This window comes from Methanofastidiosum sp. (genome assembly GCA_013178285.1).
Lineage (GTDB): Archaea > Methanobacteriota_B > Thermococci > Methanofastidiosales > Methanofastidiosaceae > Methanofastidiosum.
The window spans coordinates 1-57436 of sequence record JABLXD010000006.1; the positions used below are offsets into that span (position 1 = coordinate 1).

The 57436-nt window shown below is 35.5% G+C and carries 61 protein-coding genes and 3 tRNA genes (1 of these 64 cut by a window edge); 21 read left to right on the plus strand and 43 right to left on the minus strand.

The window, feature by feature from the left end; all coding sequences use genetic code 11:
* Positions 1–49 precede the first annotated feature (49 nt).
* The 4 genes from HPY60_03385 to HPY60_03400 all read right to left on the minus strand — a co-directional run bounded on the left by HPY60_03385 (position 50) and on the right by HPY60_03400 (position 3482).
* On the minus strand, positions 50–1135 hold the full coding sequence (locus tag HPY60_03385; protein ID NPV50224.1) for a hypothetical protein: 1086 nt from the start codon (positions 1133–1135) through the stop codon (positions 50–52).
* A 161-nt stretch (positions 1136–1296) separates the two neighbouring features.
* Positions 1297–2178, minus strand: a complete 882-nt coding sequence (rnz, locus tag HPY60_03390; GenBank protein NPV50225.1) for a ribonuclease Z — start codon at positions 2176–2178, stop codon at positions 1297–1299.
* A 39-nt stretch (positions 2179–2217) separates the two neighbouring features.
* Entirely contained in the window at positions 2218–2889 is a 672-nt protein-coding gene (locus tag HPY60_03395) for a hypothetical protein (protein NPV50226.1), read from the minus strand.
* 32 nt (positions 2890–2921) lie between these two features.
* On the minus strand, positions 2922–3482 hold the full coding sequence (locus HPY60_03400; GenBank protein NPV50227.1) for a DUF2284 domain-containing protein: 561 nt from the start codon (positions 3480–3482) through the stop codon (positions 2922–2924).
* Between the two features lie 50 nt (positions 3483–3532).
* On the opposite strand from HPY60_03400, the gene HPY60_03405 reads away from it, so the two are divergent.
* Entirely contained in the window at positions 3533–3934 is a 402-nt protein-coding gene (locus tag HPY60_03405) for a DUF371 domain-containing protein (GenBank protein ID NPV50228.1), read from the plus strand.
* Here the strand turns inward: HPY60_03405 and HPY60_03410 are convergent.
* From HPY60_03410 to HPY60_03425, 4 genes are read right to left on the minus strand one after another with little or no spacing between them, the layout of a single operon-like run.
* Positions 3907–4896, minus strand: coding sequence for a class I SAM-dependent methyltransferase family protein (locus HPY60_03410; GenBank protein ID NPV50229.1), 990 nt, complete (start codon positions 4894–4896; stop codon positions 3907–3909). The two genes, HPY60_03405 and HPY60_03410, sit on opposite strands and share 28 nt — an antisense overlap.
* 13 nt (positions 4897–4909) lie before the next feature.
* Complete coding sequence (gene pyrH / locus HPY60_03415; protein ID NPV50230.1) at positions 4910–5584, minus strand: UMP kinase; 675 nt, start codon at positions 5582–5584, stop codon at positions 4910–4912.
* A gap of 3 nt (positions 5585–5587) precedes the next feature.
* Positions 5588–6256 (minus strand): CTP-dependent riboflavin kinase, encoded by a 669-nt coding sequence (locus HPY60_03420; GenBank protein ID NPV50231.1) that lies wholly within the window; start codon positions 6254–6256, stop codon positions 5588–5590.
* 43 nt (positions 6257–6299) lie between these two features.
* Positions 6300–6752 (minus strand): GTP-binding protein, encoded by a 453-nt coding sequence (locus HPY60_03425; protein ID NPV50232.1) that lies wholly within the window; start codon positions 6750–6752, stop codon positions 6300–6302.
* A gap of 137 nt (positions 6753–6889) precedes the next feature.
* On the opposite strand from HPY60_03425, the gene HPY60_03430 reads away from it, so the two are divergent.
* Positions 6890–7651: an SDR family oxidoreductase gene (locus HPY60_03430; protein NPV50233.1), complete on the plus strand. Its 762-nt coding sequence runs from the start codon at positions 6890–6892 to the stop codon at positions 7649–7651.
* Positions 7652–7661: 10 nt separating this feature from the next.
* Here HPY60_03430 and HPY60_03435 read toward each other — a convergent pair whose 3' ends face one another.
* The 4 genes from HPY60_03435 to codA all read right to left on the minus strand — a co-directional run bounded on the left by HPY60_03435 (position 7662) and on the right by codA (position 13253).
* Positions 7662–9842 carry a PAS domain S-box protein gene (locus HPY60_03435; protein ID NPV50234.1) on the minus strand — a complete coding sequence of 727 codons (2181 nt, stop codon included), beginning with the start codon at positions 9840–9842 and terminating at the stop codon, positions 7662–7664.
* A gap of 85 nt (positions 9843–9927) precedes the next feature.
* Positions 9928–10311 (minus strand): YbaN family protein, encoded by a 384-nt coding sequence (locus tag HPY60_03440; GenBank protein NPV50235.1) that lies wholly within the window; start codon positions 10309–10311, stop codon positions 9928–9930.
* Between the two features lie 74 nt (positions 10312–10385).
* Entirely contained in the window at positions 10386–11849 is a 1464-nt protein-coding gene (locus tag HPY60_03445) for a catalase (GenBank protein ID NPV50236.1), read from the minus strand.
* A gap of 135 nt (positions 11850–11984) precedes the next feature.
* Complete coding sequence (codA, locus tag HPY60_03450) at positions 11985–13253, minus strand: cytosine deaminase (GenBank protein ID NPV50237.1); 1269 nt, start codon at positions 13251–13253, stop codon at positions 11985–11987.
* 106 nt (positions 13254–13359) lie between these two features.
* Between codA and HPY60_03455 the strand changes: the two genes are divergently transcribed.
* From HPY60_03455 to HPY60_03470, 4 genes are read left to right on the plus strand one after another with little or no spacing between them, the layout of a single operon-like run.
* A complete protein-coding gene (locus HPY60_03455) occupies positions 13360–14688 on the plus strand; it encodes a Trk family potassium uptake protein (protein NPV50238.1) in 1329 nt (442 codons plus the stop codon).
* Between the two features lie 13 nt (positions 14689–14701).
* Positions 14702–15364, plus strand: coding sequence for a TrkA family potassium uptake protein (locus tag HPY60_03460; protein NPV50239.1), 663 nt, complete (start codon positions 14702–14704; stop codon positions 15362–15364).
* 40 nt (positions 15365–15404) lie between these two features.
* Positions 15405–15635, plus strand: a complete 231-nt coding sequence (locus tag HPY60_03465) for a hypothetical protein (GenBank protein NPV50240.1) — start codon at positions 15405–15407, stop codon at positions 15633–15635.
* A gap of 43 nt (positions 15636–15678) precedes the next feature.
* A complete protein-coding gene (locus HPY60_03470) occupies positions 15679–16542 on the plus strand; it encodes a DMT family transporter (GenBank protein ID NPV50241.1) in 864 nt (287 codons plus the stop codon).
* Between the two features lie 11 nt (positions 16543–16553).
* Here HPY60_03470 and HPY60_03475 read toward each other — a convergent pair whose 3' ends face one another.
* The gene (locus HPY60_03475) at positions 16554–17120 is read right to left on the minus strand and encodes a hypothetical protein (GenBank protein ID NPV50242.1); all 567 of its coding nucleotides are present in this window, start codon (positions 17118–17120) and stop codon (positions 16554–16556) included.
* Between the two features lie 178 nt (positions 17121–17298).
* Here HPY60_03475 and HPY60_03480 point away from each other — a divergent pair, with 178 nt between their 5' ends.
* The 3 genes from HPY60_03480 to HPY60_03490 are packed head-to-tail and all read left to right on the plus strand — an operon-like array spanning position 17299 to position 22870.
* A complete protein-coding gene (locus HPY60_03480; GenBank protein ID NPV50243.1) occupies positions 17299–20049 on the plus strand; it encodes a DEAD/DEAH box helicase family protein in 2751 nt (916 codons plus the stop codon).
* The gene (locus HPY60_03485; protein NPV50244.1) at positions 20046–21422 is read left to right on the plus strand and encodes a hypothetical protein; all 1377 of its coding nucleotides are present in this window, start codon (positions 20046–20048) and stop codon (positions 21420–21422) included. Before HPY60_03480 ends, HPY60_03485 begins: the two co-directional genes overlap by 4 nt.
* Positions 21419–22870 carry an SAM-dependent DNA methyltransferase gene (locus HPY60_03490; GenBank protein NPV50245.1) on the plus strand — a complete coding sequence of 484 codons (1452 nt, stop codon included), beginning with the start codon at positions 21419–21421 and terminating at the stop codon, positions 22868–22870. The genes HPY60_03485 and HPY60_03490 overlap by 4 nt, the downstream gene beginning before the upstream one ends.
* A 4-nt stretch (positions 22871–22874) precedes the next feature.
* On the opposite strand, the gene HPY60_03495 is transcribed toward HPY60_03490, so the two are convergent.
* Positions 22875–23183, minus strand: a complete 309-nt coding sequence (locus HPY60_03495) for a hypothetical protein (GenBank protein ID NPV50246.1) — start codon at positions 23181–23183, stop codon at positions 22875–22877.
* A 184-nt stretch (positions 23184–23367) separates the two neighbouring features.
* Here HPY60_03495 and HPY60_03500 point away from each other — a divergent pair, with 184 nt between their 5' ends.
* Both HPY60_03500 and HPY60_03505 read left to right on the plus strand, forming a co-directional pair.
* Positions 23368–24771 carry a PAS domain-containing sensor histidine kinase gene (locus HPY60_03500; GenBank protein ID NPV50247.1) on the plus strand — a complete coding sequence of 468 codons (1404 nt, stop codon included), beginning with the start codon at positions 23368–23370 and terminating at the stop codon, positions 24769–24771.
* A 141-nt stretch (positions 24772–24912) separates the two neighbouring features.
* Positions 24913–25233 carry a hypothetical protein gene (locus HPY60_03505; protein ID NPV50248.1) on the plus strand — a complete coding sequence of 107 codons (321 nt, stop codon included), beginning with the start codon at positions 24913–24915 and terminating at the stop codon, positions 25231–25233.
* A gap of 2 nt (positions 25234–25235) precedes the next feature.
* Here the strand turns inward: HPY60_03505 and HPY60_03510 are convergent, their stop codons facing one another.
* The gene (locus tag HPY60_03510; protein ID NPV50249.1) at positions 25236–25823 is read right to left on the minus strand and encodes a hypothetical protein; all 588 of its coding nucleotides are present in this window, start codon (positions 25821–25823) and stop codon (positions 25236–25238) included.
* A 102-nt stretch (positions 25824–25925) separates the two neighbouring features.
* Here HPY60_03510 and HPY60_03515 point away from each other — a divergent pair, with 102 nt between their 5' ends.
* Entirely contained in the window at positions 25926–26822 is an 897-nt protein-coding gene (locus HPY60_03515; protein NPV50250.1) for a hypothetical protein, read from the plus strand.
* 33 nt (positions 26823–26855) lie between these two features.
* On the opposite strand, the gene HPY60_03520 is transcribed toward HPY60_03515, so the two are convergent.
* From HPY60_03520 to HPY60_03530, 3 genes are read right to left on the minus strand one after another with little or no spacing between them, the layout of a single operon-like run.
* The gene (locus tag HPY60_03520; protein ID NPV50251.1) at positions 26856–27212 is read right to left on the minus strand and encodes a hypothetical protein; all 357 of its coding nucleotides are present in this window, start codon (positions 27210–27212) and stop codon (positions 26856–26858) included.
* A gap of 55 nt (positions 27213–27267) precedes the next feature.
* Positions 27268–28716, minus strand: a complete 1449-nt coding sequence (locus tag HPY60_03525) for a hypothetical protein (GenBank protein NPV50252.1) — start codon at positions 28714–28716, stop codon at positions 27268–27270.
* Between the two features lie 2 nt (positions 28717–28718).
* Entirely contained in the window at positions 28719–29429 is a 711-nt protein-coding gene (locus tag HPY60_03530) for an ABC transporter ATP-binding protein (GenBank protein ID NPV50253.1), read from the minus strand.
* Between the two features lie 159 nt (positions 29430–29588).
* On the opposite strand from HPY60_03530, the gene HPY60_03535 reads away from it, so the two are divergent.
* Together HPY60_03535 and HPY60_03540 are read left to right on the plus strand one after the other, a co-directional pair.
* On the plus strand, positions 29589–30578 hold the full coding sequence (locus tag HPY60_03535; GenBank protein ID NPV50254.1) for a hypothetical protein: 990 nt from the start codon (positions 29589–29591) through the stop codon (positions 30576–30578).
* A 53-nt stretch (positions 30579–30631) separates the two neighbouring features.
* Positions 30632–31207 carry a hypothetical protein gene (locus HPY60_03540; protein ID NPV50255.1) on the plus strand — a complete coding sequence of 192 codons (576 nt, stop codon included), beginning with the start codon at positions 30632–30634 and terminating at the stop codon, positions 31205–31207.
* A 14-nt stretch (positions 31208–31221) separates the two neighbouring features.
* On the opposite strand, the gene HPY60_03545 is transcribed toward HPY60_03540, so the two are convergent.
* The gene (locus HPY60_03545) at positions 31222–31791 is read right to left on the minus strand and encodes a DJ-1/PfpI family protein (protein ID NPV50256.1); all 570 of its coding nucleotides are present in this window, start codon (positions 31789–31791) and stop codon (positions 31222–31224) included.
* A 166-nt stretch (positions 31792–31957) separates the two neighbouring features.
* On the opposite strand from HPY60_03545, the gene HPY60_03550 reads away from it, so the two are divergent.
* Both HPY60_03550 and HPY60_03555 read left to right on the plus strand, forming a co-directional pair.
* On the plus strand, positions 31958–32647 hold the full coding sequence (locus tag HPY60_03550; GenBank protein ID NPV50257.1) for an AzlC family ABC transporter permease: 690 nt from the start codon (positions 31958–31960) through the stop codon (positions 32645–32647).
* Positions 32640–32945 (plus strand): AzlD domain-containing protein, encoded by a 306-nt coding sequence (locus HPY60_03555; GenBank protein NPV50258.1) that lies wholly within the window; start codon positions 32640–32642, stop codon positions 32943–32945. Before HPY60_03550 ends, HPY60_03555 begins: the two co-directional genes overlap by 8 nt.
* Positions 32946–32954: 9 nt before the next feature.
* Here the strand turns inward: HPY60_03555 and HPY60_03560 are convergent, their stop codons facing one another.
* Positions 32955–33299 carry a hypothetical protein gene (locus HPY60_03560; GenBank protein ID NPV50259.1) on the minus strand — a complete coding sequence of 115 codons (345 nt, stop codon included), beginning with the start codon at positions 33297–33299 and terminating at the stop codon, positions 32955–32957.
* 150 nt (positions 33300–33449) lie between these two features.
* Here HPY60_03560 and HPY60_03565 point away from each other — a divergent pair, with 150 nt between their 5' ends.
* Complete coding sequence (locus HPY60_03565) at positions 33450–33689, plus strand: hypothetical protein (protein NPV50260.1); 240 nt, start codon at positions 33450–33452, stop codon at positions 33687–33689.
* 2 nt (positions 33690–33691) lie between these two features.
* On the opposite strand, the gene HPY60_03570 is transcribed toward HPY60_03565, so the two are convergent.
* Complete coding sequence (locus HPY60_03570; protein ID NPV50261.1) at positions 33692–34183, minus strand: GNAT family N-acetyltransferase; 492 nt, start codon at positions 34181–34183, stop codon at positions 33692–33694.
* Positions 34184–34300: 117 nt separating this feature from the next.
* Here HPY60_03570 and HPY60_03575 point away from each other — a divergent pair, with 117 nt between their 5' ends.
* Entirely contained in the window at positions 34301–34849 is a 549-nt protein-coding gene (locus HPY60_03575) for a hypothetical protein (GenBank protein ID NPV50262.1), read from the plus strand.
* Positions 34850–34854: 5 nt separating this feature from the next.
* Here the strand turns inward: HPY60_03575 and HPY60_03580 are convergent, their stop codons facing one another.
* Positions 34855–35265: a rhodanese-like domain-containing protein gene (locus HPY60_03580; GenBank protein NPV50263.1), complete on the minus strand. Its 411-nt coding sequence runs from the start codon at positions 35263–35265 to the stop codon at positions 34855–34857.
* A 164-nt stretch (positions 35266–35429) separates the two neighbouring features.
* Here HPY60_03580 and HPY60_03585 point away from each other — a divergent pair, with 164 nt between their 5' ends.
* Positions 35430–36770 carry a CBS domain-containing protein gene (locus HPY60_03585; GenBank protein NPV50264.1) on the plus strand — a complete coding sequence of 447 codons (1341 nt, stop codon included), beginning with the start codon at positions 35430–35432 and terminating at the stop codon, positions 36768–36770.
* Positions 36771–36821: 51 nt separating this feature from the next.
* Here HPY60_03585 and HPY60_03590 read toward each other — a convergent pair whose 3' ends face one another.
* The 5 genes from HPY60_03590 to HPY60_03610 form a co-directional block, all read right to left on the minus strand.
* Positions 36822–37604: an ABC transporter permease gene (locus HPY60_03590; GenBank protein ID NPV50265.1), complete on the minus strand. Its 783-nt coding sequence runs from the start codon at positions 37602–37604 to the stop codon at positions 36822–36824.
* Entirely contained in the window at positions 37601–38563 is a 963-nt protein-coding gene (locus HPY60_03595; protein ID NPV50266.1) for an ATP-binding cassette domain-containing protein, read from the minus strand. Before HPY60_03595 ends, HPY60_03590 begins: the two co-directional genes overlap by 4 nt.
* Before the next feature lie 97 nt (positions 38564–38660).
* A tRNA-Ser gene (locus HPY60_03600) sits at positions 38661–38747 on the minus strand.
* Between the two features lie 44 nt (positions 38748–38791).
* The gene (locus tag HPY60_03605) at positions 38792–39262 is read right to left on the minus strand and encodes a GNAT family N-acetyltransferase (protein NPV50267.1); all 471 of its coding nucleotides are present in this window, start codon (positions 39260–39262) and stop codon (positions 38792–38794) included.
* Between the two features lie 23 nt (positions 39263–39285).
* Positions 39286–39666, minus strand: a complete 381-nt coding sequence (locus tag HPY60_03610) for a hypothetical protein (GenBank protein ID NPV50268.1) — start codon at positions 39664–39666, stop codon at positions 39286–39288.
* Between the two features lie 130 nt (positions 39667–39796).
* Here HPY60_03610 and HPY60_03615 point away from each other — a divergent pair, with 130 nt between their 5' ends.
* Positions 39797–40912 carry a PQQ-binding-like beta-propeller repeat protein gene (locus HPY60_03615; GenBank protein NPV50269.1) on the plus strand — a complete coding sequence of 372 codons (1116 nt, stop codon included), beginning with the start codon at positions 39797–39799 and terminating at the stop codon, positions 40910–40912.
* Positions 40913–40985: 73 nt separating this feature from the next.
* Here the strand turns inward: HPY60_03615 and HPY60_03620 are convergent, their stop codons facing one another.
* The 13 genes from HPY60_03620 to HPY60_03680 all read right to left on the minus strand — a co-directional run bounded on the left by HPY60_03620 (position 40986) and on the right by HPY60_03680 (position 54562).
* A complete protein-coding gene (locus HPY60_03620) occupies positions 40986–41294 on the minus strand; it encodes a 30S ribosomal protein S10 (protein ID NPV50270.1) in 309 nt (102 codons plus the stop codon).
* A gap of 40 nt (positions 41295–41334) precedes the next feature.
* Entirely contained in the window at positions 41335–42624 is a 1290-nt protein-coding gene (gene tuf, locus HPY60_03625) for a translation elongation factor EF-1 subunit alpha (protein NPV50271.1), read from the minus strand.
* An 83-nt stretch (positions 42625–42707) separates the two neighbouring features.
* Positions 42708–44906, minus strand: a complete 2199-nt coding sequence (locus HPY60_03630; protein ID NPV50272.1) for an elongation factor EF-2 — start codon at positions 44904–44906, stop codon at positions 42708–42710.
* Positions 44907–44926: 20 nt separating this feature from the next.
* Entirely contained in the window at positions 44927–45562 is a 636-nt protein-coding gene (locus HPY60_03635) for a 30S ribosomal protein S7 (GenBank protein ID NPV50273.1), read from the minus strand.
* Between the two features lie 5 nt (positions 45563–45567).
* Positions 45568–46002 (minus strand): 30S ribosomal protein S12, encoded by a 435-nt coding sequence (locus HPY60_03640; GenBank protein ID NPV50274.1) that lies wholly within the window; start codon positions 46000–46002, stop codon positions 45568–45570.
* Between the two features lie 11 nt (positions 46003–46013).
* On the minus strand, positions 46014–46445 hold the full coding sequence (locus HPY60_03645) for a NusA-like transcription termination signal-binding factor (GenBank protein NPV50275.1): 432 nt from the start codon (positions 46443–46445) through the stop codon (positions 46014–46016).
* Positions 46435–46743, minus strand: a complete 309-nt coding sequence (locus tag HPY60_03650; GenBank protein ID NPV50276.1) for a 50S ribosomal protein L30e — start codon at positions 46741–46743, stop codon at positions 46435–46437. The genes HPY60_03645 and HPY60_03650 overlap by 11 nt, the downstream gene beginning before the upstream one ends.
* 11 nt (positions 46744–46754) lie before the next feature.
* Complete coding sequence (rpoA2, locus tag HPY60_03655; protein NPV50277.1) at positions 46755–47912, minus strand: DNA-directed RNA polymerase subunit A''; 1158 nt, start codon at positions 47910–47912, stop codon at positions 46755–46757.
* Between the two features lie 9 nt (positions 47913–47921).
* Complete coding sequence (locus HPY60_03660; GenBank protein ID NPV50278.1) at positions 47922–50567, minus strand: DNA-directed RNA polymerase subunit A'; 2646 nt, start codon at positions 50565–50567, stop codon at positions 47922–47924.
* Positions 50568–50572: 5 nt separating this feature from the next.
* Positions 50573–53887, minus strand: coding sequence for a DNA-directed RNA polymerase subunit B (locus HPY60_03665; GenBank protein ID NPV50279.1), 3315 nt, complete (start codon positions 53885–53887; stop codon positions 50573–50575).
* Between the two features lie 12 nt (positions 53888–53899).
* A complete protein-coding gene (locus tag HPY60_03670; GenBank protein NPV50280.1) occupies positions 53900–54211 on the minus strand; it encodes a DNA-directed RNA polymerase subunit H in 312 nt (103 codons plus the stop codon).
* Between the two features lie 22 nt (positions 54212–54233).
* A tRNA-Lys gene (locus tag HPY60_03675) sits at positions 54234–54308 on the minus strand.
* A 176-nt stretch (positions 54309–54484) separates the two neighbouring features.
* Positions 54485–54562: transfer RNA gene (locus HPY60_03680), tRNA-Asp, on the minus strand.
* 106 nt (positions 54563–54668) lie between these two features.
* On the opposite strand from HPY60_03680, the gene HPY60_03685 reads away from it, so the two are divergent.
* Positions 54669–55181 carry a hypothetical protein gene (locus tag HPY60_03685; GenBank protein NPV50281.1) on the plus strand — a complete coding sequence of 171 codons (513 nt, stop codon included), beginning with the start codon at positions 54669–54671 and terminating at the stop codon, positions 55179–55181.
* 56 nt (positions 55182–55237) lie between these two features.
* On the opposite strand, the gene HPY60_03690 is transcribed toward HPY60_03685, so the two are convergent.
* The 3 genes from HPY60_03690 to mcrA all read right to left on the minus strand — a co-directional run.
* Positions 55238–55558, minus strand: coding sequence for a transcription factor S (locus tag HPY60_03690; protein ID NPV50282.1), 321 nt, complete (start codon positions 55556–55558; stop codon positions 55238–55240).
* Positions 55559–55608: 50 nt separating this feature from the next.
* Positions 55609–56757, minus strand: a complete 1149-nt coding sequence (locus HPY60_03695) for an MFS transporter (GenBank protein NPV50283.1) — start codon at positions 56755–56757, stop codon at positions 55609–55611.
* A gap of 167 nt (positions 56758–56924) precedes the next feature.
* On the minus strand, positions 56925–57436 hold the end of the coding sequence (gene mcrA / locus HPY60_03700; GenBank protein ID NPV50284.1) for a coenzyme-B sulfoethylthiotransferase subunit alpha. 1150 nt of this gene lie beyond the right edge of the window; the window shows 512 of its 1662 coding nt (coding positions 1151–1662); the start codon falls outside the window, past its right edge — the gene reads right to left on this strand; it ends in the stop codon at positions 56925–56927.

A 57436-nucleotide genomic window follows, 5' to 3' on the forward strand; every position in this document is an offset into this window, starting at 1 on the left:
AGTATATTGAAAATATTAGATATTAAATAAAATTATAAAAAATTTAATATTATATTTTTGTTAATATTTGCTCTAAGAGTTCCTTTGCTTTTTTAAGGTCGTTTACTGCTTTGATCATGTTTCCTGTTTTCTTGGCATTCTCGATATATTGTTCTGATTGAGTCCACATTGTTTTTACATTGTCAGGAACACTGCATCCTGCACTTGAAACTCCGCTCTGCTTGCATCCTGCCGGTAGCTTATTTAATATCTGTGTCTGTAGAGAATTAACTGTTTTTACTCTGTTGTTGTAAGAAGCCTTTAATTCTGCGTGTATCGGTAATGTAGAATTATTTAACACAACTACTTTTACAGTTGCTGTTGGTAGAGTTGATACATCATTTGGCATTCCACCATATTCTACTAGATATCCCTCAGCTTCGCTAGAATCCACAAGAAGATCGTTCCAGAATCCAGAATAATAAAATTCTCCGTAACTCTCTCCTCCATTAGCCCCATTTGGTTCTCCAGAATTCCAATTGCAGTAGACATAACATTCAGGTCCAATATCGGGGTATCTTCCATAGAAAAATTTAGTACCTGCTTCTGGACCTGTGGCCCAATACCAAGTATCTTCTGTATCCCCAGTTAGGTTGGGATCATCAGTAGCGCCCATCCATCCTGAATAATCTTCGGGTACTAAAGAAGTAACAAAAATATTTTCTTTTTCAGAAGTAATTGTTACAAGGTATCCCTTCAATCCATAGAAATTTCTTGTTGATGCGGTCGTGTTTGCATCGCTCCAAGAAAGAGTGCCTGAGACATATTCATAATAATGTCCAGTTTCAGTGCAAAATAATGCTGTGTCTTTAGCTGTTGTGGCAGAGTATGTAAATGTGTCAATTCCATACCAAGTTGGATCAGGAGTGTATCTTATCTTACCATTCTCTAAAACTGCCTTTCCGTGCATTGGTTGACTAATAGGGCCTATTTGTGTCAATCCCGTATCATTGGCTAAGACATCAATTAAAACTGTGCTGCCTTTGTTACATATTGCTGAGTCATCTGCTGCGCCTCCAGAAGCCCATACTGAAGATACCAAAATGATGGGCATAACTAAAGAAAGCGCCATAAGCATTGATATTGTTTTTTTCATTGATAACGTATTATTACCTCCTTGTTATACATTGTATGCCAAGGAATATTACAATACTATATAAACTTTTTGGAAATATTAGTTATCAATAATGGTGACCAATAACTAAAATAAATAATATATTTTAAAAGTGGGCATATGTCAGAGTAGGAACAACTAAATTATAAATTAATTTCTAGAAAATCTTCAGCAACTATTGCGTTTTCACAGTATTTTTTCGATTCTTCAATAACTTCTTTTGTCTCATACCTCTGGCTTATGTGTGTCAAAACAAGTTTTTTCGCAGAAAGGAGTTGAGAAACTTCACATGCTTCTTTAACAGTAGAATGGTATGTCTCTTTTTTATCCTCTTGAGAAATAAAAGTTGACTCATGAATTAAAACATCGCAATGATATGCTTCCTCTGGAAAAACTTCAAGTTTTTCAGTATCTCCCGTATAAACAATCTTTTTTCCTTTCTTTGTTTTCCCCGTAACTTCATCGATTGAGATTTCCCTTCCATTGACTTCTATCTTGCCATTTTTTTCAAGTAGGGCAAACATCTCTCCTTTAATACCAAGTTCATCACAAAGTTTCTTGTTAAATTTCCCTCTTGAATCATTTACTCCAAAAATATACCCAATTGCAGGAACCCCGTGAGATACTGGAAATGGCCGTATCCAGTAACCGTCAAATTCAATCTTTTCATCAAAGACTTCTATGACGTGGATTTCAAAATCTGCAGAAAAATAAGGTATAGAAAATAGTTGCACCATATATTCTATAGTGTCTTTTGGTATAAATATTTCTAGTAGTTGCGTTCTTCCGTTTAGCTTCATAGATTGAATCAATCCAACAAGACCAATTATGTGGTCTGCATGAAGGTGAGTGATAAAGATTTTAGATACCTTCATTGGAGAAACTTTCTTTATCATCTGCCTCTGTGTTCCCTCGCCACAATCAAAAAGCATGAACTCCCCATTATTGTATTGCAGAGCTACAGAAGAGGGATTTCTCTCCGAAGTTGGCTTAGATGCTGATGTTCCAAGAAATATAATCTTCATCGTATTGAAGAAATTAAAAGAAGTTTAAATTATTTATTATTATAAGATATCAATCTGTAGTTCTCCAGCTTCGGAAGAATTTGTTACTAAAAGAAGATACCATTCGCCACTTTCAGGAACTGTGTAAGTTTGGCTGTAGTCCACACCAACGTTAGATGGGAGTTCAATTCCACCAATGCTAAGATCATATGTGAAGTAACTGGCATTTTTAAATCTGTTAAAACTGTTCTTATCCATAAAATATATCGACACATCCCCTTTTGTTACCTTATAACTGAATTGTATAGTCTGACCCTGTGAAACATAAAAAGAAATGAAATCATGTTTTTTGTAAGAGTATACATTCAAAGTAACATTTCTTTTATAGTCAGAAGCTCCAGAGGTAGAAGGTAAAATTAATTCCTTTGACATAAGAGTTTTATTTAATGTATGATCATTGGAATCTAAACCTAAAATATTATTACAATCCTTAATCCGCTCATTTGCAGTGTAGGCCAGGTAATTGTTACCTGCGTTTAAAGCTTCATTTTGAGAATATATAAAAAAATCTTTGGCCTTTAGAAAATCTTCTGCCCTCATTAAACTTGCACCCGTACTGAAAAAATCTTGTGCCACTTGATTCTTCTGTTGATTTGTAAGAGAGGATACGGCAAGAAAATTAGAGAAAATTAAAATAAGAGTCACAAAAAGTACCAAATACATTTTTTTCATGGAAATAATTTAATATATACCAATATTTAAGCTTATCTTGTTGTGTTTTCTTTTAGTAGTATACAGCCAGTCCAAACTATCTTATCAGGATAAAATTTATTGTCAAGGCCAAAATTATCAAGAAGTTTTTGTACATCTATCCCAAGTGATTCTAGAGAGGGTCTTGCCTTATGAGGATGTTTGCAAGGCCTATTAGTTATGGCTTTGCACTCAATGCAAAAAGAACAACTACCACCTACCAATCCCCATGACTCAATTCCTCCTTGAGATAGGAAATTTTCTATCTCCAGTATTATCTTGTGGAAGTCAATTTTAGATCTTTTAACTTTCTTTCTATCATTTTTTACATCTACTTCTTCTGAATACCTCACAAGAATAGCTTTGTTGTAGAGATTTAGTTTAGATTTGATTTCTTCAACTGTTCCTATAAGCGGGGGGCACATGTAATGTTTTCCATAGTTCCCACATATATTCTCGTAACAATACTTCCTAATCCTTTCTTCAGGGATCAATAAAGATGGGTCAAATTCAATAAACTCATCAATTCCTAATTTAGTTGACAGTTTCTTTAATCCAATAATATAATCTTCCACGATAAAAATTTTAAAGCAACGCTTTTAAGATTAAAGGTTTTTTTTCGAATATGATTTCCTTTACAGCTAAGGGCCATCCAAAAATAACTGCTGAGCACAGAAGCACTTTAGAGTTCACAAAAGAGGATCATATCTCAGGCAATGGCGACTGTATATTAGGCGTATCTTCAAATCACAATATCAGAGAACTCAATAAATTAAGCGGAAGATTAATTTTTGTAATAAATGTAGAGGGAATAGAAGATACATTCGAAGCTACAATCCCAAAAAATCATGAGATAAGTGATGAAAAAGAACTAGTCATAAGAACTTCTTCATTTGTATCTAGTAGAACTTATGCAATAGGATCAAGCAAAGCTTCAATCGACATTGATAGAAATTTAATCGAGTCTCTTATAAAAGGAAAAGAAATGAAAGTAACAATCTATGAAAAGGTAAAATCTATGCAGTAAATGTCTGTATTAGGGGAATAACTTTTTACAGTTCTTTCAAAAAGAAACTCTACACTTTTATTGTGTTTTTTCGACTCTTCAAGTATCTTCTTCTTTACAAGATTGATATTCTCTGACACTGAATAGAAGTGCACTATTGAACTTTTGTAGGTTGAGAATACATCTGGAAGAAACTCAAATGATGAGTGGGGAAGATTCATAATTACCCTGTCTGGACGTTCAATATTCTTAATTTCCATTCTTGAATCCCCATGAATCGGAATTATATTGTAAGTTTTATTTAGTGCAATGTTCTTTTTTAGGTAGTATATGGCCGTTTCATTTATATCAATAGCATATATCTTCTTGGGCTCTGATTTTTTCGCTATCATTAGCGAGAATGGGCCCACCCCACAGAACATATCTAAGACTATTTCATCTTTTTTGACAAGTGATGCTATTCTTTTTCTTTCTTCAGATAGTCTTGGGGAGAAATATACCTTAGAAACATCAAGTAAAATCCTTACCCCAAACTCTAGATATACCGATTCAGTGATGTTTTCTCCAGCAATTAACTCTAATTTGGGAACCCTGTACTCGCCCTCAATGCTATCCTTCCTAAAAACTGCTTTGATGAAAGGATTTAATTCTAAAAGAGCATCCCCTATTATTTTTTGGTAAGGGATTAGTTCATCACTTAGCTGAATCAAAGCTATATTACCTATAGCATCAAATGCTCTTAGTTTGAAAAGATAAGATTCAGGGACTTTATTGGAGAGTATTTCTCTCAGTGAACTCTTTCTTTTTTCACGGGGTAAAAAATTGTATTCGACAATAGTATAGCCACTTATTTCTTCCTTTAAGGGAAATATTATATAGTCTCCATCGTAAGCAATTTTATAATTAATATCAAGAACTCCCATATCTAAAAGAGTTTTTCTATGCTTTTCCCCTTCTGACCTAGAGACTCTAGCACCTATCATGGCGATCTAACAATTAGGATATCTCTGTCCCTTTATGTTTTCCCTCTATAACTGCCTTAATATCCTTAAGTTCTTCCTTTCCACAAACAATTGTTTTTATTTTTGATCTTTTCAATATTTTTGCTGCTAAGGGGTCAATTACGGTATTTACACCGGCCTCTGCTTTTGTTCCTTCAACTATTTCAAGTAACGTTTCATGTGAGATTTTTCCAAGCTTCTTTGCATCTTTATACTTTCTTGGATCCTTATCATATACTCCGTCCACGTTTGTAAATCTTAGGAATAAGTCTGCACCTGCAAACTCAGCAAGCATTGACGAAACAGCATCTGTGGTGTGGCCTGGATGTGTTCCACCAAGCAGCGGGATCTTTCCCAAATACAATGTGGAAAGTGCATCTTTAAAATCATTTGAGATTTCAACTGGTGCTTTTTCGCCTAATGAGCCCATGAAGAGAGAGGCATTCAATTTAGCAACTTCCATGCCTATAAAGTCAAGGAACGTGTCATCCTTTCCTATGGATTTTAAAGCACCAATATATTCCCTGGCTATTGTTCCCCCGCCAACTACAATCAAAAATTCATGATTCTTTGATAATGAAATTATTTGTTTAGAAACACTCTTTACAAGTTCAACGTCAATTTTATCAGAAAAAACAATAGATCCACCAATCTTTAAAACAATCCTCATAAATTATACCTCAATTGTAATCCTAACTAGTTCTCCATCTTTTTTCTTTAAAGTTTCTTTAAGATTTTTAGGAGATATTATTTCAACGACATTATGCGGGTGATGAGTTCTCAAAGGTATTATGACTGCTCCTTCTACCTTACCGTCAATCAATGCTTTGTAACACCTAACGTGGCCAAAAGACCTTCCTTCATCAGTACCTGATTTTAGAATAACAGAAGGATATCTGTCAAGGAATTTTCTAAGTAATATGTCAGTTTCATCTGTAAGCTTGATATTTAGGGTTCCTGGATAGGGACTAAAACCAAGGCCTACCTCAAACTGCTTTTTATAGAAAGGTCTAGAAACATAATACTTTCCCTCTCCAATTCCAGAAATAATTGTTCCCTCAATATTAAGTTCATCATTCTTTTTGTTGAATAATCCACATAGGTCCACATAGAAAGTCTTAAGATAATTTCGCCCTTGTTCTGTAATCGTAATTGTCTGGCCTCCTTTTACAAGTTCTCTCTCTATTGCACCCAAAGATTCAAGTTCTTTTAACCATCTTGAAGCAGTCTGCTGAGAGACTCCAAGCTCTTTTCCAAGATCCTTTGAAGAGATATAAACAGACCCTTTGATCTTACCTTTTTTAGCTAATGTTAAAAGAGGCAAGAGATGGCTGTCTTTCATATATTAGAGATTGTTTTAATAAATTTAAAAGGTTATTGGGATTTTAAGCAAGAGTTACTAGAGAATGTATAAGCTCGTTTACTCCATTTCCCATCTTTGCAGATCCTGATATGACTGGGAATCCATTAAACTTCTTTCTTATTGCTTCTGTATCGGCAATATCGCTCTTATTCAAAAATATAAGACAAGGTATGCCTTTATGTTTTAATTCCTGCAAAAGATTAATGTCCATCTCTGAGATATTCATTGTCGAATCCAAAACCATTATTCCTATATTAGCACCCTTTGACAGTATGTCCCTCATAAAGTCAAATCTTTCCTGTCCTGGCGTTCCATAAAAATGGATTTTTTTCCCGCCAACAACAGCCCTTCCATAATCCATAGAAACTGTAGTGTCTTTTTTATCAATGTTTATTGCATCGTGTTCTATGGCTTTAATTAAGGTACTCTTACCGGCATTTTCCTTCCCAAAGACTACAACCTTAACATCTTCCATAATAATCCTCTCAAAGTACTAATTATTATTGCTAATCAATATAGTTAACTAATACTATATAAATCTATTGGTATTATTGGATATAAATACAAATTAATCAGATAATTATTTAATTCAAAAAAGCAATAATCACGATTATGGAACTCTCAGAAAAGATAGTTTTGTTAACGGGGGCTAGTGGGGGCATTGGTAAACCTCTTCTCGAACATTTGAATAGAAATGTTAAAATTCTAATAGGAAGCGGAAGAAAAAATCTTCAGGATTTTACAAGGATAAAAGAAGATGATAAATTCAATTACATGCCTATGGACCTAAACTCGGAAGACAACATAAAATTCCTTTTTAGTTACATCAATGATGAATATGGTCGGATAGATGTAATTATCAATGCTATAGGGGGAAGTCTATATTCTCATCCAATTGAAGAGTTCCCCATGGAAGAGTACGCAAAAGTCATAGATACAAATCTAAAAACTGCTTTTATGCTGACAAAAGAATCAATCAAATACATGAAAAGAAATAAAGAATCTGGAGGAAATATTCTGCATTTTGTTTCTTCTTCTTCAAAAGATATATCACATAACAAAGCTCCATACGGTATAGCGAAGGCAGGACTTGAAGCTCTAATAAGGTACTCCGCATATGAAGCTGCAAAATACAACATAAAGGTCAACGGATTATCCCCCACTTATGTTTTCACAGAAAGACATGAAAAAGAGATAGAGATACAATCAAGAAGAACTGACACTCCTATAGAAAAAATAGAAGAAAAGATGATGGAAGGCCAACTACTAAAAAGAAAATTATATCCGAAAGATCTATTCCCGCTAGTTGATCTATTAGTTAACACAGAAGTCATAACTGGAAAGATATACGAATGCACTCTTGGGAAAACATAATAGGAAATAATCATCCATATTTTTTCAAAAACTTTTTTGTATCCTCTGTATCCATCCAGCCTTTATCCAACATCTTTATGATTTCTTCTATCCTATCAACTTGTCTTAGTAATCTTTCCTTTGTTTCTCCTTCTTCAACTTTTACCTGAATAAATCCGCTTAAGATGGCCAAAGGATTTCTTATGTGATCAATTAAGTGTGCAAAATATTCTATATTCTCATCAATTTGCTTCTTGACCTTCTTCTTCATGGTAATATCTTCAGAGACTTTTATGTAATTTGTAATTTCACCTTTCTCATTTCTTACCGGAGATATTGTTGCATATTCCCAGTAATATTCGCCATCCTTCTTTCTATTATGGAATTCCCCTTTCCATGTTGAGCCCGATGAGATTGTGTCCCAAAGACTTGAATAAAATTCAGGAGGTAAGAAATTTGACTTTAGCACCCTAAGGTTTTCACCGATTATCTCTTGATTTGTGTATCCAGTAACTTCACTAAACTTAGGATTCACATATTCTATTTTTCCCTCTATATCTGTTATTACAACTATGCCAGGGCCTTGATCTATCGCCATGTAAACTTTCTTTAGTTCGTCTTGGGCTAATTTTGCTTCAGTTATATCCCTAATAGTTTCAATTGCTCCAATAATATTGCCACTGGAATCGTGGAGTACAGTCGCCTTGGCCCACACATAAAACTTTTCTCCTTTTGTATTGAAAACTTTAGTTTCACCTTCAATTGTATCTCCATCCTTAGTCAAAAAATCATAATTTCCTTCGAACTCTATTTGAGGATCCAATACCAAATCGACTAATGCTGGGCGGCGCTCTCCATAGAAAGGCATTGCATATTCATAATTATTTTTTCCTAAAATATCTTGAGATTTTATGCCCGTCATCTCTTCTATCTTTTTATTCCAAGATAGTACTTTTCTATCGATATCTATAGAAAAAGTTGGATCTGGTAAGGAATCAACTATATTTTGTAATAGATGTTTTGAGTCTATAATCTCCTTATTAGCCCTTTTTCTATTAGTAATGTCATGAACAATTCCGATGTAGCCAAGGACTTCATTTTTTGAATTTGACCAAAGTGAGGAAGAGAATAAACAATCTATTTCTTTTCCATCTTTTCTTTTCAGTTTTACTTCATAATCTCTTACCGATTTTTTTTGTTCAACTTCCTTTCTAAATTCATCTCTTTCTTTTGGATTTACATAAAACTCAGTTATTTTGGATCCAATAAGTTCATCAAGTGCACACCCTAAAAGATCTGATGCAGCTTTGTTTGCTTCAATTATGGTTCCATCTATTTTTGAAGCCCAAATTGCATCCATTGAACCTTCAAATAGGCATCTTATCCTCTGCTGACTTTCTTTAAGTTGTTCTTCTGACTTTCTTTTATCGGTTATATCTAACCCGATGCATACAACATACTCGACATCACCATGGGAATTTAAAAGAGGGGTTTTAGTAATCTTAAGTAATCTTTTGTTTCCTCTAGCATCAGGTGCCCATTCCTCTGCGTGAATTGTCTTTCTTTGAGAAAAGACTTCGTTGTTACCTTTTATGCAGATTTCAGCGACATCATTAGGTAAAAAATCATTAAGATTTCTATTTTCTAAGTATTCTTTACTATGCCCTAAAAAATCAGCATGTGATTTATTTACTATCCCATATGTTTCTTTATCCTTTAGATACCAAATATGGGCCCCTATATTATCTAAAAGCAAAGACATTTCTAGATTTTTTAATTCTAGATTTCTTTCATACGCTCTTCGATAAGAGATATCTTCTATTATACAAAAAATATCGGGAGTCTCCTCGCCATACTTATTACCAATCCTTGCAGAAAAACAAACGTCAATTTTTGATTTGCTTTTTTTGAGTATTTGAAATTCTATACCAAAAATACTATCAAAAGTTTCTAGTTTTTTTACTGAATTTAAGAAGAGACTCTTATTTTCTAGGCATATAAACTCTAAAAAACTCTTTCCGATTACTTCATTCCTTTCGTAATCAAAGGTATCCAAAAATTGTTGGCTTACTTCATGAATAATATATTCTTGATTAATAATAACTGAAGGTATAGGAATGCTATCGTATAGTTCGTACAAATAGTCCAAAACTTCAATTGAACTTCCATTATCTGCAATGGTAGAATACTTAGATTTTAAATCAGGAGACATCCAAAATTTTTTTTAGAAGTGGTTTATTAAACTTTTTGATTGTCTTTGAAAATATCGCAAATAGTCAATTGTTAATCAATTTTATCTAGTTAAGATTTTTCAAAGTCTTTAGAGTTAAAATATGTATACTAACCCCAAAACCTATACTTAAAAGAAGAATTCCCAAATGAAAATTTTGTAACAAATATATTGAACTGCCAATCATAGCCCATAAAAATATCAAACTCCCAATCTTTGTTCCCCTTTTAACTGCCCCATAATTGATATAATTATAGATAAATGAGCCAAATAATTTATGATTAATTAACCAATCGTGCAGGCGCTTTGAACTGCGAATATAGCAAAATGAACTAAGTAACAAGAAAGGTGTTGTAGGTAAAACCGGAACAAAAATCCCCACAATCCCTAAAGCTAAGGAGGTAGATCCTGTAAAAATTAATGCGTATTTTTTGACTGAGTTTGTTATCATGATTTCTATTTTCCTTTTTTAATAAATGAAGGGTTGAGATAACCCATCCCTTCAAAACATACTTCCTAAATTATTTATTTAACTTCGTCTAGTGAAATCCCTAAAGCATCGGCCACTCCCTTTCCATAAGCAGGGTCAGCTTTAAGACAGTTTCCAATGTGCCTGATTTTGACAAATTTTGGAGCGTCTCCCATAGCACGTGCAGTATTTTCAAATAATGCTTTTTGCTGTTCTGGAGTCATTAATCTAAACAAGAGCCGAGGCTGAGTGTAGTAATCATCGTCGTCTTCTCTAAAATTCCAATTGTCTGCTGGACCAGTTATTGGAAGAGGCGGGTCTCTAAACTCTGGCTGCTCCTGCCATTCCCCATAGCTATTGGGTTCATAGCCAATTGTGCTTCCTGCGTTATTGTTTACCCTCATTTGCCCATCTCTATGGTAACTGTTTACGGGGCATCTAGGTGCATTTACCGGTATCTGGTGGTGATTAACTCCGAGCCTGTAACGTTGTGCATCTCCATAAGAGAACAACCTACCTTGAAGCATTCTATCTGGAGAAAATCCTATCCCTGGAACAACATTTGCTGGATTAAATGCTGCTTGTTCAACTTCTGCAAAGTAGTTGTCAGGGTTTTTGTTTAATTCAAAATACCCAACTTCGATCAGTGGAAAGTCTTTCTTATACCATATCTTTGTTAAATCGAAAGGATTATATGGCATATTATTTGCCTGTTCTTCAGTCATTACTTGGATATACATCTTCCATTTAGGGAAATCCCCTCGCTCAATGCTCTCATAAAGGTCACGCTGATGACTTTCACGATCCTTACCAATTATAGCTTCGGCTTCTGCATCTGTCAAGTTTTTAATTCCTTGTTGAGTGGTAAAATGGAATTTGACCCATACCCGCTCATTCTTAGCATTAATCATGCTGAAAGTATGGCTGCCAAAACCGTGCATGTGTCTATAAGATACAGGAATCCCCCTATCGCTCATAGTGATTGTGACTTGATGTAATGCTTCAGGGAGAGATGTCCAAAAGTCCCAGTTGTTCTTTGCACTTCTCATATTAGTACGAGGGTCACGCTTTACTACGTGATTTAAATCTGGGAATTTTAGTGGATCTCTAAGGAAAAATACGGGAGTGTTGTTCCCAACAAGGTCCCAGTTACCTTCTTCTGTATAGAACTTCAAGGCAAATCCACGTATATCACGTTCTGCATCTGCAGCGCCTCTTTCACCTGCAACTGTTGAAAAACGGGCAAACAGGTCAGTCTTCTTCCCAATCTCTGAGAAAATTTTTGCTTTTGTGTATCTTGTTATGTCATGAGTTACAGTAAAAGTGCCATACGCACCAGAACCTTTTGCATGCATCCTTCTCTCAGGTATTACTTCCCGGTCAAAGTGGGCAAGCTTTTCAAGATACCAGACGTCTTGGAGTAAGATGGGACCTCTCTGGCCGGCAGTCATAGAGTTTTGATTATCAGGCACAGGTGCACCTGCAACTGTAGTCAGTTTTTTCTTATTTTTTTCTTCTATTTTAAAACCTCCACTCTATTCTTATTTTTGAAATACTATTATTTTACTGACATTCAGTTAAAATAGGTTATGGTAATACTTTAAAGAAAAAATAATAAAAAGTCAATAATTTTTAATTCTAATTAATAATCAATATTATTTAATAAAGTTTATTTTCTCTTCCTTACCTTTTAAGAGAATATTTGTCTCATATGGCTTTGTTCGTACGATTACTTTTCCGTTCTTAATGACAAGATATCTTCTGGCAACTAGCCTTATTGTATCAATTGCTGTTGGTGCATCAAAAACTACTAGATCAGCAGGATTTCCAATTTTAATCCCGTAATCTGTTGCTCCAAATGCTTTAGCGGGATTTGTTGTAATCATCTCAATTAATCTCATCATTTCATTGTATCCGGACATCTGCCCATAATGGACAAAGACAAATGCTGCCTGGAGTGGATCTCCAAGACCCAGAGGGTACCAAGGGTCCATTATAGAGTCATCAGCGACGCAAACGTTAATTCCCATTGAATCCATTTCTTTTACTCGGGTATGGCCTCTTCTTTTTGGATATGTGTCAAATCTAGCCTGCAGAACAGAATTATCGAGAGGATTTGTCACCATATTTAACTCTGCCCTCTTAATCCATCCAAGAAGTTTGAAGGCATAAGCATTGTTATAAGAATGCATTGCTGTTGTGTGGCTAGCCGTAACTTTTCCTTGATAATTGTTCTTTATTGTTTCTGCAGCTAAAACTTCTACAAATCTTGAGTGATCATCATCAGTTTCATCTATGTGAAGGTCAACCATTTTCCCAACTTCTTTTCCTAGAGAAACAGCAAATGTAGCATCCTTTACACCATCTTCTCTTGTCCACTCATAGTGGGGTATTCCGCCAACTACATCTGCTCCTTTTTCCATGGCTTTCCTCATAAGCTCCTCCCCATCTGGGTAGGAAAAGATTCCTTCTTGTGGGAAGGCTACTATCTGTAAATCAATATAATCTTTGAACTCTTCTTTTAAATCTAAAATTGCTTTGAATGCATTTAAAGAAGGATCACATACATCTACATGAGTCCTCACTCTTGTTACGCCATTTGCAAGCTCCCATTTCAGTGCTTTTCTCACTCTACTCTTTACATCTTCTTTAGTTAGGCTCTTTTTTCTTTCTGCCCATATTTCAATTCCCTCTAAAAGGGAGCCCCCAAGATTAAATCTTGGTTCGCCTACAGTAAGAGCTGCATCCATGTGGACATGAATTTCAACTAAAGGTGGAGAAACAAATCGCCCTTGTAGGTCAATTTCTTCATCGCCTTTTGCACTTATACTCTTCTTTATCTCTGAAAATTTCCCACCGTTAATCCCAATATCAACTAGGTAATTGTTATCACTTAATCTAGCGTTTCTCAAAATTAGATCCATACACCCACCACCTAAAATTTATTTTCAGTTAATATAAATCTAATCTTAATCAGGTCAAATAAGATAAAGAAATATATATAAAAGAAAATAAATCATTAAAAATTAGATGAATAAATTCAATTTAGGGAAAATATGGGATTATCTTACTCCAATTCAATTGCTTGTAATAGGTTATCTTTCTATATCCATTATTGGTTCACTTTTGCTTTCTCTTCCTATATCATCTTCATCAGGTATGTCTCAAAGATACATTGATGCTCTCTTCACGTCTACTTCCGCATCTACAACAACTGGCCTTATAGTTGAAGACACAGGCAGTTACTACTCAATTTTTGGTCAAACAGTGATTATGTTACTTTTCCAGATTGGTGCACTTGGGTATATGATTGGAGTTACACTGATGGTCTTGGGGCTTGGGGGTAAAATTTCCATCACAGATAGAATGTTATTAAGAGAATCTGTTAAGAGACCCACGACATTAGATATGGTTTGGTTTGTCAAAGTAATAACAATAATTACATTCACCATTGAGGCTTTGGGCGCCTTAGTTCTTTCAGTTTATTGGTCAAGGGATTTTGGATTTATTAAAGGATTATATCTGGGGATTTTTCACTCTGTTTCAGCATTCTGCACTGCAGGATTTTCTTTATTTAAAGATGGATTTATCGGATATCAAAACAGTATCTTACTTAATGTAACAATCAGTATTCTATGTATACTTGGTGCAATAGGATTTTTTGTTATCTATGACGTCCTAAGATTTGGGAAAGCTTCATATAATAAAGAACAGGAGAAACTCTCTGTCTATACCAAATTTAGCTTTTTACTTACTGCAGTCTTAATATTGATTGGATTTGCCATTATATTTTTATCAGAAGGCGGATCTTTAATGGCTTCTATGTTTCAGTCAATATCCTCTTCAACTACAACTGGATTCAATAGCGTTGATATTTCCATTATGGGATTACCAAGTCTTTTTATTATGATGATCTTGATGTTCATAGGGGCCTCTTCTGGAGGAACTGGAGGGGGTATCAAGACAAGCACTTTTGGAGTATTGATTTTATTCACTTATTACCTTTTGAAAGGTAAAAAGGATGTAAATATCTTCAAGCGAGTAATAGCTTCTGAAAAAATGGAAAAGTCATTTGGGATCTTTATAACATCCTTGATCTTTATTGTCGTTGCTCTTCTCATATTACTTTTCAGCGAAAAATTTACTTTCATTGAGCTTCTTTTTGAAGTAGTTTCAGCTCTTGGTACTGTTGGGCTTTCTCTTGGGATAACACCGTACCTTAGTTCAGTTGGGAAAATAGTTATCATATCCCTCATGCTCATAGGCAGGATAGGGCCACTGGCCATAGGATTTTCACTATTGGGCAAACAGAAGGAAATATCTTTTAAATATCCAAAGGCAGATATCTTTGTTGGATAAGAGAAGTGATTTAATGAAACAGTTTGTAGTTATTGGTCTTGGAAATTTTGGGGTAAATGTTGCAACTGCCCTCCACAAACTAGGAAATCAAGTGCTAGTTCTAGATGAATCGGAAAGAAAAGTTGAGCAGATTAAAGATCTAGTTACACAAGCAATTGTAGCAGATGCAACAGATAAGAAGGTGCTAACAGAATTTGTGGATAAATCTATCGATGCTGCCATAGTATGTATGAGAGACAACATTGAAGCTAGTGTAATGATTACTTTATACCTAAAGGATCTGGGTGTTGAAAAGATAGTCGCAAAGGCGATAAATGAGGACCATGGCCGTATTTTGGAGCTAGTTGGAGCTACAAAGATCATATACCCTGAAAAAGATGTTGCAATTGAACTTGCTGAAACCTTAACAACTCCAAACCTTATAAATTGGCTTCCTGTCGAACCTGACTATAAAATCTTTGAATTAAAAGCCCCAAAAGAGTATGTGGGGAAGACCCTTGGCGAGCTAAAATTGGATGATAATTATGGAGTCCAGGTCATAGCGGTAAAGGAAGGGCCAAAGGGGCCATTTCATTTGATCCCTGGAGGAAGCTTTACCATAACTGAAAATAGCTCTCTTGCTATCATAGGCAAAAATGAGGATATCGCTAAACTAAAATCAAATAATAAAGTATAACAAATAACTTTTTATTCTTTGATATCCAGTTATTGATTGTATGGACGATGAAGATAAAATACTCCTGGCAGGCATTGGAACTTTTGGAGCTTTGACTTATCTTGCTTTAAAAAAACTTAAGGAAAGTGAGGAATTAGAAGAAAGAGAAGAGGCTAAGAAAAAGACTGAAGACAACGAAATCTATGAAGAAACATATTCTCTTTCAAATGAAGAGGAAGAAGAGGTTCCAATCTACAAAGACATCCTAGAACTTCTTTTTGGTAGAAAGTAAGTAAATAGGAACTCTTTTAAAACATTTACTTTATACCACTCCAATGGACAAAAAGCAAATAGGAGTTCTGGCAATAGTTGGTGCAAGCGTCATGTGGGCAATAGAGCCCATATTTGCAAAACTTGCTTATGCTAATTCTAGTGTTGTCCAGACATCAACATTCAGAGCTATATTTGTTACGATTGTTGCTTTGATTTACGCCCTTACTACAAATGGGAGAAATATCAAGATTTCAAAGAAAGAGTTTTCTGTAATATTTTATATCGCTGTTGTTGGAACGCTTGTTGCGGATCTATTATTCTATATTGCACTCACAAGAATTCCTGTACTAAACGCAGTTTTGATAGGGCATCTCCAGCCGATTTTTATTATATTGATCGGGTATTTTATTTTGAAAGATGAAAAACATTCAAAGTATGACTATGCAGGGATATTCATAATGATAATTGGGGCGCTGCTTGTAACTACCCAAACTTTGCAGAATCTTCTTGTCTTAAGGATAGGAACTGTTGGGGACCTTTTGGTAGTTGGCGCAACTTTATCCTGGGCCACAACTGGAATAGTAGCAAGAAAATACCTAAAGACTATGAATTGCGGAATAATCACGTTTTACAGATTTTTAATTGCTGCGATATTCTTTTCAGTATATTTACTATTCATATCAGAGTTTCAATTTGGAAGTGTAAATCAGATAATAATTGGGATTATAGTTGGAGTCGGTTACATATTATACTATGAAGGACTCAAAAGAGTAAAAGCTGCCCAAGCTGGCGCTTTGGAGTTATCAACACCTTTCTTTGCTGCACTTCTAGGATTTCTAGTTCTTGGAGAACTTGTGACGCCAATGCAAATAGCAGGTATACTTATCCTGTGTATAGGGGTTTATCTTCTTTCTAAAAAAGAATAGATAAAAATAAATTATCTTCTTTGTGTATATTCCCAGCATATCTCCCAGACTGGAATTGTAGCACATGTCGGATCATTTATCTTGTAATAAACAGGAGTTCGCGGGTGGTCAATTCCAATGTCGAATCTCTTATCTTTTTCTACCTTTGTATCAATAAAGGCGATTCTTGCAATGTTTGTTGGAGTGTAGCCGTAAAGTGGAATATTCCTAGAGTATGCCCTCTGTAATTTGACTTTAGTCTTTTGTGAAATTACTCCATTGTCTGGCCTTCCTTCGACAACAGTGATGTATCCAAATCCAGGATCCTTCTTACGATTAATGATTATGTTTGGCTCCTTCAACTCACTAAAGATTTTTTCACTTATGTAAACGGCCTCGAAGTTATTGAAGTAATTATTTTCTTCTAATTTTATCTGGCCTGATTCTGGAATTTGAACTACTTCATATTCTTGATTAGAAAGGTACTTCTTTAGATAGTCTGTTGGCTCATCCAAAACTAAAACCTTAGCAGATACTGCTGAAATACTACATAATATAATTATAATGCAAAATAGGGAAAATTCAATCTTTGTTTTCATCTTGATCCCCCCGATTAATTATATTGTTTCAAATATTTAAACATATTTGATTTCTCGCCAATAAATAAGTTTTTATAGGGAAATTCCTTAATTATATCGAATAAATATGGATTTCATATCTATAACTTTGTAAAAGAATGCATTATATTGAATTTATTGGTATATGGGGCTGTTTTTAATGGATAACGAAGCTAGAGCCAGGGAAGACATTGACAAGATGCTTTTTGATTGTGGTTGGGTTGTTCAGGATTATAAAATGATGGATCTCAGTGCTTCAAGAAGTGTTGCTGTAAGAGAGTTCCCTCTTCTAACAGGATTTGCAGACTACCTTCTATTTATTGATAGAAAAGCATGTGGTGTCATTGAGGCAAAAAGAGTTGGAATTCCACTTGGTGGCGTTGCAGACCAATCGATGAGGTATGTTGGAGGTTTGCCAGATGATATCCCTTCTTACGGAACTCCACTGCCTTTTGTATATAATAGCACTGGAAAAGAAACTTCGTTTGTTGACCTCAGAGACCCAAGACCACGCTCAAGGAGAGTTTTCTCTTTCCATAGGGCTGAAACATTGAGGGAATATCTATCCGATGAAAGGACATTAAGAAATAAATTACAAGAGATGCCCATATTACTAACTGATGGATTAAGAGACTGCCAGATTGAAGCTGTGACAAATCTTGAAAGATCATTTAAAGATGCAAGACCTCGTGCATTAATCCAGATGGCAACAGGTTCTGGGAAAACTTTCACAGCAATTAGCTTCGTTTATCGTTTGATAAAGCACTCAAATGCAAAGAGAGTCCTTTTTTTGGTAGATAGAAACAATCTAGGCAAACAAGCCATGATTGAGTTTAGCCAGTATAAAACACCCGATGATGGGAGAAAGTTTACTGAACTTTATAACGTCCAGCATCTCTCTTCAAATGTAATTGACCCAGCAAGCAGAGTTTGCATTTCAACTATCCAAAGGGTCTATTCAATGCTTAGAGGGGAAATTGAGATGCAAGAAGAAGCAGAAGAGCAGTCACTTTTTGACCAGGATATTGATGGCGCTCCAGTTGATGTTTCTTATAATCCTTTTATTCCTATTGAAACATTTGATTTCATTATAACTGATGAGTGTCACAGGTCTATTTACAATCTTTGGAGGCAGGTTTTGGAGTATTTTGATTCATTTATTATTGGCCTTACGGCTACCCCTTCAAAACAGACCCTTGGATTTTTCAATCAGAATCTTGTGATGGAGTACAATCACGAGCGAGCAGTTGCAGATGGAGTTAATGTCGGATACGATGTTTATAGAATTAATACTGCGATAACTGAGAAAGGTAGCACTGTTGAGGCAGGATTTTACATTGATAAAAGAGACAGACTTACAAGACAAGTTAGGTGGGAGTCTCTTGATGAAGATTTCAAGTATGAAGGGCGAGACCTGGATAGGTCAGTTGTTGCACCAGACCAGATAAGGGCTGTGGTAAAAACATTCAAAGAAAGAGTATTTACTGAGATATTCCCTGGAAGAAAAACTGTACCAAAGACACTAATATTTGCCAAAGACGATTCGCATGCGGAAGATATAGTAAACATAGTAAGGGAAGAGTTTGGGCAGGGGGACGAATTCTGTAAAAAAATTACTTATAGGACTATGGGAGAAAAACCAGAAGATCTGATAAGTAGTTTCAGGAACTCTTACAATCCAAGGATTGCTGTAACTGTAGATATGATATCAACTGGTACAGATATCAAACCACTAGAGTGTCTAGTGTTCATGAGGGATGTTAAATCCAGAGTTTATTTTGAGCAGATGAAAGGAAGAGGTACAAGAACTATCTCCCCAACTGATTTGAGGGGTGTCACGCCTGACGCATATACTAAAACTCATTTTGTTATTATAGATGCAGTTGGCGTTTGTGAAACAGACAAAACTGATTCAATGCCTCTTGAAAGGGCAAAGAACGTACCATTGGAAAAACTACTTATGGGAATGGCCCTAAGGAAAAAGAACAGAGACATGATTACATCTCTTGCCGGCAGACTATCAAAAATTGACTTACAGATGAATGAAAAGGAGAAACAAGAAATTCAGAACATAGCTGGAAAGAATATTAATCAAATAGTAAACGAACTACTTGATGCAGTTGATCCAGACAAAACTATTGAAAAGGCAAAAGAGATGTTCAATACTAGTGAGCCCACTAAAGAAGAGCTAAACAAGGCTACCGAAGAGCTTCTAAATAGAGCAAGTAAGCCTTTTGATAATCCAAAGTTTAGATCTAGAATTATTGAGATAAAAAAGAAAAATGAGCAGATAATTGATAACATTAGTAAGGATGAAATTATATTTGCTGGCTTTGATGATTTGGCAGCTGAGAAGGCAAGAATTATTGTAAATAACTTCAAGAATTTCATTCAGGAAAATAAGGATGAGCTAACTGCACTTCAAATTATCTATAGCAATCCCTACCCAACAAGATTTTTGACATATGATGCAATTAAGGAACTTGCTGAAGCTATAGAAAGGCCACCTTACTACCTTACACCTGATAATTTGTGGGCAGCTTATGAAAAGCTAGAGAAATCTAAGGTAAAGGGTGCAGGACCACACAAACTACTTACAGATATTGTATCTCTCTTAAGATTTGAGCTTGGAGAGAGTAAGATCCTTGAGCCTTTTTCTTATACTGTTGACAAGAGATTTGAAGAGTGGATTTCGAACAAGAAAAAGCAAGGTGTTACTTTTACTGAGGAGCAGATAGAATGGCTTAGAATGATAAAAGACCACATTTCTACTTCAATGAGTATTACTAAAGAGGATCTTGAGCAGACCCCATTCCATAATAAGGGAGGACTTTTTAGAGCTAACAAAATCTTTGATGGAAAAATTGATAATGTAATGAAAGATTTACAAGAATCACTGGTGAGCAAGTGAACGGAGAATTGCCCAAAGGTTGGGTTTGGACGAGTCTAGAAAATTGCATTGATATCTTAGATAGTCAAAGAAAACCAATTAATGCAGAAGAACGTGAAGAAAGAATTCAAAATAAAAACGAATCTGATCTTTATCCTTATTATGGTGCAACTGGACAAGTTGGTTGGATTGAGGGATATATTTTTGACGAAGAATTAATTTTACTTGGAGAAGACGGTGCACCATTTCTTGATTTTTCTAAAGATAAATCCTATCTGATAAAAGGCAAAACATGGGTAAACAATCATGCACATGTTTTACGTGCTGTTGGGAATGTTGCGAATAATCGTTATATTTGCCATTATCTAAATATTTGTGATTATAGAAACTATATTACAGGTACAACAAGGTACAAACTTAACCAATCGCAAATGCGAAAAATACATATTCCGCTCTCTCCACTAGCCGAACAGCAGAGAATAGTAAACAAAATAGAAGAGCTTTTCACAAATCTTGATAAAGGTGTTGAATCTCTGAAAGAAGTTAAATCAAAACTTAAAGTGTATCGCCAAGCTATTTTGAAATATGCGATGGAAGGAAAACTCACTGAGAAATGGAGAGAAGAAAATAAAGATAAAACTGAGCCCGTAATTACTTTAATTAATAAAATCAACATAGACGCAGAAGTTTCAAAAGTGCTGCCTGAAAGTTGGTCAGAACTAAGAGTTAAAGATATTGGTGAAATTGTAACCGGTACAACACCAAGTAAATCTATTAATGAATATTATGGCCATGATTGTTCATTCTTTAAGCCAAAAGATCTAAATAAAGGTTATTATGTAAAAACTTCAGAAGATGGTTTATCATTTAAAGGTATGGAAAAATCTAGGGTTTTACCAATCAAAAGTATTCTAGTAACTTGCATTGGTGCCACAATTGGGAAAACAGGATTTACTAGGGTAGAAGGTGCTTCTAATCAACAAATAAATGCCATTATACCCTTTAAGAATGTGATTCCAGAATTTGTATACTTCTATTCAATTTCACCACAATTTCAAAAGAATATTATAGTTAATTCTTCTTCAACTACTTTGCCAATTCTTAATAAATCTAAATTTGAAATTTTGGAATTATTCGTACCCCCTCTTGAAGAACAGAAAGTAATAGTAGAAAGAATAGAAAAACTATTCTCCCTTGCAGACTATATAGAAGAAACAGTCGACTCTAAGCTAGAAGAATCCAAAATTCTCCGGCAAAGTATCCTAAAAAAAGCCTTTGAAGGAAAACTTGTGCCACAAGATCCAAATGACGAGCCTGCAGAAATCTTATTACAAAAAATAAAAATGGAAAAGTCAAATAAAGGAAAACTTGTTCAGGAGAAACTGGTAGAATGAGTAACGAAGCACTTGCCGTACAAAAGCTATGGAACTACTGCAATGTCCTAAGGGACGATGGGGTTAGTTATGGCGATTATGTAGAGCAACTCACCTACTTATTATTTTTAAAAATGGATGATGAGCAGACTAAATCCCCTTTCAACAGGGAGTCAAAGATACCAAAAGATCTCAACTGGGAGAGTCTTCTAAAAAAGGATGGCGATGAGCTTGAAGTACATTATCGGCACATTCTAGAATCTCTGGGAAAGGAAAAAGGAATGATCGGAGTCATCTTCAGAAAAGCCCAGAACAAGATTCAAGACCCGGCAAAACTAAAGAGGCTTGTCATGCTTATCGAAGGGGAAGAGACCTGGATGGGCATGGGTATCGATGTAAAGGGGGCAATCTATGAAGGCTTGCTACAGAAAAATGCAGAGGATATCAAAAGTGGAGCTGGCCAGTATTTCACGCCTAGAGCACTAATAAAAGCGATGGTTGATGTAATAAGACCAAAACCTGGTGAAACTATCTGCGACCCAGCATGCGGAACTGGAGGATTCCTTTTAGCATCATATGACTTGATCTCTAAATATCCACTGAATGTTGAAGAAAAGAAGTTCCTAAGAGAAGGCACCTTCCACGGCTGGGACATTGTGGACAGCGTTGTAAGGCTCTGCACAATGAACCTCTACCTCCACGGCATCGGTGGAGAAGATAGTCCAATAGTAACTGACGATGCCTTAACATCCGACCCAGGAGACAGATTTGACATAGTCCTCACTAATCCTCCTTTTGGGAAGAAGAGCAGCATCACAATAGTAAACGGCGAAGGTAAGATTGAGAAAGAATCTCTAACCTACCAAAGAAACGACTTCTGGGCAACTACTTCTAACAAGCAGCTTAATTTCCTGCAGCATGTTAAAACTTTATTAGAGATAAACGGTAGGGCAGCAATAGTCGTCCCTGATAATGTGCTTTTCGAAGGCGGAGCTGGAGAAACAGTAAGAAAAAGATTGCTCCAGCAGTGCGATGTCCACACACTTCTTAGACTTCCAACGGGTATCTTCTACGCCCAAGGCGTCAAAGCAAATGTATTGTTCTTTGATAAAAGAGCTGCCAGCGAAAAGCCCTGGACAGAAAAGCTCTGGATATACGACCTAAGGACTAACATCCACTTCACACTAAAAACTAACACCCTAAAATATGAAGACCTAGAGGATTTCATAAACTGCTACAATCCAGAAAATAGACACGAGAGAAGAGAAACTGAAAGATTCAAAGCCTTTACCTATGAAGAGATCATGAAAAGAGACAAGACAAATCTAGACATCTTCTGGCTAAAAGACGAGAGTCTAGGCGACTCAGAAAATCTTCCAGACCCAAAGCTCCTAGCATTAGAAATTGCAGAAGATTTGGAGTCAGCACTTGACGAGTTTAAAAGAATATATGAAGAATTAGAAGAATAGTAAATTAAAGGAGCTTGTTCTCCTTCAATATCCTGATAACTTCATCATAAACGTCGTTTAGTTCTTTCTCACTCTTTGCACCTGTAATGATATACTTACCGTTTTTGTATATCGTGACGTGTTTTCTCTCTCCATCAACCATTACCTTCACAAGAAGTGCTGGGTAGGTCTCTGGGTTGTATTCGGCATGAACGAAGTCAATAATTCCGTAAGCCTTTACTATATCCACATCATTTGGAAATCTTCCAGTTGCAACAATATTCGTTATTATAGGTCTTGTCCCAAAAGGTACATCTTTCTTCATCAAAATCATCCTTTATCAGTTATATTATTAGTATTGTTGGGACTAGTATATAAGCTTTTATTTTTAACTTATTTAGAATATAGCTTCTTATCAAGATTACTGATAAAACTAAGGGAAAAAGGTAATAAATATATATTAAGAAACATATTTACTAACGATCTAAAAAAATTATTAAATCAATTGGGTGCAACTCTTGAAAAAAGAAATAAAAAATGACATTAACAACTCAGAATACCCCTTAACTACAAAAGAGATTGTTGAGGGCATATCAAGGGCCTCCCCAATAGGTATCGGTATTGTTAAGGATAGGAAGTTTATTTTTGTCAATGATTTCCTTTGTGATATGCTAGAATATTCTAAAGAAGAGCTTATAGGGAATAATTCTCGCATGGTTTATCCAACTGATGAAGACTATGAATATGTTGGGAGGATAAAATATCAACAAATGAAAAAAACTAATGTTGGCACAGTCGAAACACGATTTAGAACAAAATCTGGAAAAATACTTAATGTGATTCTCTCTTCTTCTTATACAGAGAAGGATAAGCCTGAGAAGGGGGCAATATTCACAGCACTTGATATTACTGAAAGAAAAAAAATAGAAGATCAATTAGTGAATACTCAGAAAAACCTTAAAACTTTTATAAATGGTATCCCGGAATCTGCTTTTTTAATTGATACTCAAGGGATTGTAGTTGAAGCCAACGATACCCTATCAAGGAGGTTAGGAGTCTCGAAAGATAAAATGATTGGGGCATCTGCATATAATCTGCTTGACATGGAAACATCTGCTAGAAGAAAAGAATATGTTACGAGAGTTATTTCCTCCAAATTGCCATTAAAAATTGAGGATGTCCGTTCTGGCAGAATTATTGAAAATAATCTATATCCAATTCTTGATGGCAATAACGAAGTTACTTATGTAGCTGTTATTGGATTGGATGTTACTGAAAGAAAAAAAAGCGAAGAAATAATCAAGCAGTTGAATGATAATCTAAAATTGCTAAACAAAATACTAAGGCATGACATTTCAAATGATTTAACTGTTGTTAGCCTATCACTAGAGATGATTGAAACAAAGGATGAGGAACTAAAAAATAAGGCTTTCAATGCTATTAAAAGAAGTGTAGATTTAATTGAAAAAATAAGGTCTCTTGAATCTACGATGGTTACACGATACAATCTGAAACCCGTTGTCATTGGGCAAATTACTGAATTAATCAAGAAAAGTTATAGCAATATCAATATTAATCTAATTAATGATTGCACTGTAATGGCCGATGAAGCGTTGGTATCTGTTATTGAAAATATCATTAATAATTCTATTACCCATGGAAAAACGAATAAAATTGATATAGAAGTAGCTTCAGATGAAGGCATTTGCCAGATAAAGATTATTGACTATGGTATAGGAATTCCAGAACATATAAAGGAAAGAGTATTCGATGAAGAGTTCAGTTATGGTGAAAATAAGGGGACAGGATTAGGATTATACATCTCTAAGAAAACGATTGAAAGATATGGTGGCGAAATAGAAGTCAAAGATACTAAACCTAATGGGGCCACATTTGTAATAAAATTGGGAATGACCAAATAATACCAATAAAATTAACTTTCTTGAAAATAAGGCCAATTAACAAACTAAATTAAGTTTAAGGGAACTTAAAATTTTTCTAGGAAATGGAATAATTATTTTCCTAGGAAGTATATATTATACCCGGATTAATCTTTGGATTTCGTGAAGAAATATTACCAATCAAGACTTGACCCATATCTTAAAAACAATATCCAAGAAATCGTCCCTTCTGAAAAGAAAGAAAATCCTTATACAAATTTAAAGTGCTCTCTTCTCTCAGAACTAAATATTTCTGATTCATACTCTTATTTCAAGTGTAATTATAGAAACGGAATAGAATTTCCAAAAACTGGTTTATGCTTTTCCTGCCCTTTGAAAAATTTTGAAGGGATATGGATTGGTGCGGAAATTGACATAAAAGAGAGAGAAAAATACTTAAAAAGCCAGATCAATCCCCAGTGGCTTTGCTTTGGAATAAAATAAAGTTATTTTTTATTTTGTCTAATTGACTCTCTAGCCGAGTGAAATGCATCGTACAACATTTCCTTGAACTCATTTCCAACGTCATCCCAACTTATCTCTTCTTTTGATTTGCTCTTGGTAGATGGTTTCTTCTTTGGATGGTCCCAAGAAGCGCCAGAGAGTATCGAAATGTACCCCCCTAAAAGGACAAGTAAGAATATTATCGGGTATAGGAATGGGAATGCCTTTGACATAAAATCAAACGTATCGATTTCTGAAAGATTCCCGACTAGCCTGAATATTTTAAACAGGAAATTAAGAAGGAAAATGCTCCCTACTGCATTAAATATCGGTGCAGGTAAGTTTCCAGGAAACTTAAAGCTTCCAAAGACTTCACCGATTGTGAAGATTATTGAGAAAACAAAGATTAGCCAAATATTGTTATTGAGTAATCTAACTACTTCAGAGAGAATATTGCTATCGAATACATCAAGAGAGATATTGAGGAATCCTAGAATTATAAGAAATACTATAAAAGATACTAGATTGTATATCACAATCCTTGCCGGAGATTGCCTTTTTTCTTTTCTATCTGAGTTGTCTTCTGCCATGATGTGGTATGCCATAATAATGTTATAAATTTTACTCTAATTCGAAATTGCGAAAGGCGCAAGTTTTATATAATACTTATTCATTAAGTATGGTGGGTTAAAATGAAAAAATATATGGTTAGTCTCATTTTGACAATCCTTTTACTATGTAGTGCAATTTCTATCTCGGCAGACGTAGATGGAATATTTGAAATGTGGAAAAATCAAGACGGTAAAATAACTCTGATTTCTATATACAACGAAGATTGCACTGAATGTCGTGGGCCAGAATACCAAGAGAAAGTTTGCCAAATGGCTGAAGGTGGCTGCACTTGTTGCGGTATATGTTATTCAGATAGTTGTGGTGGAGGCGGTGCGCCAGTTTTAAGCTCATATGAAGAAAACTACTTCTTAAAGACAGTATTGAAGATGCAGGAATACCCTGACGAAGAAACATGGTTATGGAATAGCACTGGAATAAGAAGCACACCAGATGGAATACAATACTACGACGATGAAACAGGTAATTGGGTGGATGTTCCACCTGAGATGGAGTTGCCAATTCAAGTTGAGGACTTACAATTGCAGGGTCTATTTGACCACGATGTCAAAGCATTTTGGATATGGTTCAATTTTGGTGGAGCAGAAATAACAACGATACCAACAATAAATCCAGACGGCACAGAAGCACAATGGGTGTTTGACGACTACTGGGTTGACCGTATACATATAATTCACTCACAGATAACAGTCGATGGAAAGGAAGTCTGGGACAAAAAGACAATCTTTTTTGAAGTTCCAAATGCAGGAGGTCTTCCAACTCTAGAGCCAAAAAATTATGGAGTACAAATTCTAGGAACTAAATACGGACCTCAATCAATTGACGAAATACCGCCTGAACTCCTTAATTATGCAAAAGAAATAAATGGCCAGCTTTACACATATAGTGATTCCAAATTAGATATATGGCTATACGAAAATATCTACAAATCAAATCATGACAAAAGTTTTATTGAATAATTTAATTTTTTTATTTTATTTTTAATTAATAAATTATATATTGGATCTAGAGAAAGGGTCTTTTTTAGTAAACCAGTATCCAATAAAGAACAATATCATGAAACTAATCCAAGCGATACGGGACAGAATATTGTAAAATGGATCTTCAAATAGATTTGGAAAAAAGAATAGAACTGTAAAAAGGGTGAATCCTATCCCACCCATTATATTGTATAATGCATAAGGCGAATATTCATTTGGAGAAAGTGGCCTTATTCCAGCAACTATCAATTTCTTGTACTTAAAATATCTAAGGCCGTTGAGAATAAAAAAGAACGGTGCAATAAAGAAAACTATTACATACATTATAATACTTAAGGAAGATCCTAAAAGATCCGCATTTTGGATCATTTATTCACCCGTAACGAATACCTAGGTTTTGAAGTATATAAATTATTTGTAGAATCTAAAAACCAAACCTTTCATCCTTCCATTTTTTAGGTATTGTAGAGAAGATTAACTTAGAAAGAATCAACAAAAGTACCAAGGTAGCAACTAGAGTAACTAAAGAATGGAAATAATTAAATCTTATAGAAAAAGAAACTATCACTATGACTATTAATGGTGGAGTTACAAGAGCAAAGAACTTACTAAGTACCTTTGCATCAAAAAGCATTGTATTAGTTTTCAAACCAGTGAGCCTCGCAGTTACACCAACAACATAAATATTAGTGACAAGAGCCACAATTAAAGCCAACGGCAGGAGGTCAATCTCATTTCTTATAATAGATATCCCAATAACATAGACTAAAGAAAGCCCAACGGTCAATAAGAAATAAAGGGTCATTTTTGCTTTTATAATCATATCAACTGAAACTGGCTGATAATTCAAAAATTCATTTGTTTCAAAATTATTGAGCCAAGAATATGTCATGACACCAAAGAATCCCACCATGCTTCCATAAAATATCGCATTGTAATCAATATCTACACCTAGACTTATCTCAAATAGGGAAACTATGAAATAAATACCCAGCAAGGGCCCAATAAATCCCATTATAACTGGCCCAAACCCCCCACTTCTCTTAAGTTCCAATAGTTCTTTAGCCATCAATGTTTTCATGCTTCCGGTAAAGGCAAATCTATTTTCAGCCGATAGTATTTCCTCATGATATTTGTTTGTTTTTTCTTCAAATCTCTCTTTCATTGAAAGGATAGCAAGAATAGAAAATAAGAAAGTAAGAATCACTGGAATAAAAAAAGAAGAAACTTGGCCATTATTTAAGTATTCAATTGGAAATATTATCTCCTCAATTTGAAAATCAGCAAAGATAAATCTAAGTGAAAAAATCGCAAGTATACCCAGAATAAAAACAATAAGTAGCTTATGGGATATTATAGAAATCGCAGAGGAGAGAAAGCTCAAAGACATGCCTAACATGAAAGAAATAGTAAGCATGATAAAAATTAAGGCCACAAATGAAAAGGTGAATCCAGATACTGGCTTAGAAACTAAAGCGCCTAATGTAAAAGGGATAATTGAATAGAATAAGTAAAATACAGAATCTTTTACGAAAAAATGCGACATGACTCTCCTGAAAGAGACTGGAAAAAGTTTTGGAAACTGAAGTATAAGATTGATCTCTCCAAAACGTCGTGTCATCACCTCTTCCCCAATCTTTCCTAGAAATCCGACAAAGATTCCATAAAAAAATGTGCCAATGTTTAGAAACAAAATAGCTTTGTATAATCCCATTGCGTTTATTATAACTGGAGAGGAAAGAGAGAGGATAAAAGAAAGTACAAATATTATTGCTGGGAAGAAGATTGATCCAACTGCCCCAACAAAGGACTTGTGGAGTCGAAGCTCTTCCTTTATCATCAAGCTGAATAGGTCTAAATCTAGAAAGGACATTTTTACTCCTCTATGAGCCTCATGAATATATCTTCTAGATGCTCCCCTTCCTTTAGCCTAATATTTTCTAGACTTCCTTGGGCTATAATTTTGCCCTTATTGATAACTGCAACTTCTGTGCAGAGTTTTTCTGCAATCTCAAGTATATGGGTACACATGAATATTGTGCAGCCCTCTCTGGCTATAGTAAAAAGATACTCCCTAACTTTTCTCTGGAATATTGGGTCAAGATTTATGAAAGGCTCATCAAGAAACAAAATATCAGGCTTATGGATAAATGCAGCGGAAAGCATTAACTTCTGCCTCTGACCTTTTGAAAGATCCTTACACAAAATTTCCTTCTTTTCCTCTATTTCAAAGAAACTAAGCCATCTAGAAACATTTTCTTCAATGTTATCAACGTTTCTCAATCTACATACAAACTTTAAGAACTCTACAGCAGTAAGAAAAGAAGGTGGACTTTCAGCTTCTGGAACAATTCCTGAAATTCTTTTTATTCCAATTGAATCCGATATTGAAAGGCCCATTACTTCTGCTTCGCCGGAATCTTGATCAATCTGCCCCGTTAGGATTCTAAGAAGCGTAGTCTTACCTGCGCCGTTGGGACCCAAAAGACCAAAGAACTCCCCTTCTTTGACTTTTAGATCTATCCCATCAAGTGCTTTGTAATCCCCAAAGTTTTTTGAAATATTATGAGAAATGATTGCAGACATGATGATTTATGAATGTATTGAATATTTAAGATTTCCCAACTAGTTTGTGAAAAATACAAGCATTGAGCTAAATATTTATTATAAAAAATAGAATGTACTTCTATATTTCTTTTTAATGAGTTCAGATATTTATTTATAAAATGAGTTGGAATAATGGTCATGAAAAAAATATTAATTATATTCTCAATAATATTTTTACTTTCTTTTTCTTTAGTTTTTGCTCATGTTCCATTTGAAACTGGTGAAGGGAAAAATCTAGAAACTGCTACTGTTATAACAGAGCCTACAAAATCATGGGTCGTTTATGAAGAACTACATGAGGAAATTCAAGTAAAATACTATCGTCTTGAAATGAATCAAGGAGAGCGAATAAAATTAGATCTGTTTGCTCCAGTTAGAAGTGAATTCGAACCAAATATAATAGTTACTGGGCCAGGCATTAAATCAGAAGAAGATCTCCCAGAAGGTATCGAAGTACCAGAGGGCGCCGGATTTATTATTCTAAAAAGCAGCTTAGGTGAAGCTGAATATGAACCTTTCACACCTGCAAGCTATTATTACCTTTCTGAAGCAAACATTCCTGTAACAGAAACTGGAACATATTACGTTGGAGTATTTGATTTTGAAAATGAAGGTAAATATGGGCTAGCTATTGGATATGTTGAAAAGTTTTCTTTATCGGAGTGGATCGGAATACCTATATCAGTTACAAGGATCAGATTATGGGAAGGTCAAAGTTTAGTAGAGGTATTGGCCCCCATAATTCTCACCGTTATATTTGGATTAATCACCTTCTTATTAAATAAGAAAACTAAAAATAATTTAAAATCATTTTCTCAAATTTTAATAGCCTTAGCTGGACTACTTTATATTGGAAGTGGATTCTCTGTTATATTCCAAATGGCCATTGCCTTTACAAAGGCAAGCTCAAGCTCTGCATCTGTAACGTTAATATTTGCGGCCATACCAATAATATTGGGATTAATAGTATTAAGCTATCTTAATAAAAATGGCCAAATAAAAAATACCGATAGGCTTTTTCTTTTGATACTTTCTCTATTGGGGCTTGTCTTTTGGGCCGGATTTATAGCGGGTCCAATGATACTAGCGATTTCAGCTCTAGTGCCCTCTAAAAAATCAAAAACATAGAAAAATCAGAAAGTATTTTATAGAAAAAAATATATTAGTCCTTCAGTGATTAGATGGCAAAAAACATTTTGATTGTGTACGGTAGTAGATACGGATGTACTGAAGAAGTGTCTAAAGAAATTGGAAATGTATTGGAAAAAGAAGGGGTGAGTGTAAGTTTAATTAATCTTGAAATAGATAAGAATCCTCCCGATATAGAAAAATATGATGCTGTCTTAGTTGGCTCGGGAATAAAGATCGGTAAATGGACAAAAGAAACGGATAATTTTCTCAAGAAAAATAAAGGATCGTTAAAAAGCAAAACATTAGGCCTTTATACATGTTCTGGACTTGCTCTTGAAGATGCAGATAAAGCAAAGAAAACATATATAGAAGAAAAAATGGAAAAACTAGGTATTGATGCGCAATTATTCGATGTTTTCCCGGGAAGATCTATACTCACAGACTTTGACCTTTCCAATCCGAAGATTGGATTTATAGAAAGGAAAATTATAGAACAGGCAGCTAAGGCTCAAGCGAAGGACAATAAACCAATAAAAATTGATGAAAAGTGGAAAAATGACCCACGGGGTTGGGAGCAAATTAGATCTTTTGCTTCAAATTTTGCAGAACTTGTAAAAGCTAAATAGTTATTAATTTGATATTAGCACACTGTGTAGTTTAGATAATCCATCTGTACTTGTATCTTTTCTCTAATTTCTTTTCCTACAATCTTTTCGCACAGATAAAGTCCTAAGTCAATTGCAGAAGATACTCCTCGGGCCGTTATAATATTCCCGTCCTGAACTATCCTACAATCTGAAACTTTATCTGTATATTTTTTTAATTCTTCCATAACGACTCTATGGGTTGTTGCTTTCTTACCTTTTAATTTGCCAATAGCCCCCAATAATAGCGAGGCATAGCATACAGTAGATATCACAGTAGTATCTGGTATTTTTCTTAACCAATCTAAAAATTCTTTATTCTTCATCAACTCAAAGATCCCTTTACCGCCAGGAATTATAACATAATCATAATTAGACAAATCATTTTTGACTTTTGTGGGAACTATCTCTAGCCCCTCTACAGAGATTACCCTATCAGTGAATGAACACACATCACATTCAATCTGATTTGAAAATCCCATAGTTTTGATTCTAGTCAAGGGATCGTATGCCCCAATAAAATCGAGAGTTGTTAAATCATTGTAAATTATAAAAGCTATTCTCATAGAGTTCCTCAATTTTATATCTTTATTAACTACCACCTAGGTACAATTTCTAAGTTTATATATGAGAGTAATACTATTAACAAAAATTAGTAATACTTATAAAAAGATTATCATTTGAAAAACTAAATAAATTCTCAAATATTGGAAATTATTGAAGGCGAACGGGATGAAATCGAATTTTATAAAAGGATTTACGGCCACCATACCTGTTGGGCTATCTGTCTGTGCCTATGGTCTTGTTTTAGGCGTTCTTGCATATTCAAAGGGAGTCACATTCTTTGAATTGTTATTTATGGATATCGTCACATTTGCAGGTTCGGCCCAATTACTAATGGTAGAACTTTGGAAGGACCCTTTGCCATTTACAGAGATACTCTTTGCCGTGTTTGCTATTAATTTGAGATATCTCCTAATTGGGGCTTCACTTACTCCACTTTTCAAGGGAAGTTCATTATTCGAAAAGGCAGCTTTGATGCACCTTGTCGCCGATGAAAACTGGGCAGTTACAATGTCAAGATTAAAGAAGGAAAAGATCACTCCATACTTCCTTTTTGGTGGGGGGGTATGTCTTGTTATCTTCTGGGTGGTAAGTACACTTGCAGGCCATACTTTTGGATTTATAATATCAGATCCATATTCTGTAGGGCTTGATTTTGTCATAATAATTATTTTTACTGCTTTGGTAGCAAGTTTTTACGATGGAAAAGACAGCATCTTTCCATGGGTAATCGCCGCATTGTTTGCTTATCTATCTTTTTTGTTTATTCCTGGAAAATGGTATATCGTTATTGGAGGGATAGCTGGTGCTTTTAGTTATTCACTTCTAAAGCATTTTAGAGGTGATGAAAGTGAATGAATTTGACATGCTAGCAATATTCATAATAATAATCTCAGGCATTATCACATACTCTTTAAGATTTGGAGGATTATTAATAGGAAATATGCTATCAAAACATAAATTCATTGAAAATTTGATAAAGGCCCTGCCAGGAACGCTACTTCTTTCGTTTATTATCCCGAGTATAATATCAGAAGGATTTTTCGGCGCCATAAGTGCTCTTTCAGCAGGTATTATAGCAAAGAAGACAAACAACGTACTCATTGCTTTGATAGTTGGAATGGCCATAATAATTTTGTTCAGAAATATAATGTAATTGAATAAATTAATTTTTCCCAAGGCCAATCATATTCATCAGCGCATCAAATGGTGTTTCTTTTGGGAATATCCTTACAGTAGTTTTAGTATCACAGTTCTCAAAAACAATTGTTCCGGAATTCTTTGCCCGGTATATGCAGTAATTGCCGTTAATTGCAACTAGCTCAACAGATCCAGTAGAAATATTTTGATTAATTTTTGCATGGACGGGGCAAACAAAAAAATTATCTCCAACTTTTAAAGTATCCTTCTCAAGAATAATAGAAACACAATCATCACATATGGCTGACGTCGTCCCTAAGAAGGAGATGAATAACAATAAGCCGATACTTACAGAAATTTTTTTCTTCATAAGCAAGCGCCTTTGGATAGAATAAATGATATATTCACTCAATATAAATCTTTCTGATGGGGTGAACCTTAGTATTTATATCAATTGAAGATACTATCCTTTAGAATAAAATAGAAAAAGTAAAATAGTTGGAAAGTGTATTATAAATATATGTCAAAAGAAGAGAAATTAAAGAGTCTTGTAGACCAGGGTAGGCAGATATTGGAACTTAAAGAAGGCGAATATATTAACAAGGGAGCTTTTGCGGCATGGAGAACAAATGTCTATACCTTCTTAAATGATGAATTTTCAATTGAAGAAGCCCTTGCTTTTACCAACATCTGTGAAAACAATCACCATAAAAATGTTCAAAATGGTATCTATTTCTTAGAACACCTGAATTTTGATTAGAATCAATAATTATTAAGATTTAGCTCTATTTCAGGATCAATAGGGTCTTTAAATCCAAACTTGCGATACATATTAATTCCATCTTTTGTTGCATGTAGATTCAAAATATCTATATTCATTTTTTTTGCTTCTTCAATTAGTTTTTTTAGTAACTCCGTACTTATCCCATTTTTTCTGAATTCAGGGATTGTATACATATTAAGGATGTACCCGTATCTTCCATGCAAACAATCGTATCTAGGCGCAATTCTCCATAGAACAAGGCCACTTGTGGATACTATCCTCCCCTGATACTCGGCAAGCCATGCAATAAACTCATTTCTTTTGAGGTATTCAGAGAAAAAAAGTTCCAACTCATTTTTTAGAATATCAAGATTACCTGTATCTTCATTAGGGTTTAGTTCATCTAGAAGTAGCAATTTGAATTTGATAAGTTCAGGTATATCAGTAAGGGTTGCTTTTCTGTAAACTAAATTCTCCTTGTCTATGGCCATGTACTACAATATATTTTTACTTATTTATCAATTTCTATGAAATTAGTTTTTATATTTGTTTTAAGAAAATATGGGCGAAATAGTTATCTATTTATAATTATTACGATATACTTTGTTGTGATTACATTTACGCCCTCAAGATCATTTGTCGAGGATCCAGATTATACAAAGAAAAAAGAGAGATCGTTGGTTGATTTAGAGGATCTATTGAAGAAAGATATATTGGATGCCCCCATTAAGGATATAATGGTAGATTTAAACAGACCTTATTACTGTTATACTTTGCAAAGTTGTTACGGCCATTTTGTTCATCTCTACCAAAAAGATGAACATAACTTTGAATCGCTAAAAAAATATTCATCTGAAAAAATAGAGGTAACTTATCGGATAGCATACGTTGCACTTTGCATACAGAACAATGGGTCTGGCAGATTGTTGCTAGACAATCTAAATACATTAGTTAAAATTGATCCAAGATACATTCAATTTGGAAGCTCCGATTGGTTTTGGGATCACTGTGTGAACAGTTATGTACTCCAAGTATCGCCAGAAAGAAGGAGATATGAAGATAAATTCAATATTGATATGGAAGAGGCCTTACATATTGAAAATGTTAGAAATAAATTCTACCAACAGTTAAGGGGAATGATAAAAAGGGTAAATTAAAGAAATTACTTATTGTACTCCATCATTCCGCCTTTTAGGACATATATGTTATCAAAGCCTTCTCTTTTCAAAAGGTCTCCCGCTACGACGCTTATCTTTCCTGCAAAGCATGTCAATACGATTTTTTTATTGCCTTCTACTTTTGCTTTATCATAGATTTCTAATCCATATGGCACATTAATACTATTCTTAATTGAACCTTCACTGAAACTTTTTTTATCCCTTAGGTCAAAAACTGTTAATTTTTCACCCTTTTCAAGAAGTTTTTTGAATTCATTTGCAGTGATCATCTGTGGACTAAACTGAGAAAGAAAATCATCAGCAGTTTTCATTATCTTCTTAACAGTTTCTACATCATCTTTTTCTATTGCTTCCCTTACGCCTTCAGGCCATTTAACATCTTTCAACATATCCATAAACTCACCGAATATTTTTTAAAATAATACTGCATTAACAGCATTATTAATCTCAGAATTTCTTAAATTATATTTTATTGTTATCCTTTTTAAATTATTGGTGTGAAATTTAAACCACACATAATCTTTTAAAGAATACTTATTCAACAGCACTAGTGAGTTTTATGTGGAAAAAACTAGCATATATCCAGAAGAATTTAGTATGGGCAATACCAATCTCAATGATTTTAGGCATTTTGTTTGGGTATATAACAGACCCTTCATCATTAAAAATTACAATAATGCCGTTGACCTTTCTAATGGTATACCCTATGATGATAAATCTAAATATTAAAAAAATATTTTCTAAAGGGGATCTAAAAGCTCAAGTAGTCACACAAATAGTAAATTTTGGATTAATACCTTTCATAGCATTTGGAATAGGGATGTTATTCTTTAAAGAGCTCCCATACTACGCCCTTGGCCTTCTTTTGATGGGGCTTATCCCAACTAGCGGGATGACAATATCCTGGACTGGTTTCGCTAAAGGAAATATATCTGCTGCCATCAAGATGACAGTTATAGGTTTAATTTTAGGGGCTGTCCTTACACCTCTGTATGCTAAACTCCTTTTTGGTAGAGTCATAGATATACCAATCTGGAGCATATTCCAACAGATATTCATAGTAGTATTTCTAACAATGGCCCTAGGTTATGCAACTCAAAGGGTCTTAGTTAGAATTTACGGGGAAGCCAAGTACAACAAAGATATCAAAATAAGGTTTCCAAGCTTATCATCAATTGGCGTGCTAGGGATAATATTTGTTGCAATGGCACTTAAAGCAAACACAATAGTGAAAAATCCTGTTATCATACTATATATCCTAGTCCCAGTTTTGGTTTTTTATGGAATTAATTATTTAATAACAACCTTGACAGGTAAATATTTACTAGATAGAGATGACGGCATAGCTCACGTATACGGAACAGTTATGAGAAATCTTTCGATAGCATTGGCCATTGCAGTAACTGCTTTTGGGAAAGAAGGCTCTGACATTGCTCTAATAATTGCCATATCATACGTAGTTCAAGTTCAATCTGCAGCCTGGTATGTTAAGCTATCCGAAAGGATATTCGGTGCGAAGACAGAAGATAAAGCATCAGATATCATGGAAGAAGGAATTTTTTCTCTTCACTCAGATGCACTTATACAGGAAGCTGCTAAATTGATGAGCGAAGAAGGTATACACTGCGTTGCCGTGCTCAATGAAAAAAATATTCCCTTGGGATTGATATCTTCAGAGATGATCGTTGACCTTATAGCTGAAGAGGTAGATATGCAAAAAACAAAGCTAGAAGAAGTCAAACTAAAACCGGTAATTATGGTTAAGGAAAAGATACCATTAGACAAGGTAATCAAGAAAATGAAGAAAGACAAGACTTACAAAGTAATTCTAACTGATGAGAAGGGAAATCTCAAAGGTGTTTTGACTGAAACAGACATAATCCGTAGATTCTCACAATAATTAATTTTTTAATTTTAGTTTCCTTAGATAAAGGCAAATATCGCCAGAGAACTAGATTTTCATTTTATTAAAAGCGTAAGTGCCAAAAAGAATCATGATAACAGCAAATACACTTACAACTGCAAAATCGAAAGCTATATGAAACTGTGAAATCCCTAGCAATGCCCCCCTTACACCGTCCACGGCATAAGTAATAGGATTGACAAAAATAAATGGAGATAGCCAAGGAGGTAAATTATTTATGGGGAACAGTGCTCCAGATAAAAAGAACAGTGGAATAATGAGAAAGCTGCCAATTAATTGGAATCCTTCTGGGCTTTCCATTTGAGACCCAATAATAAGGCCAATGCTTACAAGCCCAACAGTAGTTGTAAATAAAAATAATAAAGTAATGAGGACGGAGATAATATTCAAATTAAGCCCGGGCATTATTCCAAGCGACACAAAGACAAAACCGATACAAATTAAAATTATTATCTGAACTAATGTGTCTGTGGATCCTCCAAGTACTTTGCCAGTGAAGAGAGAAGTTCTTCTCAACGGAGATACCAATACCTCTTTCATGAAGTCAATTTTTTTGTCCCATACTATATACACTCCGAAAAATACTGAAGAAAAAAGAGCAGATTGTATCAGGACACCCGGGTAAATAAATGTCTGATAATTGATTTCACGGAACATTCCAGTAAATGAAACTGCAGATCCAAGTCCACCTCCAATTATTAGAAGCCATAGAATTGGATTTACAATTGATGAAATGACTCTTGAACGTTCTCTTGAAAATACCTTGATTTCTCTATACCAAAGTGCATAAATTCCTTTAAATTCGCTCATTTTTTCGCCCTCGCATGCATTGCTTTAACAGCCCAACTACCTTCTGGCGAATCTTCTCTTATTTCCCTTCCAGTATAATGGATAAATACATCGTCAAGCGTAGCTGAACGAATTTCGGCAGAGTCGATCTTTCCTACAATGCTCAAAATTTCTTGAATATGTATATTTGCATCTTCAACTGTTAGACTTACTTCTTCGTTAGAAGCAGTAATATTTTTTATATAACTTAAATCTTTTAGGGACTCTAAGTTTAGATTTTTTGCCTTCAATCGGATTATATCTCCACCTAATCCTTTCTTTAAATCTTCTGGAGTTCCTAAAACAATAATTTTACCGAAATCAATGATGGCCATACGATCGCATAATTTGTCAGCTTCTTCCATGTAATGTGTTGTAATGATTATAGTTATTTTTTCTTCATTTGCCAATTTTTCTATGTATGACCAGATATATTCGCGCGATTGTGGATCAAGTCCTAGAGTTGGTTCGTCTAAAAACAAGACCTTTGGATGATGCATTAGTCCTCGTGCTAGTTCCAAGCGTCTTCTCATGCCACCTGAGTATTTTTTTACCAAATCATCCTTTCTATTAGTAAGATCAACTAGTTCAAGAACTTCTTTTATCCGTTGTTCTCTCAAATTATCCGGCATGTCATAAAGCCAACCATGGAGCTTCAAGTTCTCATATCCAGTTAATATTTCATCAGAACTTGGATCTTGAAATACAATTCCAATAGATTTTCTAACTTTATCGGATTGTTTGATTATATCATAATTATTAATAATTGCAGTTCCAGAAGTTGGTGGCTTGAGAGTTGTTAGCATAAAGAGCGTAGTTGATTTCCCGGCCCCATTTGGGCCAAGTAGTCCAAATATCTCGCCTTCTTTTATTTGAAGATTAAGATTATCAACTGCAGTCAAATTTCCAAATTTCTTTGTAAGATTTTTGATATCTATCATTTATGCCACGCTTCTAATTTAATAATTATTATGAAATATAAATACTCTAAATTATAAGAAAAATTGTATAGTAAGAATTATAAACTTAACTAAAAAGCGCCGAGGGGGAGATTTGAACTCCCGCATCCCGAAGGGAAACCGGATCTCAAGTCCGGCGCACTAATCCTAGCTATGCGACCTCGGCTTAAAGTTTCATCAAGTAAGTTAGTTTATAAAATTTGTGGGCAGTCAGAGTTCGATCTGAAATAAAATCTCAAATTCATGCTTATCGCCCAATTTATCGTGATATTTTACCTCTCCAATTTTTACAAATGGATAGGAATTCTCTTCAGAATATTTGAGGAAAGCGTTATAGCTCACTTGATTTTCAGGCGAAATTGAAACTTGAATTTTATTACAGTCTAAAGAAATAGCCGCTTTACTAAAATGGTCAATTAAAACATATGCATAATTTTTTCCACGTTGATCTTTAGCTATCCCAACCTGCCAGAGATATGCAACTCCAGTTTCTATAGAGCTTTTAATGCCAGAAATAAATCCAATTACTTTTTCATCTTCTTCCATCAGAAAGCATAGATCGGAAAAATAATTGAATAGCGTCCAGTATGTAAAAGATGTGTGCAATTCAAGAGGTTTGCAATCGCTGACAAATCTTCTAACTCTGTCAACATCTTCCACCGTGCAGTTTCTTATTATCATTTAATCCACCTAAAAAATAAAAATTAAAAAATTCCTAAATTTGATAGACCAGTCCCTAACAAGGCTAGCAAAACAACTGAAAGTACTATAAAGGCTATGAAGGCTAGTATCAACGCCAAAAATGCTTTTCCCCAAGAAGTTCCATACAATGCCTTTACCGCCCATAATGTCACTATGAAACTCAAAATTACTCCAAGAATTCCAAAGGGGCCCAGAACTGAACCCAAAATGGAGCTTAGTACAATGAGAACAATTACCCCAATTATTGCCTTACCAAATGAAGCTTTATCGATTCCTGCAAACTTAGTCCCTATCCATAGAAAAATAGCATCTATTAATACTAGTGCAACAAAACCAATTATTCCAGTAAGTCCCAAAGCACCGATAGCTATTAAGTCAATCATTTCTATCACCCATATATATAAATGATATTCAATATTTAAATTTTATGATATTTAATTGCGGAAATCTTGAGGATATCATATAACCTTATATATTCTTAATACAAAAATATATGTGCGCAAAGGTGATTTCATGAAAAATAAATATGCAATCTTAGTGCTTTCAATATTTGTTTTTTCACTGCCTATAGCAACTCTTGCATACAGCTTGATGTGGGAAAGAAGTTATGATGGAGGAAAAAATGATTTTGCCAACAGTGTTGTATGTGATTTTCAAGATAATCCGATTGTAACTGGGGCCACATACATTAAAAGTTGGGATTATGTTACTATCAAATATGATAGAAATGGTAATGTAGTATGGCAAAATATTGAATCAGAAGATGGAACACAGCAAGCTAATGACGTTACAGTAGACAAACAAAATAATGTCATAGTTACAGGCATTTCAAATGGAAGGTATTACACAGTTAAATACAATTCTGAAGGAAAAAAACTCTGGGCTGAAAAGTTCAATATGGGGGGCAATGATAGCGGTGAAGGTGTTGCAACTGATTCCAAAGGCAATGTAATCGTCACTGGACACTCCTACATAGACAATCAGTTCGATGTTTACACAGTGAAGTATGATAAAAATGGCATAATGGTTTGGAAAATTTTATACCAAGATGATCATGACGATTATGCCTATGACATAGCCATTGATTCATTTGATAATATTGTTATCGGGGGAATGACAATGGGCAGAAGCAGGGCAGATACTACAAACTCGTTTATGATATTAAAATACGATAAGGACGGAAATCTTCTCTGGAGACAACAATTTGACGATAGTCAAGCACATGGAATGGGGATTGCTATTGACTTTGAGAATAATGTAATAATTACTGGCTACTTCCACAATGGAAATAATTTTGACTTTAAAACTCTAAAATATGATAAAGACGGAAAATTATTGTGGCGAAAAACGTATGACGCTGGAAAAGATGACAAAGCCTATGCAGTTGCAGTTGACAAGAAGGATAACATTGCAGTTACAGGTTCATCGTATAAAGGTAACGCGCTTTACTTTGATTACTTGACTGTTGTCTACGATAAGAATGGGAAACAAATCTGGGAGCAGAGGCAAGCAATAGGAGAAGATGATCAAGCAAATGGAATTGCATTTGATTCCAGAGGCAATATAGTTGTTACAGGTAGCACAAGATTAAAATCTTGGGAATTCTACACGGCGAAGTATAAGACTTAATTTTATATTTTTATTTTTTTATATAAATTCTATCAAAGAAGAGATAATTGTATTTTTTAAATACAATAAAAGATTAAGATAATAGTTCAATTTCTATGTTAACTCTTTCTGGAACCTTGACTCTCATTATCTGTCTCATTGTTCTTTCGTCAGCATCGATTTCAATGAGCCTCTTGTGGATTCTCATTTCCCATCTTTCCCATGTAGCTTTACCGTCACCAGAAGTTGATTTTCTTACTGGTACTTTTAATTTCTTTGTTGGTAAAGGTATTGGTCCGGCAATGTCTACACCTGTACGCTCCGCTATCTTCTTAACTTGAGTGCATACTTCGTCAAGTTTCTGAGTTTCCATTGCAGTCAATCTTATTCTAGCTTTTTGCAACTATATCGCCTCGTTAAATAAAAAATAAATAAATTAAGTTTTAAGCCTTCTGGATAGACTGGACCATTCCAGCAGCAACTGTTGCTCCCATATCCCTTACAGCAAACCTGCCCAACTGAGGTATTACCTTTATTTCCTCAATTACCATGGGCTTTGTTGGCTTTATTTGGACAATGGCAGCGCTGCCGCTCTTTAGGAAGTCAGGATTTTCAGTCTTTACGTTACCGGTCTTTGGATCAAGTTCTGCAAGTAGTTTTTCAAATGTACATGCTACCTGTGCTGTGTGACAGTGGAATACTGGTGTGTACCCGGCAGTTATAGCTGTTGGGTGTCTCAATACTACTATCTGTGCCTTGAAAGAGTCGTTTAATGTTACTACTTTTGGTGGGTTGTTTGGATGTCCTAGAACGTCTCCTCTCTTAATATCGTTCTTTCCAACACCTCTAACGTTGAATCCAACGTTGTCACCAGGTAATGCTTGGTCTAATGTTTCGTGGTGCATTTCAATTGTCTTTACTTCACCAGAGATTGGTTTTCCAAATACTGTTGAAGCAGGTTCGAATAATACGGTATCTCCCTTCTTCATTATTCCAGTTTCTACTCTTCCTACAGGAACTGTTCCTACACCAGTGATTGTGTAAACATCCTGAATTGGAAGTCTAAGTGGCTTGTCTGTTGGTTTCTCTGGTTCTTTGAAAGAGTCTACAGCTTCTAATAATGATGGTCCTGTGTACCATGGTGTCTTCTCAGATTTACCAACGATGTTGTCTCCGTTGAAAGCTGAACCGGGGATGAACTTTACTTCATCTGCCTTAAATCCAACTGTCCTTACTAGTTTTTCTACTTCTGCCTTAACTGCGTTAAACTTGTCTTCAGCGTAGTTTACTGTATCCATCTTGTTTATCAAAACAGCCAATTGCTGGATACCTAATGTTCTAGACAAGAAAACGTGTTCCTGTGTCTGTGGCATGATACCATCGTTTACTGCGACAACTAAAACTGCAGCATCTGCCTGAGATGCTCCTGTAATCATGTTTTTAACGAAATCTCTGTGGCCTGGACAGTCCACAATTGTAATGTATTTTGAATCTGTTTCAAACTTCTTGTGAGAAAGATCAATTGTAACTCCTCTTTCTCTCTCTTCCTTTAAGTTATCCATTACCCAAGCAAACTTAAACGTCTTACCTTTTTCTCCCATTTCCTCGAACTTCTTGATAAGGTCTGCCCTGATATCACCGTGCATAACAAGTAATTGACCTACGGCAGTAGATTTACCGTGATCGACATGGCCTATAAAGGCTACATTTAAGTGTGGTTTTTGAGTTGCCATAATATTTCCTCCTTTTTTTACTATATTTTTATTATATCTGGTATAATCCTCTAATTTAAATCCATTTTTAAGCTTTTTCCATTTTACATGTTAAGGTAATCTTCAGGTTTTGGAGGCTGTGGTTTAAGTCCTTTCCTCTTTCTGATTGACTCAACAGTCTGTGCCTGGAGTTCTGTTGGAAGTTTCTGGTATCCTGCATATTCAGTTGACCATATCGCTCTTCCTTCAGTTGCACCTCTTATGTCGCCAGCAAACCCAAACATCTGGGAAACTGGTGCTATAGATACGACTGTTGTGGAATCTCCTTCCTGAGAGATATCAACTATCTGTCCTCTTCTAGCTTGCATTTCTCTTGTGACTGCACCCATGTAATCTTGAGGAGAGGTAATTGTGACCTTCTGTATAGGTTCGTATATCACAGGTCTTGCGTAAAGCATTGCTGCAAATAAACCCTCTCTTACCGCAGGGATAACTTGAGCTGGACCTCTGTGAATTGAATCCTCGTGAAGCTTACAATCTACAAGACTTATCTTAAGCTTCATTACAGGCTCTCTTGAATATGGGCCTCCATCGATTACTTCATGTATTGATTGAATGACAAGTTCTATTACTTCATTAATGTAAACTATTCCTTTTGTCATGTTGAAGAATATGTTTCCATTGTAAACATCTGCAATGCCCTTTACTTCTTCAGTGCTCATTCCAAGTTCCCTAAGTTGTGGGCCTAAATCCTTACCTTTGATTCTGCCTTCTGGTATTATTCCCTCTTTTATTGCATTGTAAATATTGTCTTCTAGTGGTTCAACTTGCATGTAGAATCTGTTGTGCTTGTTTGGAGATTTACCTTCTACAGCCTCAGATTTTCCATCAATTGATTCTCTGTAGATAACGATTGGTTGGGATAGTTTAATATCAATTCCTCTGTCATGAGTAATTCTGTAACCTACTACTTCCAAATGAAGTTCTCCCATACCAGACAATAAGTATTCTCCGCTGTCTTCGTTAATCTTTGCAACTAAAGTTGGATCTTCTTTTGATACCTGTCTTAATACTTCGACTAACTTTGCTAAATCCTTGGTGTTCTTTGGCTCTACTGCAACTGTAACTACAGGTTCTGAATAGTGCTTTATAGCTTCAAATGGTGTGATTGGCTCATCGCCGGTGCATATAGTTTCACCAGCTATAGCTTCTTTTAATCCTGTGACTGCAACGATATTACCACATGGAACTACTTCCAAGTTTTCTCTGTCAGCACCCATAAATATTCCGACTTGCTGGACCCTTCTCTTGTTCTTTGTAGCTACAATCCATACTTCCTGACCTGTTTTTAGTGTTCCTGAAAAAATTCTACCTACACAGATTTCTCCAGCATGTGGATCCTGAACTATCTTTGTAACTACCATTCCAAGATTACCCTTTGGATTGCACTCCAGCATATCCTTAGCAACGGAACTCTCAAGATCTCCCTTCCATATCTGTGGAATTCTGTATTTCTGAGATACCAATGGATTTGGAAGATGAGTAATCATCATATCTAGAAGAATTTCGTGTAATGGAGATTTTTTTGAAAGCTCCTTCTGTGTATCATTCATACAGTGCTCAATGATATCTTTGAATGTTATTCCGCTCTTTTTCATGTAAGGAACATTTATGGCCCAGTTGTAGTAAGCTGAACCAAATGATACGCTACCTTCGGTAACGCTTACCTGCCAGCTTTCCTTAAACTCTGGTGGAGCTGCATTTTTAATTAGTTTGTTCACTTCATTGATAATTTTAATGAATCTGTTCTGTAACTCTTCAGGCGAGAGTTGAAGTTCTCTTATTAATCTATCAACTTTGTTAATGAAAAGTGTTGGTTTGACTTTTTCCTTTAGAGCTTGTCTAACTACAGTTTCAGTTTGAGGCATCTTACCTTCAACTGCGCATACAACTATGATACATCCGTCAATTGCCCTCATTGCCCTAGTAACGTCACCACCAAAGTCAACGTGACCTGGGGTATCAATTAAGTTAACAAGATAATCTTGACCTTTGTATTTGTGTACCATTGATACGTTGGCTGCATTAATAGTAATTCCTCTTGCCTGTTCCTGCTCATCAAAATCTAAGACGAGCTGCTTTCCAGCTAGGTCTTCTGACATGAGCCCTGCACCGGAAAGAAGATTGTCACTCAATGTAGTTTTACCGTGATCAATGTGTGCGGCTATTCCAGTATTTCTAATGTGCACTGGATCGTTCATTAATTCCTTAACTCTTTTTGCCATCTCTTCTTTTCTGCCCATAATGAATCACCACTATCGAATTATCTGGCTGATTTTGCTATCCTCTCTACTTCTTCCTTCTTGTTAACAGAAAAGCTTGCCATTTCCCCTTTTGAAGCAAGAATTATTTCTTCAGCCAATGTTTCGTGGAATTTTTTCTTTGTTTTAAAGGTTTTAAGGCTTGCACCAAGTGCTATATTCTTAAGCGCTATATCAAGTCTTCTCTGAGAACCTGTATCTACTGAAAGATGATACTTAATTCCTCCGTAAGAAAGTGTTGTTACTTCCTCTCTTGGTCCCGCATATTCCAGTGCTTTGACCAGTACTTCTAAAGGATTCTGTTTTGTTTTTTTATTAATATCATCAAAAGCAAGTTTTAATGTTTTATAAGTGGCCTGTTTCTTACCTGTATAGCCACCATGTCTTCTTAAGAATCTTCCACCCGTCTTTCTTCCTGCAGACCCGGATCTCATCATTTTATTTTCAAGCCTTTCGACTATGTTCATTTTGTTTTTCCAAAATCTTCTCTTTTGGTGTCTTCCTGCTGTATGAGGAATTATAACAGGGGCGAGATTAACATAACTCTTTATTCCCAAATCATCAACGGCAATATCTGTATCCCACTTGCCAAAAACCTTTAGATTATCGGGAACATAAAATCTTTCTTTGACGTCCATAATATCTACCTTACCGGTTTCTCTTTCCTTCCCTTAACCATCTCATTTAATGAGACTCTGTTTACCTTAATTACTTTAAATCTGACTCCAGGGATATCTCCCATTGACCCACCCTGTCTGCCACCTATTCCTTCAATTACGACCTCATCGTGTTCGTCTATGAAGTTAATGGCACCGTCTCCAGGGCAAAATGCAGTTATCTGTCTACCATTCTTAATAAGTTGTACTCTAATGCATTTTCTAAGGGCTGAGTTAGGCTGTTTTGCCTCAATAGGCACCTTTTCAAGCACAATCCCTCTAGCCTGTGGGCTACCTTCTAAAGGATCAGATTTGACTTTTAGATCAAGTTCTCTGATCTTGTAAACCTTATCTTTCCATCTAAACTTTTTTCTTATTCCCTCGATCTTTCTCGCAGCATTTCTACCTTGTGGTTTGCTCATATTTACGACCTCTACATGATCATTATATCGTCAAGATTATGATGTCTCTTTAATAGGTTTTTGATTCGATCTATATTTTTTCCCTCTTTTCCTATTACAAGACCTTTATCTTTCTTATTAATATCTAGAACGGCTATCTTCTTGCCATCTTTTCTCTCGGAAACATGAATACTTTTAACTTTAACAGGCCAGATAATATTCTTAATAAATTTGACAGGATCATCTGAATACTCAATAATATCAATTGGCTTATTCAGAGTTTCTTTAACTCTCTGCGCATTCGCACCATTTTTCCCAATGGCAAGGCCCATATCGCCTTCTTTAACAACATAAACAATTTTATTTTTATTGTCTTCAAAAATACAATCTTTAACAGTTGCGCCAGTCATGCTTTCAAAAAGTCCAATATACTTAATCTCGTCTGTTGAAATTTTAATTCCCATAAACCTTACCTCCAGAAAGTATGTTAGACTCTCCTGGAGACATGACTGCCATTACTGAAACAAGGAATGGTTTACCACAAACGGTACCAAGCTCCAGTGATGTACCACCAAACTCTAAAATGGGTATGCTTGATATCTTTGAGTAATATAAAATATCCTCTTTAATACTTTTAGGACAATTTTGTGTGTAGATAATCAGCTTAGCGTTACCCGTCTTAAGAGAATTAATGGATTTGTTGGTTCCAAGTATTACCTTCCCGGTGTCTACTGTTCTTTTAATTTCTCTATTTACGTCCATTGAATAACCTCCTACTTTTTCATTATAAGTTTAACATTTCCTGTACCCATGGGTATCGGTTGCCCTATTATAACGTTCTCTGTTACTCCTGACAAGGAGTCAATTTCGCCAAACTTTGCAGCTTTCATAAGATGGTTGGTAGTAACTTCAAAGGAAGCTCTAGCAAGTATACTAGACTTCTCTCCACTTATTCCATGCCTTCCTATCTGCTTTATTTCTCCCTCCATAGTCATTAAATCTGCAAGTAACATGATATGTCTAATATCAACTTCTAGACCTTGTTCTTCCAAGGTCTTTCTAATTTCATCAACAATAGCCCTTCTTGCCGCCTCAATTCCTAGCACTCTCTGAATCTCATTTATATCATTTGATATTGATCTTGATATGTCGACTCCTGGTATTTTAAATGCCTCTCCAAGATTTGAACCCTCTGTATATATTACGTATTCATCTGCTTCTTTCTTAATTAGGGCCCTTTTTACATTCTTTATTCCTTTAAGCTGGTGGCCTTTCACTCTGTTAAAAAATTTTCTAAGTTCCATAAGAGAAACGTCACCGGCCTTTAAAGTTAAAAAGTTGTCTTCGTCTTCGATGCTCTCAACTTTTTTCAATTTATAAAGTTTTTCTTTAATATCTTCGAGAGTAAGTCCCTGCTTTTCCATCTTGTAGTTATCAAGCTCGACCACTATTGACATGTTGATGACATCGATTTTCATGCTTTTTGATATGCTCTCAATTGTTGTACCTTCAATTTCTTTGACAATTCCTTCCGCATTTTCTCTGTTTCCCCTTATTTCTTCATCAAGGTATATCCTCATGACTGGGGTATTGGGGTCTTTCCTTGCATCAACGATTTCGATAATTCTTGGAAGACCTAAAGTGACGTTGATATCTGCCACTCCCGCATAATGGAAGGTGTTTAATGTCATCTGTGTTCCTGGCTCTCCAAGACTTTGTGCGGCTACTGTTCCAACTGCCTCCCCAGGGTCAACAAGGGATTTTTGATAAGCTTTAATAGATTCTTCAATAATATTTGTTACTTCGCCGTCTGACAAATTATATTTTTCATTGGCTAGGTAGAGTTTTTCTTTAAGCTGGCCTAAAATATGTTCAGTAAGTCTGTCGCCGTATTTTTGAATTTGATCATCAATATAAGATAAATCTGACATTACAACACCTCACGCCTTCCTCGATGCCAATGTTTTATGTACAATCCAATCTATGTCAACGGCTTCTCCATAGGAGCTTCTTGATGGATCAACACCATCTTCGCCGTATTCAAACTGGATTATATTATTACTGTTATCTCTTACACTTCTGTCTTTTTCAACTTTTAAGTCCTGCAAAGCGTTAATTAGCCTTCTCTGCATGTAACCTGACTGGGCAGTTCTAACTGCAGTATCTACAAGACCTTCTCTTCCACCCATTGAATGGAAGAAAAATTCAGTTGGTGAAAGGCCTTTTCTGTAACTTGAACTAACAAAACCTCTTGCCCTAGCTGAACGGTCACCACGCTTGAAGTGTGGTAAACTTCTTTCTTGGTATCCTCTGTGAAGTCTCTTTCCTCTAACGGTCATCTGCCCTAAACATGCTGCCATCTGGGTTAAATCTAGCATGTTTCCTTTTGCACCTGTCTTTGCCATTATTACTGCGTGCCTTTTCATACCAAGATACTGCTCTGCAACTCCACCTGCGTTGTCTCTTGCCTTTGCAAGTTCTGCCATAATTCTATTCTCTAGTGTATCTTCAATTGTTTGACCTGGCTGTTTTTCTAGTTCTCCTCTGTTGTAAGCATCAATATTTTCCATGACTTTATTATGTGCATTTTCTAATATTTCTTCGATTCTTTCAAGACCTTCTTCAGGTATATCGACATCATCTATACCTGTTGTAAGGCCAACTTTCATTATTACTGAAATAATAAGCTTTGTGACGGAATCCAAAAATTCTCTTCCCTCATCAGAGCCGTAATCCTTTACAATCTTATCAAGAAGTTTACAACTTGATCTGGCCTTAAATGCTGCTCCGTCAATTACTCCCTTCAGAAGTTTTCCTTCTTTAATAACAACGTAATTGTCAAATTTACAGTTAGCAAATTCACACTTTTCACATTTTCTGCATGTCTTGGACCTGAATTCAACGCTTAAATCCTTTGGAAGTAGGACTTGAAAAAGTTCTTTCCCAGTCCATGGTTTTGATCTATCCTTGAATGCCTCGACATCGACTTTGTTCTTGAGTATGTCAGATTCATAAAAGCTCTCTTCAACTTCTTCAGCGGAAAACTCTGCACCATCTCTTGTCATAAGATATGCACCAGAAATATAATCTTGCATACCTCCGATAACTGGCTCTCCAAACCTTGGCGAGATAATATTTTCCTGGACCTTCATGATTATGCCTGCTTCGCTTCTTGCTTCTTCTGTTTGTGGAAGATGCAAATTCATTTCATCCCCATCGAAGTCAGCATTGTATGGTGGGCACACACAAAGATTAAGTCTAAAAGTTTTGTAAGGCATGACCCTTACTTCGTGAGCCATTATTGAAAGTCTGTGTAGTGATGGCTGTCTGTTGAAAAGAACAATATCTCCATCTCTAAGCTGTCTTTCAACTGTGAATCCAACATCAAGTTCTTCGGCAACATCATCTTTTGTAGTGTCAGTAATCTTTTTTCTTCTTCCATCATTTCTGATTACGTAGTTTGCACCGGGATGTTTGTTTGGTCCGTTTCTTACAATTGTTTTCATTTCTTCCAAATTATGTGAAGTCACCTTTTCAGGAACAGTCAGTTCAGTTGCGACAAAATCTGGAACTCCTACTTCATTAATACTGATGTATGGATCTGGTGAAACTACAGTTCTTGCAGAAAAGTCTACCCTCTTACCAGAAAGGTTTGATCTGAATCTTCCTTCCTTTCCAGATAATCTCTGCGAGATAGTTTTTAAGATCCTGCCTGATCTATGTCTTGCAGGAGGCACTCCTGAAGTGCTATTATTAAAGTAAGTAGTTACATGGTATTGCAAAAGTTCCCATAAATCTTCAACAATCAACTGTGGAGCTCCGGCATCTATGTTCTCCCTTAGTCTCTGATTGATTCTAATAATATCCACTAATTTGTGGGTTAAATCATCTTCACTTCTTACACTTGATTCTAGAGTTATAGATGGCCTTACTGTGACAGGTGGAACAGGCAATACTGTTAGAACCATCCATTCAGGTTTTGAAACGTCTTTGTTTACTCCTATTAATTCATAATCTTCAACAGGTATCTTCTCTAAACGTTCTCTAACATCTATAGGGGTTAGTTTGTTTCTTTCCTCGCCCCACTCTTCATAAAAGGTATATGGCTTTTCAAACTTTATAGTTCTCTTATCACTACCACACCACGGACATACACTTTTTGCTGCCTTGTCCATTGCTTCTTTTACAACCATTTCTCTGTTTTTTAATCTGTCAGTTGCTTTCATGAGTTGTTCATGGAAGTGCTCTCTTTGTGGTGCATCAAGTTTTAACTTTCCACAATCCCTGCATACAGATTTCAAAATCTTGTGTACATCTTTAGCATGGCCAACATGAATTACAGGTCTTGCAAGTTCAATGTGCCCAAAGTGCCCGGGGCAATCCCCAAATTTCTGACCACAGGTTTTACACTTTAATCCTGGATCAATTACGCCAAGCCTCTGGTCCATTAGACCCTTTTCTATTGGATATCCGTCATCATCATATGTATCTGCTGTAATAACTCTCAATACAGACATCTTTCTTACATCATCAGGGGATAATATTCCAAATTGTATTGTATCTATTACTTTTGGTACTTTGAACATGATGATCACGCCCTATCCCTAAGTTTTAATTTTGGATCTAAACACATCGATTTTAACTCCTCAAGCAAAAGCTTGAAAGCATAAGACATTTCAACTGGATAAATATCAGTTTCTTCTTCACAGATTGGACAGTATTCTCTGTTTCTGAGTTTATCATAAACTGCGAGCGATCCACATTTTCCACAAACAAGTATGTCGGCCTTATCTGATGCTTCAAGTAATCTTTCTTTCAAAAGTAAACTTGTTCCATGTCCAACTAAACAATCCCTTTCCATCTCACCGAATCTAAGACCTCCTTCTCTGGCCTTACCTTCTGTTGGCTGTCTTGTAAGCATCTGTCTTGGACCACGAGATCTTGCATGGATCTTATCTGCTACCATGTGGTGTAACTTCTGGTAATAACAAACTCCGACAAATATGTCTGCTTCAATTACCTCTCCAGTAATTCCATTGTAGAGCCTTTCTCTTCCGGTATTCTTGAATCCGAAATCTTGAAGTGTTTGTCTAATGTCTGTTTCTTTTTCACCTGCGAATAATGTTGCATCTACTGTTCTTGCTTTTAGTGAACCTGCTTTGCCACCGATCATTTCCAATATCTGGCCAACTGTTTTTCTTGATGGTATAGCATGTGGATTAATAATAAGATCGGGCGTTATACCGTGCTCTGTAAATGGCATGTCCTTCTGCGGGCATAAGAATCCCAAGACTCCCTTCTGACCGTGTCTTGATGCAAACTTATCTCCAAGCTCAGGTATCCTCTCATCTCTAGCTTTTATCTTAACAAGTTTATTTCCGTCTTCAGTTTCACTCAATAATACTAAATCTATGATTCCTTTTTCTGATGGCCTGACACCAATTGAGGTTTCTCTTCTACCTTCAATTGCAGTTCCAAATTCATCAAGTTCCTCTAAGAATCTTGGGGGGCTTGTTCTTCCAATTAATACATCCCCTCCTTTTACCTCAGACTCAGGTCTTATAAATCCATCAATATCGAGGTTTTCATATGCATCAGGACCTCTGTATCCGCTTACTGCTTCATCAGGAACTTCAAACTTATCCTGTTGACCACCAGGGTATCTTCTCTCGTCCGAGTCATATGTTCTAAAGAAGGTTGTCCTTCCAAGACCTCTGTCGACAGAACTCTTGTTAATAATAAGTGCATCTTCTATATTGTAACCAAGATAAGAAAGGACAGCAACTACAAAGTTTTGTCCTGCAGGCCTGTTATTAAATCCAACTGCGTCCATAACTTTAGTTTTAACTATAGGCATCTGAGGATAGTACATCAAGTGGCCCCTTGTTTCAACCTTTAATTTGAAATTAGACTGTGAGAATCCAAGACTCTGTTTTCCCATTCCAGCCCCATATGAATTTCTTGGTGCTGCATTATGCTCTGCAAATGGAACAATTGAAGCACATACTCCAAGAATTGATGGTGAATAAATTTCAAGGTGTGTATGCTCTGGAGTCAAATCCTCCTCTGAAAGTGCAATAAGAGTATTTTCTTCTTCTTCGGCATCTAAGTATTCAATGATTCCCTCAGCAATTAAATCTGACCAGCCTTTAGCTCTTCTTTCAATGGCTTTTACATGTTCTTCTGTTAAGAGAGGCTTGCCATCTTCAACAATGATTAATGGCCTTCTAACTCTTCCAGGATCACAGTTAATGTGAATCTCATTTGTCATTTCGTAATATACAATGTTTGCTTCGTTGTCGATCTTTCCTTTCCTTCTGTCTTTTCTAACAGTTTCGGTGAATGATTTTCCATCTCTTACAAATCCGATTAGATTTCCATTAAGATAAATGTAAGTCATTACTTTGAGCCCTGCTACATCTGTAATCTGCTCTAATCCTAAAGAGAAAAGATAGTTCTGGATGTCAAGTTCATTTGAGCCTATTGAAATATAGGACATCAAAGCCATATTCTTTACTAGTCCACAATTTGGACCTTCAGGCGTTTCACTTGGACATATTCTTCCCCAGTGAGTTGGGTGAAGATCTCTAGCTTCAAAATGAGGCTGTGTTCTTGAAAGTGGTGAAAGAACTCTTCTTAAATGTGAGAATCTAGACATGAAGTTAGTATCGTCCATGAGCTGACTGATACCCATTCTGCCACCAGGCCAAGTTCCTGTTGCCATTGCATATCTGATTCTTTCTGTCAAAACGTCAGCCCTGACAGACTTCTTTACGAAGTCTCCTTCATTTCCTTCTTCAAATCTGCCCCTTGCATATGTTCTCTCAAGCTGATATTTTATATCTCTTGTAAGTTGGACAAATGATAATCTGAATAAGTTTTCTAAAAGATCTCCGGCCAATTTTAATCTCTTGTTAGCATAATGGTCCTTATCATCTGACTCCCTCTTGCCAAGTGAAAGCTCGATTACTCTGTTTGCCATTATACCAAGGTAATAAGCCTTTCTTAGTCTGTCAGTTTCTTCAGTACCTATGTGTGGCAAAAGATATTTGTCAAGTGCCATTTCGGCTCTTTTCAATCTGTATTCTTTCTGTTGGCCCATTGCAAGTCTCTTACCAAGATAATCCAATGCAAGTTCTTTGTCTGTTATGTCCATTGACTCTTCCAAGTTATCCAAAAGCTCCTTCTGGATATCTTTTTCAGAAGATACTGCATTGACTATATCAATATCCTTCTCAAGTCCCAAGGATTTCATTAAAGTTACAAAAGGCATCTTTCCAGGTAGAGAAGGGAATGATACTCTAAGAAGACCATCCTTTTTTCTCTCAACTGTGACTAATGCTCTAAATCCACTTCTTGTTGAAAATACTTTTGCTATAGCAACTTGAAGTCTTTCATCAATTTCAACTAAAATTCTGTTTGGCGCCAAATCTTCGATGGCAACTACAACTCTTTCTGCACCGTTAATAATAAAGTAACCACCAGGGTCTCTTGGGTCTTCCCCTTTCAAAATTAAATCTTCTCTTCCTAATCCGTGAAGACTGCAAGCATTTGATTTTAACATTATAGGAAGCTTACCAATCTCTACCTCAACAGGCTCTCTTTCCTTTTCTTCTATAACAGGTATGAACTCAAGATAAAGAGGAACTACATAGGAAAGACTTCTAAGCCTTGCTTCTTGGGGGAAAAAATCTCTCTTTGAACCATCAGCTTCCTTGTAAACAGGCTCCCCAGCCCTTATCTTACCAAATTTAACATAAAATCCTTCAATATCAGTTTCAATTTTAGCTTGCTCATCAATGACTTCTTGGAGCCTTTTTCCAACAAAATCATTAAATGAATCAAGATGCTGCCTTACGAAACCTTTTTCATTAAAAAATGACTCAATAACTACCCATCTATCCAACTAATATCACCTCTATTCCTCTGCGGGTTCCTCTTCAACTATTTCATCAATCAAATCTTCTTCCAATCCTTGCTTTGTGTCCTCGCCGATGACGTACCTATAGAAAACGCTTTTTCCTGCAGGAGAATCAGATCTTACAATTTTAATTATGTTTCCAGATTTAGCCCCAATTATCTTTACGACGGGATCTGTTTCTAAAATTAAGGGAAGTTTATCATAAGTTATATTAAATTTCTGTAGAATCTCGTTAGATTCCTCTTCGGTAAGAATAGTATGTTCAGGAACAAATTCATTATCCAATATATTAATCTTTTTTTTCGTCATTATTACCTCTCCTTGGATGTGACGGGCTCGAGGGGATTTGAACCCCCGACTCCCGGCTTAAAAGGCCGGTGCTCTAGCCAGACTGAGCTACGAGCCCGTATAAAAGGAGTTTTTTTTACAAAAAGCCTCTTCAGGGTGCAGATTTCAGTTTTTGGAATTGAAAATGGAGTGCTATTTAAGCTTTTCGGTGATTTCCTGAAGACGCTTACAAGAATTTTATCACCTTATTTTTCATATTAGTGGCTAATGCCTATTATATGATTATGATTATTATGGCGCCCGAGTCGGGATTTGAACCCGAGTCACAAGAGTGACAGTCTTGGATGATGGGCCGGGCTACACCACTCGGGCATAATAATGCAAATCCATCAATATGAATTGCATATTTAAGTCTTTCCATTTCTATTTACAGAAACTCTTTTAAGATATTTTTAAGTAAGTTTGTAAAGGTGATTTATTGAATCCAAAGGTAATGACTCACAGTAAAAATATTACTAAAGAAAGAAACAGTAGAGGATTCTCTTTAGGAGAATTAAGAGAAGCAAAGATTCCAGTTAATCGTGCAAACTCTCTTGGCATTATTTTAGACTTCAGAAGAGGTACAGTACGTGAGAGTAACGTTACTCTTCTAAAGGATATAGTTGATAAAAATATTGAAGCTAAAAAACAAAGGAAGATCGATGCTCAGAAGCAAGTTGAAGCAGTAAAAGAAAAAGTAAAACCTGAGAAAACAAAGAAGAAAGTAACAAAAAAGAAAGCAGCACCTAAGAAAGTAGAAGTTGAAGAAGAAGTAGAAACTGAAGTAAAAGAAGAAGTAAAACCTGAAAAGCAGAAGAAGACAACTGCGAAAAAAGCTGCACCAAAAAAGAAAGCCACAGAAGAAAAGAAAACCGAAACTAAAGAAGCAAAACCAAAGAAGACAACTGCGAAAAAGACTACATCTAAGAAAGCAAAAGCAACTGAAGAGTAAATCAAATAATGAATTAAAGTATTAGAGGTTCTTAATAGATCCTCTATAATTATTTTTTAATCGTATTCTCTCCACGTATAATTACACTTTGTACATCTGTAAAATTTTGTTGCTGGTTCATCTCCGCTTCTTGTCTGCAACATCCACCAATAGGCTTCTCTATTGTGGCATTTTTTGCATTCTTCCTTGACTTTAGGCATTACGATGTTAGAATCTTCTATTATTACAACTTCGTCCCCAGATTCATTTTTCTCAGAATGTTCAAATCTACTTTTCTCATCAATATCTTTCTCATACCCACATCTGCAAGCATATAGAGACTTACCATCTTTCTTGTTTATGCGTAAAAGAGTACCGCATTTTGGACAAAACTCCATTAGATGTTCACCAAAAAGAAGGAATTAATGTGGTTTATAAAATTATCTAATTAACATACCTTTTGTTCTTTTACTAGATTGATTAATATAAATGCGGCCAAGGATAATGTTAATGAAAAATAGAGTGGGTAATTCATCCCCAATGTTTTCCATAGGATTCCGGCTATGAAGGAAGCAGGAAACGCCATGAGCCCTGTAATGAGCTGGAAAGATCCCAAAGAAGTAGCCCTATAATCAAGTGGGCAAATTTCTGAGGCCAATGTTTTTTGGGATACATCAATAGCCGCTTTGTAGAGCCCATAAATGGAAAATATCACGATTACTCCTATAAAATTTCTTGTAAAAATCAGACTACTACAAACAAGCGCAAAGGATAAATAAGAAATCATTAATACTTTCTTTCTTCCAATTCTATCGGCCATTTTTCCAAATGGATATGAAAAAATAGTACTAGATATTGTAAAAATTAAATAGAAGACTGGAACAGTATATATTGAAAATCCAATGTCTTTGACATAAAGCAGGAAGAAAGAATAGCTAAAAGCGCCTAAAGCAAATATGCCATTTACAAATACAAATAATCTAAAGTTTCTGTCAAATAGATTTAATGAAAAAGATCTTTTCTGTGTATCAAATTTCTTTTCTTTTATAAAAAGGTATATTATGCATACTGAGAAAAATGAAGGTATAGCTGCCAAAAAAATCAGATTTCTAAATCCAAGATACCTCAATAAGAGTATAGATAAAGTGATTCCAATGATTGCTCCAAAATTGTCCATCGCTCTAAGGAATCCAAAGTTTGAACCTCTATTACTTTTTGAAGATAGTTCTGCAACCATTGCATCCCTAGGTGCACCCCTAATTTTGCCTGCCCGATCTAATGCTTTAAAAAGAGCAAGATACAACCAAGTTGGGGAGAGGGCATATCCAAATCTAGCTAGTCCAGATGATAAGTATCCCGTCCAAACAAATATTTTTCTTCTTCTTAATTTGTCAGATAAATATCCAGAAAATGCGCTTGAAATTGAAACTAAAGCATCGCCTATGCCATCTATAAATCCCAATACTACAACATCTGCACCTAAAAAAACGGTGACAAATAATGGCCATATCGGGTATATCATATCTGATCCTAAATCGTTTAAGAATGAAGATAACGAGAAAACATATAAATCTCGTTTATTTTTTTCCTTTTCCATTTTTTAACCCGTACCTTTTTAATAGATAATCCTATGTGTAATCTATTTTAACTTTTTCTCCATAAAGAAATATCTCTCAACTAAAAATTTCTTAAAAGAAAATATAAGGTCAAGTACAAGATTAAAACTAAATTTAAAAATAATAAAAGAAAAAATAAATTTTTAATTTATGGTATAATAAGGTCTCTTTCCCCAGCTGGGACGAATTCTCTCATGGCACCCTTTCCGAACTCCTTTGTGATGTTTGCGAAGTCGAAAGGTAGTGACCTGTCTGCGAATGCGACCTTTATGTGTGGTGAAAGTGCCCATGCATCGAATCTTGCTGCGTGTGCAGCTGCAACGATACCTGCGTATGCACTCTGGTGTCCTACGTTCATTGCGTAGCTTGGGTAGTTACCTCCCCTAAGCTCGAATGGTAAACCTTCATCAGATCTGTATGAGAAGGTGTTTGCAGCACCAATCTGATCCTGAAGGTCGAATCCGTAGAATCCGAATCTTCCCATCTGTTCCTTGTGTACGTTACCTGCAAGATACCATGCTGAAAGACCAGCTTGAGCATTACCTGTTGCCATTGCAACAGTTGTACCTGCTGCAGCAGAAATACATGTAGCTCTCTGGGATCCACCAAAGTGTGTTTCCATAACTGCGGGGTAGAGTTCATACTGCTCTAAACAGTACA

What these genes read in the sequence shown, in the direction of transcription:
- HPY60_03435 (NPV50234.1), bottom strand. Translation starts at nt 9,842, where the DNA reads ATGTCTCCTGATTTAAAATCTAAGTATTCTACCATTGCAGATAATGGA.
- HPY60_03520 (NPV50251.1), bottom strand. Translation starts at nt 27,212, where the DNA reads ATGATCCAAAATGCGGATCTTTTAGGATCTTCCTTAAGTATTATAATG.
- HPY60_03515 (NPV50250.1), top strand. Translation starts at nt 25,926, where the DNA reads ATGAAAAAATATATGGTTAGTCTCATTTTGACAATCCTTTTACTATGT.
- HPY60_03590 (NPV50265.1), bottom strand. Translation starts at nt 37,604, where the DNA reads ATGAGCGAATTTAAAGGAATTTATGCACTTTGGTATAGAGAAATCAAG.
- HPY60_03660 (NPV50278.1), bottom strand. Translation starts at nt 50,567, where the DNA reads ATGTTCAAAGTACCAAAAGTAATAGATACAATACAATTTGGAATATTA.
- HPY60_03610 (NPV50268.1), bottom strand. Translation starts at nt 39,666, where the DNA reads ATGATTGACTTAATAGCTATCGGTGCTTTGGGACTTACTGGAATAATT.
- pyrH (NPV50230.1), bottom strand. Translation starts at nt 5,584, where the DNA reads ATGAGGATTGTTTTAAAGATTGGTGGATCTATTGTTTTTTCTGATAAA.
- HPY60_03420 (NPV50231.1), bottom strand. Translation starts at nt 6,256, where the DNA reads ATGAAAGACAGCCATCTCTTGCCTCTTTTAACATTAGCTAAAAAAGGT.
- tuf (NPV50271.1), bottom strand. Translation starts at nt 42,624, where the DNA reads ATGGCAACTCAAAAACCACACTTAAATGTAGCCTTTATAGGCCATGTC.
- HPY60_03595 (NPV50266.1), bottom strand. Translation starts at nt 38,563, where the DNA reads ATGATAGATATCAAAAATCTTACAAAGAAATTTGGAAATTTGACTGCA.
- HPY60_03490 (NPV50245.1), top strand. Translation starts at nt 21,419, where the DNA reads ATGAGTAACGAAGCACTTGCCGTACAAAAGCTATGGAACTACTGCAAT.
- HPY60_03525 (NPV50252.1), bottom strand. Translation starts at nt 28,716, where the DNA reads ATGTCCTTTCTAGATTTAGACCTATTCAGCTTGATGATAAAGGAAGAG.
- HPY60_03530 (NPV50253.1), bottom strand. Translation starts at nt 29,429, where the DNA reads ATGTCTGCAATCATTTCTCATAATATTTCAAAAAACTTTGGGGATTAC.
- HPY60_03670 (NPV50280.1), bottom strand. Translation starts at nt 54,211, where the DNA reads ATGACGAAAAAAAAGATTAATATATTGGATAATGAATTTGTTCCTGAA.
- HPY60_03470 (NPV50241.1), top strand. Translation starts at nt 15,679, where the DNA reads ATGGACAAAAAGCAAATAGGAGTTCTGGCAATAGTTGGTGCAAGCGTC.
- HPY60_03605 (NPV50267.1), bottom strand. Translation starts at nt 39,262, where the DNA reads ATGATAATAAGAAACTGCACGGTGGAAGATGTTGACAGAGTTAGAAGA.
- HPY60_03580 (NPV50263.1), bottom strand. Translation starts at nt 35,265, where the DNA reads ATGGATATGTTGAAAGATGTTAAATGGCCTGAAGGCGTAAGGGAAGCA.
- HPY60_03570 (NPV50261.1), bottom strand. Translation starts at nt 34,183, where the DNA reads ATGGCCATAGACAAGGAGAATTTAGTTTACAGAAAAGCAACCCTTACT.
- HPY60_03565 (NPV50260.1), top strand. Translation starts at nt 33,450, where the DNA reads ATGTCAAAAGAAGAGAAATTAAAGAGTCTTGTAGACCAGGGTAGGCAG.
- HPY60_03550 (NPV50257.1), top strand. Translation starts at nt 31,958, where the DNA reads ATGAAATCGAATTTTATAAAAGGATTTACGGCCACCATACCTGTTGGG.
- HPY60_03405 (NPV50228.1), top strand. Translation starts at nt 3,533, where the DNA reads ATGATTTCCTTTACAGCTAAGGGCCATCCAAAAATAACTGCTGAGCAC.
- HPY60_03615 (NPV50269.1), top strand. Translation starts at nt 39,797, where the DNA reads ATGAAAAATAAATATGCAATCTTAGTGCTTTCAATATTTGTTTTTTCA.
- HPY60_03410 (NPV50229.1), bottom strand. Translation starts at nt 4,896, where the DNA reads ATGATAGGTGCTAGAGTCTCTAGGTCAGAAGGGGAAAAGCATAGAAAA.
- HPY60_03425 (NPV50232.1), bottom strand. Translation starts at nt 6,752, where the DNA reads ATGGAAGATGTTAAGGTTGTAGTCTTTGGGAAGGAAAATGCCGGTAAG.
- HPY60_03440 (NPV50235.1), bottom strand. Translation starts at nt 10,311, where the DNA reads ATGATAACAAACTCAGTCAAAAAATACGCATTAATTTTTACAGGATCT.
- rpoA2 (NPV50277.1), bottom strand. Translation starts at nt 47,912, where the DNA reads ATGTCAGATTTATCTTATATTGATGATCAAATTCAAAAATACGGCGAC.
- HPY60_03650 (NPV50276.1), bottom strand. Translation starts at nt 46,743, where the DNA reads ATGGACGTAAATAGAGAAATTAAAAGAACAGTAGACACCGGGAAGGTA.
- codA (NPV50237.1), bottom strand. Translation starts at nt 13,253, where the DNA reads ATGGATCTAATTTTGAGAAACGCTAGATTAAGTGATAACAATTACCTA.
- HPY60_03480 (NPV50243.1), top strand. Translation starts at nt 17,299, where the DNA reads ATGGATAACGAAGCTAGAGCCAGGGAAGACATTGACAAGATGCTTTTT.
- HPY60_03560 (NPV50259.1), bottom strand. Translation starts at nt 33,299, where the DNA reads ATGAAGAAAAAAATTTCTGTAAGTATCGGCTTATTGTTATTCATCTCC.
- HPY60_03535 (NPV50254.1), top strand. Translation starts at nt 29,589, where the DNA reads ATGAAAAAAATATTAATTATATTCTCAATAATATTTTTACTTTCTTTT.
- HPY60_03495 (NPV50246.1), bottom strand. Translation starts at nt 23,183, where the DNA reads ATGATTTTGATGAAGAAAGATGTACCTTTTGGGACAAGACCTATAATA.
- HPY60_03475 (NPV50242.1), bottom strand. Translation starts at nt 17,120, where the DNA reads ATGAAAACAAAGATTGAATTTTCCCTATTTTGCATTATAATTATATTA.
- rnz (NPV50225.1), bottom strand. Translation starts at nt 2,178, where the DNA reads ATGAAGATTATATTTCTTGGAACATCAGCATCTAAGCCAACTTCGGAG.
- HPY60_03635 (NPV50273.1), bottom strand. Translation starts at nt 45,562, where the DNA reads ATGGACGTCAAAGAAAGATTTTATGTTCCCGATAATCTAAAGGTTTTT.
- HPY60_03460 (NPV50239.1), top strand. Translation starts at nt 14,702, where the DNA reads ATGAAACAGTTTGTAGTTATTGGTCTTGGAAATTTTGGGGTAAATGTT.
- HPY60_03690 (NPV50282.1), bottom strand. Translation starts at nt 55,558, where the DNA reads ATGGAGTTTTGTCCAAAATGCGGTACTCTTTTACGCATAAACAAGAAA.
- HPY60_03455 (NPV50238.1), top strand. Translation starts at nt 13,360, where the DNA reads ATGAATAAATTCAATTTAGGGAAAATATGGGATTATCTTACTCCAATT.
- HPY60_03630 (NPV50272.1), bottom strand. Translation starts at nt 44,906, where the DNA reads ATGGGCAGAAAAGAAGAGATGGCAAAAAGAGTTAAGGAATTAATGAAC.
- HPY60_03645 (NPV50275.1), bottom strand. Translation starts at nt 46,445, where the DNA reads ATGGGAATTAAAATTTCAACAGACGAGATTAAGTATATTGGACTTTTT.
- HPY60_03545 (NPV50256.1), bottom strand. Translation starts at nt 31,791, where the DNA reads ATGAGAATAGCTTTTATAATTTACAATGATTTAACAACTCTCGATTTT.
- HPY60_03585 (NPV50264.1), top strand. Translation starts at nt 35,430, where the DNA reads ATGTGGAAAAAACTAGCATATATCCAGAAGAATTTAGTATGGGCAATA.
- HPY60_03395 (NPV50226.1), bottom strand. Translation starts at nt 2,889, where the DNA reads ATGAAAAAAATGTATTTGGTACTTTTTGTGACTCTTATTTTAATTTTC.
- HPY60_03695 (NPV50283.1), bottom strand. Translation starts at nt 56,757, where the DNA reads ATGGAAAAGGAAAAAAATAAACGAGATTTATATGTTTTCTCGTTATCT.
- HPY60_03640 (NPV50274.1), bottom strand. Translation starts at nt 46,002, where the DNA reads ATGAGCAAACCACAAGGTAGAAATGCTGCGAGAAAGATCGAGGGAATA.
- HPY60_03510 (NPV50249.1), bottom strand. Translation starts at nt 25,823, where the DNA reads ATGGCAGAAGACAACTCAGATAGAAAAGAAAAAAGGCAATCTCCGGCA.
- HPY60_03465 (NPV50240.1), top strand. Translation starts at nt 15,405, where the DNA reads ATGGACGATGAAGATAAAATACTCCTGGCAGGCATTGGAACTTTTGGA.
- HPY60_03385 (NPV50224.1), bottom strand. Translation starts at nt 1,135, where the DNA reads ATGAAAAAAACAATATCAATGCTTATGGCGCTTTCTTTAGTTATGCCC.
- HPY60_03430 (NPV50233.1), top strand. Translation starts at nt 6,890, where the DNA reads ATGGAACTCTCAGAAAAGATAGTTTTGTTAACGGGGGCTAGTGGGGGC.
- HPY60_03540 (NPV50255.1), top strand. Translation starts at nt 30,632, where the DNA reads ATGGCAAAAAACATTTTGATTGTGTACGGTAGTAGATACGGATGTACT.